The following is a 57,671-nucleotide window of genomic DNA, read 5'->3' as shown; positions in this document are numbered from 1 at the left end:
GGGGTCTTCGAACAGTCCGAGACGGAACTTGAGGCTGAGTACACGTCTGAGACTAGCGTCGAGGACCTGTTCGGATAACTCCCCGTCTTCGACGAGCGATACGATGTTGTCTGCGTGTGCAGTTGCGTCGACTGACGCCACGTCGAGCCCCGCAGTACGGGTCATCTGCACCGATCCTCGGTGGTCATCCGTCACGTGGTGGTCTTCGTGAAGCATGTTGACGCCGCCCCAGTCCGAGACGATTGTCCCGTCGAATCCGAGGTCTCCCCGGAGCAGGTCAGTGAGATACTCGCGTGACCCGTGTGCTGGACGACCGTCGATTGCGTTGTAACACGGCATGACGGACGCGACTCCTTCGTCGAGTGCATCGAGGAACGACGGTAAGAACACGTTACGGAGGAGATACGAGGAAACCTCGACTGGTGCAGTGTCCTCCCCACGGACTGGTTCGCTGTAAGCAGGGAAGTGTTTGGCCGTGGCGACTACCGACTCTGGGTCATCGAGGCCATCGCCCTGGTACCCCCGTACCATCGCGGCAGCGAACCGACCACAGAGAAACGGACTCTCGCCGAACGTCTCGAAGGTTCGGCCCCATCGCGGTTCCCGAGCGACGTCACAGGTGGGTGAATAGTTCTGGTGCGCCCCAGTCTTCCTGACTTCAGTTGCAGTGATGTCCGCGATCGTCTCTGCCCCCGACTCGTCCCAGGTTGCCGCCATCCCGAGTCCGTTCGGAAACGCGGTCCCTTCGGCGACGTATGCGTGCCCGTGTACGGCATCTACGTTGAACAGTAGTGGAATCCCGAGTCGTGTCTCCGTGAGTGCAACCTCCTGAAGTCGATTGACCGTCTCGACCACGTCGTCGAGACGAGCGTCGACAGCACCGGCCCACCCGAACGATGCAACCGCACCGATGGTGTACTCCGTGACTTCAGCTTCGACGTCTTCGACCGATTTTAACTCGCCGAGCTGTCCCGCCCACGTCCCGACGAGTTGGCCCGCCTTCTCCGTGAGCGTCATCCGGTCGATGAGGTCCTCGACGCGCCGCTCGGTCGAGAGACTGTCATCTCTGTATGGGGGGTGCGTGCTTTCTGACTGCATACTGCGAAGAGAAATTCCGCTGCTATTTATAAATTTGCCAACCGGTGGCAAACCAACCGCTCAGGTAGTCTCGTTCAACGGTGCAGCGACGACGGGGCCATCCTTCGTCACCCGTAGCCGTTGGTTCACCGCGACATCCTCGAAGGTCCGCGTCGTTCCATCGGGCCACTCCACTTTGAGCGTCACACTGTCGTGGGTGCCCACCCCGACGTGTTCGACGCGCGTATCCTGCGAGAGGTAGTCGACGTTTGCAGACTGTTGAATCACGTGCGTGTCTGCGCCAGCGTGGACGGTGACGACTGCACCGAGCGCAGTCGCGTCGTTCTCGTCGACGACACGCAACTGGAGCGAGTTCTGCCCTGCCGTGTCTGCCTCGTTGTCGTACACGACGAATGCGTCGTCGTAGGTCGCAACGACTAGCTCTTGCTCACCATCGTGGTCGTAGTCGAGTGTTGCGAGACCGCGACCGTCGGTCTCGCGCATACTGTGGGTGCTCGCGTTCACACTGGCGAACTCGCCACCGTCTCCTTGGAAGACCATCGGATAGGTGTACACCGGGTCGTCACGGTCGATTCGGACGACAATCTGGGTCGTATGGACGATATCACGGTCTCCGTCGTTGTCGAAGTCCGTCGCACTCGCGGCCCATCCCCACCCGCCGTGGCGGACGTTCAGCTCGTCTGCTCGGTCGGCGAACTCACCGTCGCCCTGGTTGACTAACAGCGTGTTGCCCTTGGTTCGCCCCGAGTGGACGACGAAGTCGAGCAGTCGTTTGAGCCGCTCGTACCGCTCTTTAGACATGTTTCCTTTCAGTTTCGGGAACCAGATGTTCGAGACGAACACGTCTGGACGCCCGTCGTTGGTGACGTCCGCAACCTCTGAGGCCATCCCATTCCGTGCAGTCGAACCACCGAGGGTCCGCCGGTCGAACGTTCCGTCTCCGGTGTTGATGTAGAGCGTATCGTTGTTGTAGTCGTTCGCAACGTGGATGTCCGGGTACCCATCTCCAGTCAGGTCGACGAAACTCGCCGCTAGACTCCAGTGGTTCCCCGAGATGCTCTCTGAGTCGACACGACGGAACTCTCCACCGACGTTCTCGTAGAGGTAGTTCGTGTTACCGTTGTCCTCCGTGATTCGCTCGTCGAGACTGAAATACCCCTCCGGCTTGCTCTCGTGCCACGACCCCGATTGGTAGACGAACAGGTCGGTGTCACCATCCCGGTCGTAGTCCGCCGCAGTTGCACCGAGCGGATAGGTGAGGTTCCCGACTCCGTAGTCGGCCCGGACGAACTGCCCACCGTCGTTCCGGAACGCCACCACCGAACCATCGTGGGCGAATAAGAACAGGTCCGTCCATCCGTCTCGTTCGACGTCGACGAAGACTGCGCTCTTGATGCTGCGGTCCACTGTCTGCAGGGCGTCGCTCTTGACGAACTGCCCACCGTCGTTCACGAACAGTGCTGGACTCTCACCACCGATGGTTAGCAGGTCTGGCCAGGAATCTTTGTTCACGTCCGCGACGTAGACTCCGGAGTTCCCGCTTCCCACTCCGCTTCCGACTGCTTCGTAGTCGAGTCCCGACTGGTCAGTAACGTCTGAGAACGCCAGCCGTGCGGGTTCAGGAGCATCGGTGTCCTGTTCGAGATACGATGGACCGAGTGAGATTCCCGCGAGGACGACTGCGAAGGCCAGCGCGATTGTGAGCACGTGTTTGGTGTCCACTTAGACCACCGGCAGAGACCGCTTTTCACGAGGTGGTGCCAGATAGCTCCCTCTGCGAACGGTTTCGAGGTAATCGACGATGCCGTGGTCTTTCGCAGGAATGTCGAAGTCGTACTCGTCGGGGTTCATCGCTTTCCGCGTCTCGACGAAGTCCTCGATGGTTCGCTGAACGGAGTTGAATTCGAAGCCTGCACCGTCGTGCTGACTCGTCGCGACACCCTCTGTCCTGCGGAGGATTCGTGCTTCGAACTCGTCGTCTCGCGCCCGAGCGACCTTCTGCGTGTGCCCGACACGACCGTACGACTCGGCGTCTTTCTCGATCCGGTCGACATCTTCCTGGGTAATGCCGCTGTCACTCCCGAGTTTCTCGCCCGTCGGTCCCACATCGTCTGTCCCGTGAGCGGGGCAGAACATCTCCGCGACGCGCTCTTCATCACGCTGGTCGTACCATCGGTCGAGGTCGATGACGAGCGTGGAGGAAGCGATTGTCGACCCCCCGGCGAAGGGCCCCGACGTCAGCGTGACCGCGTCCTCCGCTGGGAGATTGTCGCTAAATCCGGATTTGAACCCCATCGAGAGCGGTGCATCCTCTGGAATCCGCTCTTCTTCCAGTTTGTCCGCAGGGAGCCCTTTTCCAACGTAGCCGGTGTGACGCCCCGCCTTCGAGAACACACCTTCGAACGTCGCATCCACGGACACTCCGTTCACCTCGTCGACTTCGCCAAACAGTGCTGCCTCTGCGCCGAGGACGACAGAACCGATGTCGCTCGTCAGCAGCAGTATCGCATCGTATGGGTCTGCTTTTGTGGGGTCTTCCCCGACGGTATCGAGGACGTCCTCTGGTGTCGTGAGTGAGGACGGAATCTCCCCCATCGATTCGAAATATCGTGGTGCGTACCCAAGCATGAAAAGGAGCCCACGGTTGAATGCAGCACCAGCGTTACCACCGGTCCCCCACTGGTAGGCCAGTTCGATGGTTTCGAGAGCGCGTTCCACCTGTTCGCGCTCTGCTGCTGTCGGTGGAACCGACCCTTCGTACGTGAGTCCGACTGCGACGAGCTGCTGGGGTGGGACTGTGTTTCCGTGTGCATCTCGAACGAGATACTTACCCCACCGATGCTGCCCGGTCGGCACTGTTTCTGGATCGCCACGAGGGAACTCAGGTGACGACGGCGGTTCGTCTTCTACGGACTGTGTCGTCACGTCGCCCGTGGATGACTGTTCTCGTTCCATACACGCCGTGAGGGCACTCGTCCCGCCGATTGCCACCGCTGCGGTGACGAAGTCGCGTCGGGAGAGCCCCCGTTCTCTGTTTGGGCTCACTGACCGTGGTAACGAGTGTCTCCTTATAGTTCTTGCGTGCAGTACAGTTTCTGTCGCCAGAATATCGACGTAATTTGGTGTTTCAGCGTGTCTGCTGGCGCTTATGCCGCACCCAAATGTGGGTACCATGCAAATGTTTATTAACAATGGGTTAGGTTTCTTATCAGTAAGCCATGTCAGACAGTACTGACCGCTATAGCGATCTCGTTAGCCGACGCCGTTTTGTCGAACTGACCGGTGCATCCGGAATAGCCGCTCTCGCAGGCTGTACCGGTGGCTCGGACGACAACTCCGAGAACGACACCACCGACGATAGTTCGGGAGGTGGCGGTTCGAACGATGGTTCGGGAGACGAGTCGACCGACTCGGGAGGACCAAGCGTCGTGGACAAGACCTTGGTCGGTGCCACGAACAATGGCGTCCCGACGAACCTGCACCTGAATCCGGAAGCGACTCAGAACTACGACCCTCGCGCAGGGAACTTCGTCTTCGAGCGCTTTGCGGCCTACAACTTCAACACGAAGGAGTTCGAGATGGGCGCACTCGAGGAGTGGGCCATCGATGAAGAGACGGTGACGCTCACGCTCCGCGACGACCTGAAGTGGGACACCGGTGAGGACGTGACCGCCCGTGACGTCTTAACTCAGTTCCGTCTCATGAAGAAGATGGGCGCATCGCTCTGGGACTTCACCGAGAGCGTCGAACAGGGCGGAGACGACAAAACGGTCGTTCTCAACCTGAAGCGACCATCTAACCCGGAGGTCATCAAACATACTCTCGCAAACGGGTCGCTTCGACTGTACGCCTACCACCCGACGTTCGAACAGTTCCTCGACAAGGACGCTGAGGAACTCCAGCAGTTCAAGTGGGAAAACGACGTGGTTGCGAGTGGCCCCTTCTCGGTCGAGTCGAAGTCCAAACAGTCGTGGGAACTCACGCGGAATCCCGAGTATTACGGCGCCGACAACGTCAACTTCGCGGGTATCTCGCTGCTCTCGCGAGGAGACAACACCGCGCTCCAGCAGGGACTGATGGGTCGCGAACTCGACTTCGTCACGAGTCTCTTCGCACCGCCGAAGATCGTCGCCAACTTCCCCGACTCCGTCGAGGAGATTTCCATCTCCGCGAAGTGGGGGTACGGTGTGTTGTTCAACCACGATGACCCCGACTTCGGGAAGCGAAAAGTCCGACAAGCCGTCGCGCACGTCATCAACCGACAGCAAGTCGCCGAGAACGCAGGACCGCGAACGAAGGCACCCGCACCGAAGGTCACTGGTGTCGCACCGAACGACCAAGAGGCGTGGCTCGGTGACGCCTACGATTCGTTCGAGAGCTACGGAATGGCCGAATCCCAGACGGAGAAGGCTGCGTCACTCCTCCGTGAGGCTGGCTACTCGAAAGAGGGCGGCACGTGGAAACACAGCAGTGGCCGGACCCTTGGCGGGACGTACTACACGCCCGCTGGGTGGACGGACTGGACCACGGCGACGAACACCGTCGTCGACCAGTTGAACTCCTTCGGCTTCGACTTCGAAATCAGTCAGAAGCCCACTGGCGACTACTTCGGTGGCTACATCGAGGGCAACTTCAAAATTGGTGCATTCTACTGGATGCCTGGTGGGGCACGGTCGGCGTTCCCGTACTTCCCGCTGCGCTGGCAGCTTAACATCCCGGACATCGACGGCGGTCACAACTTCTCGGAGGGCGAACAGACTGTCCCCGGAATGGACGGCGGCGAGATGACCATCGACCCACTGTCGGAGATACAGGAGGTGTCGACCACGCAGGACCGAGCAAAGACCGAGGAGATCATCAAGCGTGTCGCGTGGCACCACAACCAGAACCTCCCAGTCCTCGGACTGGTGTCGAAGTTGGACCAGTCGTGGCTCACCGACGACGAGTGGAACGTCCCGGAGGCGGGCAGTGACGAACGAGCAGTCAAGTGGCCAAGCGAGTGGCTCCCACGTCAGGGTGAGCTCACGGCCAAGAAATGAGCGGACCGGACACACGTAACGATGAGTAACTACTACGTTCGCCGGACGGCTCGGGTGTTCGTCACCATCTTCGCGGTGGCAACGCTCACGTTCGGACTGATACGCCTCCTGCCCGGGGGACCGTTCACGCAGCTGCGCGCACAGTTGCTCCGCCAGGGCGTCCCGGCCTCAGAGGTCGACGCCCGAATCGCGAACCTCCAGAACATCAATCCTGACGCCCCGCTCTGGCAGCAGTATCTGGAGTACATGGGTTCAGTAGCCCAGGGGAACTTCGGCGAGTCGATATCGCTCGGAGAGCCAGTTGTACGTATCATCGCCGAAGCGGTGCCGTGGACGGTGTTCGTCGTCCTCGTGTCGACGATTCTCATGTTCGCCATCGGTATCTTCCTCGGGTCGTTGCAGGCCTACTGGGAAGGGTCGCGGTTCGACAAAGCGTTCAGTGGACTCTCGATTGCCCTGATGTCGATTCCGTTCTACGTCGTCGCAGTCATCTCCCTCTACGTCTTCGCGTACCAGTGGGGTTGGTTGCCGACGGCGGGCACCGTCGGCGCCAGCGTCGAGAAGGAACTGAGCATTCCGTTCTTGCTCAGCGCACTCGAACACAGTATCCTCCCCATCTTCTCGTACACGCTGGGCGGAATCGGTGGTCAGGCACTGGCTATGCGCGGGAACAGTATCCAGGTGCTCGGTAACGACTACGTTCGTGTCGCCAGACTTCGGGGGCTTGCGGACCACCGAATCGCCACGCGATACGTCGCGAGAAACGCCATCTTACCGATGTACACTGGATTCTTGCTCCTCCTCGGCTTCCGTCTCTCCGGGACCGTCATTCTGGAGCAGATCTTCTCGTACACTGGCCTCGGGTACTACATGTTCGCTGCACTCAAGGCGAACGACTACCCGCTCATGATGGCGACGTTCCTCGTCATCACCGTCGCACTCATCGTCGGCGTCTACATCGCCGACCTGACGTACAGCAAGATCGACCCACGAATCAGCGCCGGAGGTTCCGATGAAGCGTACTGAGGGAAGCGAGCCCAGCACGCTCGTTACAGACGGTGGCAGTGTCGACTGGCGAGGTTCGAGTTCGTCGTCGGTAACGGTGACTCGTGAGGAGCGACTGCGCGAGATGTACGAGGAGAACTTCGTGAAACCGATGATCGTCGCGTGGTCGGACAGCAGAACCCGACTCGGACTGCTTATCATCGGCTTCTACTTCCTGATTGCGCTCGTGGCCATCCTCGGCCTCTGGCGAGAACCGTCGACGAGTCAGGCACCACGATACCTGATGTTGTTCGAGAACATGACGTATCCGCTCGGGACGACTGCATCCGGGACGGACCTCGCTGCACTCATCATTCACTCGACGCCAGACATCCTGTTGATGGTCGCTTCGGGTGGACTCTGGGCAACCGGCATCGCCGTTCTCGTCGGAACCGTCGCTGGCTACAAAGGCGGGACCGTCGGACGCGTGTTGATGTCGATCTCGGACTTCGTAATGGCCATCCCCGGCCTCCCGCTGGTGATGATCCTCGCGATTACGTTCAACCCCAAGAATCCCATCCTGCTCGGCATCATCATCAACATCAACTACTGGGCGGGCCTCGGCCGGTCCATCCACTCGCAGGTGCTGACTATCCGTGAGAACAACTACGTCGAAGCGTCGCGGACGATGGGCGTGAGTACGCCGCGAATCATCCTGAAGGACGTCATTCCGAACCTCATGCCGTACGTGACGGTCAACTTCGTGTTCGCCGCACGGTACGTCGTGTTCGCCTCCATCGGCCTGTTCTTCCTCGGTGTGTTGCCGTACTCCGACCAGAACTGGGGTGTCACCCTGAACTTCGCGTACAGTGGCGGTGCCCTGTTCTCTTGGAGTGCTGCGCACTGGCTTCTCGTCCCGATGGTCGCCATCATTGGGCTCTCGATTGGACTCATTCTCCTCGGGCAGGGGATGGACCGTGTGTTCAACCCGCGTGTCCGCACCCGCCTCGCGGGTGAGTCCGAATCGACGGCCGTCACCGACGAGAAAGATACTGGCATGACGGAGGTACTGTAGATGACTGCCGAACAACACGGCACAGCCGAAACCACGACATCCATGACGACAGACGACCCAATCATCGAAGTCCGCAACGCGGCCGTCACGTACGACGGCGGCGAAACGTTCGTGTTGGACCACGTGAGTGCGTCCATCGAACGTGGGGAAATCCTTGGCGTCGTCGGCGAGAGCGGCAGCGGAAAGTCCATGTTCGCCGACTCGTTGCTCAACGCCGTTCCCGACCCCGGACGACTCACAGGTGAGATTCTCTACCACCGCGACGATGGAACTACCGTCGACGTGTTGAGGCTCTCAGACGACGAACTACGGGAACTCCGGTGGGAAGAGATTGCCATGGTTTTCCAGGGAGCGATGAGTTCGTTCAACCCGACGATGAAGATCGGTGGGCACTTCAAAGAGACGCTGAAGGCTCACGATGCGCACGTCCCCTCGGGGATGGAGCTCGCTCGGGAACTCCTCTCTGACCTGTACCTCGACCCGGAGCGCGTGCTCGGGTCGTACCCCCACGAGCTTTCGGGCGGGATGCAACAACGTGCGCTCATCGCACTCTCTCTCATCCTCGAACCGGAGGTGCTGGTGATGGACGAACCGACCGCAGCGCTCGACCTCTTGATGCAGCGTTCCATCTTGACGCTGCTCGAAGACTTACAGGAGAAGTACGACCTGACGATGGTGTTCATCACTCACGACCTCCCACTGGTCGCCGAACTCGCCGACCGGATGGCTGTGATGTACGCCTTCCAACTCATCGAAGTCGCCGACCGTGAGCAACTCATCGGAAACAGTGGGCACCCGTACACGCGAGCGTTGCTCAACGCGACGCCCGACATCGAAGCACCACTCGAAGAGATGCGACCAATCGAAGGGCAGAGCCCAGCACCAATCAACGTTCCAGCGGGGTGCTCTTTCGCCCCACGGTGTCCACTCGCGACCGAAGAATGCCGAACTGTCGACCCGGCGTTCAGCCAACTCGAAGACGGCCACACCGTCGCGTGTCACCATGCAGAAGATGCCAGAGACGCGATTGCACTCCATTTCGAGCGTGCCACTGACTCCATCCCAGCATCAGGAGGTGATGGTTCGTGAGCCAAGCCAATGAGGCCGCGACGAGTCTCGACCAGCGCGACGAACCACTCATCTCGCTCGACAACGTCGAAGTCCACTTCGAAAAAGAACAGGGACTGTTCGACTTCTTCGAAGACCCGGACGTTGTTCGAGCCGTCGATGGCGTCTCGCTCGATATCGAGGAGAACGACGTCCTCGCCCTCGTGGGCGAAAGTGGCTGTGGAAAGACCACGCTCGGAAAGACTGTCATCGGTCTCCAGCGACCGACGGGTGGGTCTGTGAAGTACAGAGGACAGGACATCTGGGCTGCAAAAGATGGGAAAGGAGAGATTTCGTTCGACGAAATTCGCACGTCACTCCAGATTATCCATCAGGACCCCGGAAGTTCGCTCAATCCGAATCGGCGAATCCTGAACATCCTCGCTGAACCGATCAAACTCACCCATCCCGACGTTGGTGCAGAGGAACGCCGTAAGCGAGTTCACTCACTACTTGAGCGCGTCGGAATGAACCCCGCTGCTGACTTTGCCGACCGATATCCTCACCAACTCAGCGGTGGCGAGCAACAGCGGGTTGCGCTCGCTCGGGCGCTGTTGATGAACCCTGACGTCATCCTCGCTGACGAGGCGATAAGTGCACTCGACGTCTCCCTCCGGGTCGAGATGATGGACCTCATGCTCGACCTCCAGAAGGACTTCGACACCTCGTTCGTCTTCGTCTCTCACGACCTCTCGAACGCACGGTACTTCGCAGAGCACGGAAACGGCCGTATTGGCGTGATGTACCTCGGAAATCTGGTCGAAGTCGGGCCGGCAGAGAAGCTCATCGACGACCCGAGCCATCCCTACACGAACGTGCTTCGCTGGGCGACGCCCAACCTGTCTGGACACTCAGAGTCCAGTGAGCCACCGATGCGAAAAATCGACATTCCGGACCCGGTCAATCCACCGAGTGGCTGCCGCTTCCACACCCGGTGTCCGGAGGCACGCGAGGCGTGTCAGAAAACGGTTCCACAGTTATCTGACGGGAACGATGGGCACCGAGTTGCGTGCTTCAGGAACGACCCAGACCACGACTACTGGAACAGCGAGCCGTTAACAGACTAAGAACGGGTGAGTCACGGAGCGTGGCTCTCACGAAGCTTCTTTTTTTTAAATCTACACGGGAAGACGTTTCTCGACTCCGAACGAGATGCGACGAACAATCAGTCGAACCGGGAGGTTGATAGTTCGTGCTAGATAGCACAGTGTATGGCACGTCTAGAGACCGTCATCGATGTAATCTGCGACCAGCGTGACCGTTTCCCGCTGTTCATCGCCATCGCCATCGTGATGGGCCTTCTTCTCGGCTTCTCGTTCCTGTTCCTCGAACCGGGTACTGCTGCGTACGCGATTGCACTCGTCGATGCTGTCCTCGTGGTCCTCACGTTGGTTGGCTTCGGCGCTGGGTATTGGCTCTGTACGAAACGTGCGATGGAGGAGTGACGCAGGTTCTGACAGAGGACTCCCGTCTCGTGTGAAGAACTCTACAGAGCTGAATCAGGCTTCGAGGAACTCGGCAGTCGCCGCAGCGAGTGCGGCGACGTCTTCGTCTGGGTCCGCTTCGGCCATTCGTTGGAGTGTGGGGACGATGGAGTCAGCGCCGAGGAAGCCGACTGTTTCGATGGCGTGTGCTCTAACACGTCGGTCGTCGTGGTCGAGACAATCGAGTAGCGTGTCGTCGACAGCAATCACGGTCGGGTCGTCTTGGGCGACAGCAGAGAGTGCGGTGAGACCCGCCCCGATGACGACTGGATCTTCGTCAGAGAGTAACTTCGTAAGCAGTGGTATCTCTTCGTGGAGTTCTGTTGGTGCTGTCTGCGCGCAAGCAGCGACGACGTGACTAAGCAGTCTTCGTGCGGTTTCCAAATCCCGTTGTTCACTCTGCTGGTGCTCTCGTATCGTCTGTCGGGTCGTGGGGTCAGTGACTGTGTCGGTGAACGTGTCGACGTCTTCGAGCACCTCCACGTTCAGGATACTCTCTACCAGTGTTCCAACGTGAGGGACACATGCACGTGGGTGCTCTGCTGTCAGTGCAGCCAGACAGCGGGCCCCTCCGAGCGTTATTCCGCTCAACTCAGACTGGGTGACGCTAACGAGGTCCGACAGACACGACTCGAGCATCGTTGGCTCTGTGGCGGCCACATCAGTCAGTACTGACAGTGCAGCTTGCACGACCGCGGTAGAGTCGTCGTGTAGTCGCGCTCCGATATCGTGGATGAGGGGCAGAAGTGAGTCGACGTCTCGTCCAGCGAGTCCTTCGCAAACGCTGCAGGCACGTTGGCGAACGATCGGGTCCGCCGAACTGAGCGCTGCTTTAACCTCTGCCGTGTCGACCTTCGAAGGTTGGACACTGCCTGGTTGTACGTCCTCCAGAGGTGTCTCTCCAGCATCGAGCATACTGTGTGACTGATTCTCGCTGGTCAGCAAATACGTATCGGTGATATTGCCGTCCTGTGCTTCTATCTGGCTTGTCGTTCTTCACCTCTCGTTCTTCATTTTTCGCTCTCTGACTTTGCGCGTTGAGTATCGTAATTGAAATGGGGAGTTTAGAAAACATACGTTAAAATATCATGTTTTGTGGCGCTATTGTTCGTGTCGCTCGTACTGAAACGCGAGGTCGTGTTCCAGGGCCTCTCATCGACTCGTAGCAATCTATGGCCAGGTCATCCGACGGTGGAAACGGCGCGTTTCCTCGCAGTTTCATCCACATTAATCATAACTTTGGCCAATCTTCGCTTGATGGGTTGAATGTTCACTCTACTCGCTCTGGTGTGATGTCGTGCGTATCAGTGTGGTTCAAAATCCAGTCGATCACCTGTGACCTCGACTACTACATCGCGCTTCTCAATCGAATGAACTGTGTGAAATATATGAAAACTGAGTAGTATCGAAATCAGAGACAAACTGAGTTTCGATACCGATCGTCAGCTGTGTCTCGGAACCGTGTGTCGGTGCCAGTCTGGGTTTGGTTTCAAACAGTGTGACTGAGGGCGAACTCACTGAGCGTTTTCAGAGGAACGTACGACTTCGAGTTCGTCCCATCTTGGTGGGTTTACCACGGAGTGTGCTGTCGACCCCACTCGTGTTCGGTCCAGACGAAGCGCTGTCGAAGCGACAGTCGTCAGTTTACTCGATGGATGTATACAATTCTCCAACCGTTAGCCACTGCGTTGAACTGCCGCCGGGCAATCGATTACCGTGATGAGTGAACTGACAATCTCACTCTGGGAATGTTAGTATTTACGCGGATTTAAATTAATATTCTTAAGTCAAATTACGCATACAATAACCTTATCAAAGCAACTCGTGGATACTCCCATAGAATGGAAAATACAATCCACCTCCCAACCAGTGCTGATTTTCCTGACCCGGCCACGGCGAACCACGTCACGTACAACCCGTCTTTAACAGACCTTCGGGACTACTCAGCACACCTCGAAACGACGACAGACTTCGAGGCCCCCTCGTACGTCAGTGAGTACCGCTCCCGGAGTGCAGCGCAAACCGCGACTTCTGTCGACAGGTCGTTCGACGAAGACGACCTTGCGGTATTCGAGCACGCAATCGAGTGGGTAAACGACCCGACGAACGACGTGCTTTGCGTCGACCGGGTTGTCGGTCGGGACGAAGATGTATCCGCCGTCTGCCGCCTGTTTCTGCCAAAGGAGTACGGTCGTATCGCACTCGCGTGGGCGAAGCTCCTCGAACCAGCCGACGGCGTTGAACCTGATTTCGTCACCGTACAACTTCCGGACGCTACTGCCGAACCGTGTATCCGTGTCCTCCCCGAGGAGGGACTTACGGCCGTGTTCGGGAGCGACTACACTGGTGAAGCGAAGAAGTCGTTCCTTCGACTGTTTATGTTCCGTGCGAAACAGTCAGGTGGCCTTGGCCTTCACGCCGGCAGCAAACGAGTAACTCTCGACGACAGCGATGGTCGCCGTGAAGTCGGGCAACTCTTCTTAGGACTCTCTGGAACCGGCAAGTCGACGCTGACCAGCCACGGTCTTTGGTTGGACGAACCCGAAGGCGCGGAGATGCTTCAAGACGACGTCTGTGCGTTGCTCCCTTCGGGGTCGGTGGCTGGAAGTGAGGGAGGTGGCCTCTACATCAAAACGCTCGGCTTGGACGCGGACGAACAGCCTGAGCTTTACGAAGCAGCGACGAACGAGAGCGCTGTCCTCGAGAACGTATCGGTCGACGCAGATGGGTGTGTGGACTTTGACGAACCGGAGTATGGTCGCAATGCACGGGCCGTGATTCAGCGCGATTGCCTCAAAAGCTCTGCCGAAGATATCGACCTCGACCAGGTCGACCAAGTGTTTTTCATCACACGTAATCCGCTGATGCCACCGATTGCCAAACTCGACGAGACACAGGCCGCCGTCGCGTTCATGCTCGGTGAGTCTGTCGAGACCAGTGCTGGGGACCCATCGCGTATCGGTGAGCCGATCCGTGTCGTCGGAACGAATCCGTTCATCATCGGGTCTGAGGGGGACGAAGGGAACCGTTTCCGGGACCTCATCGACGACCTCGATGTGGACTGTTTCGTGCTCAACACTGGCGCTGTTGGGACCGATGACCCCGTAGACGTCGGTGTCGAAGAAACCGTTGCTATCCTCGAAGGCGTTGCACGAGATAGCATCGAGTGGGGATACGACGATACTCTGGGCCTGATGGTCCCAACGGACGTTCCGGGCATCGATATCACTCAGTTCGTCGTTGCTGACCACGTCGAAGACTTCGACGAGGCTCACAGCACTCTGCGTGCTGAACGTCGGTCCTATCTCGCACAGTTCGACGAACTCGACGACGATATCGTGGACGCGACCTACTGATCGCACTCGGGGGCCGATTCACACCCCATTCAAGCAAACATATAATATCATATTTGATATTCTCTGGGTAGGGTTATCTACTAGTACATTGAAATCGGCATATGGCTTCGATTGATCAACGATTTCTCGATACAAAAATCGATATCGGGAAGTCGTTGATTTACGCGTTCGTGTTGCTCCTCATTCTTTTCCACGTCTTCTTCGCCCTCAGTGGTCGGTTGACTCACCAAGATTTACTCTTCGGTTGGATCTCGCCGCTCTTACTGTTCTTTGTCTTGGCATATGTGAAACACTGGTCAGTCCAAAACGAGATTGGCACGGGCGTCCTGCGACTCGCCGCATGGATGGGTATGGGTATCTTCGTCTTTGGCGCGTCCGGTATTCTGGTTATCGTGTACCAGCAGGCACTCGGTGGTGAGTTCCTCAAACCGATGTACTCCGTGCTTGGATGGGGGACAGGTGGAACCATCATTGGGCTCGTATTCGGGATGTACGACGTCGACCGGAAGATAGCGATGGCACAAACAGTCGAGACACTCGACCATTCCGAACGCTTGAGTGAACAGCTGAAAGTGTACAACCGTGTCTTCCGACACGACGTTCGCACTGCCGCAAACATCACCATGGGCTACGCAGACCACATCGCAGACGCCCCTGATTCAGCCGAACAGTCTATCCGGATAATCAATCAGCAGATGGAGCGTCTGACCCGGCTTACAGAGCAGTCTCGGAAGATCGCAGGGTTACACGATGAAGAGCTCACGACCGACCAAGCACTCGACCTCGTCGAACAGATCGACGAGAGTGCGCAGCAAATCCAACGCGAGTATCCCGAGACTGAGATTAACGTCGAGACGTCACCGGAACAGATTGCCGTCTCGAATCGCTCCCTGATAATTGCGGTTACCCAACTGCTTCGAAACGCAGTGGAGCATAATACGGTCCCGTCACCCCGGACTGATGTGTACCTCGACCACACTGGTGAGCGACTCACGCTCTGTGTCGAAGATAATGGCCCTGGAATCCCAGACTCGGAGATCGACATCCTCGACAAGGGCTTCGAAACACAACTCGAACACAGCGATGGGACGGGATTGTGGCTGGTAAAGTGGGTCGTCGATGACCTCGGAGGTTCCCTCTCGTTCGATACGGACGACTCTCTCGGGAGTTCCGTTACCATCTCGTTGCGCTCTCGCAGGTGGATGCGAAAAAATTGAGGTCTGAAACAGTCTACTCGAAGAGTTCGACGGCCTGCTCGTAGCGGGCCGACGGCTCTTCCCAGTCGACGACCCCGAAGAATGCGGAGATGAAGTCACCGCGAGCCGGTCCGTAGTCGTGGTAGTAGGAGTGTTCCCAGACGTCGAGCGCGAGGATGGGGTGGGAGCCCCAGAGTGCGCCCTGGTCGTGCTTGTCGACGACGACGTTGCGAAGCTGGTTCGAGAACGAGTCGTAGACGAGAAGTGCCCAGCCGCCGGCAGCACCTGCTGCGGCTTCGAACTCGCCCTTCCAGGCTTCGTAGGAACCGAAGTCCTCGGCGATGCGGTCTGCGAGCGCACCCTCGGGTCCGTCACCGCCTTCCGGTGACATGTTCTGCCAGAAGAGGTCGTGCAGGATGTGTCCGGAGCCGTTGTGGGTGACGTTGCGGAGCGCACCGCCGGACGAGCCAAACTCGCCTGCTTCGCGGTTCTCGGCGAGCGTCTCTTCGGCTGCGTTCCAGCCATTGACGTAGCCCTGATGGTGGGTGTCGTGATGCCACGTCAGGACTTGTTCGGAGAGGTGTGGTTCGAGCGCGTCGTAGTCGTACGGAAGCGGGTCAAGTTCGTATTCAGACATTTGTATTCCCACCTACGACGAGGTACGGGAGGGTCATGTAGCTTCCCTGAATTCGATTTATGTAGAATTACTGGGGTGTGCTGTACGACAACGAGTCAAACCCGCGTCTACTATCCACCAATCACACGGTGCTATGCTTCCGCTTACGTGATGGTTTTCCGCCTTCGTGGCGTTGCTCGTCGTATGAACGCTGAGGACACGTCGAAAGGGGCGGACGTCGGTCCTATTTCGGGTGAGATGGTTCGACACGGCACTGGTGTCAACTCGAATCGTGCATTTCCGACGACCACCTATCCGAAGAATATCGACCCATTCGTCCTGTTTGAGCGGTTCTACATCGACCCCGACAAGGGATTTCCGACGCATCCCCACCGTGGGTTCGAGATCGTCTCGTACATGCTCGACGGTGGGATGGACCACGAGGACTCACTCGGTGTGTTTCACACAGCGTCCGAAGGGGATGTGATGCGAATCACGACAGGTCGTGGAATTCGCCATTCAGAGTTCCCTGCGGGCGGACACGCCTGTAACGGTCTCCAACTATGGGTGAACCTCCCCGCTGACGACAAGGATGTCGACCCCAACTACACGGACGCGAGTGCCGAAGAACTCCCAACGGAACTGTGCGACGGCGCGGCAGTCACAACAGTCGTCGGCGAGGGTTCCCCAATCGAACTATACACTCCGATGGAGTATTTGGATGTCCACGTCGACGACTCGTGGACGTGGTCTGTTGAGACTGACTGGGCGGGATTTCTCTACGGAATCTCCGGAACAGGAACTGTCGATGGAGACGATTTCGGTGAGGGCGACGTCCTCCCGGTCACTGGTCGCTGTCAGGTGAATATTCAGTCCGAAGGCACGCTTCGAGTGGTCGCCGTCTCTGGACGGCCACACGGAGAACCGATACGCCAGCGTGGACCGTTCGTTCTCTGATTCGAACGCTGGCAACTGTCGAAGATTGCGTTGGTTACAGTTCCGTTCGACGGGTTGTTGGGTGGTTCTGGTTGTTGGGTAGTTCTACTCGTACCTTGGCCGTTGTCGCGCTGCCTCATCCTTCATCGACTGAAGAAAAGGCGAGATAATGTGTTTGATATACATGTTACATTAATTATGGTATGCCAGAACTACCAACATTTTATTCTATCCACTGCCGAACTCATTCTCCACTGTCCCATTGCTAAATTGGGTTGAAAGCCCTCATTTCGAGGTATTTGAATGGGTATCGGGACTCACGAGAGGTCACAGAATAATTCAATACAAACCAATGTGAACCTGTACGAGGAGTTTAATAATACAATTTAAACAGTGATAAGCGTTGTAAAAGCAGAGATATTGGGCTGATGAATGTTAATGTAGATATTCTGTGCTACACGCCCGCCACGTACCTGTTTGAATTATATTTATACTAGAATACTGTCATTGTTTGAGCAAAGCATCAACTCCAAAGATGAGTGAGTGTAGATGAGACAGTGACGGCAGTACGAACTGGCAGCTGCCTGCATTCTTCGAGCAGTGTTGGAGTAATTGGCGTAGTGCGCGAACTGGCACACGAGTCGGAGAATTCACAGGACACATTACATCTGTAATGCTGTAAAAGAACGACGACGATCTGACTCCACAGTCGCCGCCGTTCACTGAAAGTATGGTAGAATCTAGACGACAAAACCATTGTGTATTACAGACGTACAACAGTAATGGAAATCTGTTGTGTGAGTTGCACGACCCCACACATCGAGGGCGTTGTCGTCGTGACGCGTAGAACAACCATTTCGATGATGAATGAAACTCATTGTTGCATATTCTTTGTTAAATTATTCTGTAATTGAGCAATAATAAGTAAACGCCCGAATAGCCGAATTTTGCGGTTGAAATTTGAAACGGAGGGTTTGAATCGTGGCTGCTGTTACCACGGGACTCAATCCACGTAGATATTGCGTATTCAATCATTGAATTTATCGACAATGAGGAATTTCAATCATATCGGGCAGAACGTCGTTGGACGTCACAGACAGCGCACTGCACCTCGCCCCAATGTTTTTATCTGTCGTTGCTGAATTCAGAGCGATGCCTGACTACAGTGCTGACTTCAACGGCAGTACCGTCGTGGTTACCGGTGCGACGTCCGGAATCGGACGCGAAATCGCTCTTCGATTCGCAGATGCAGGAGCAACAGTCCTGAACGCGGACATCGACGCCCAGCCCAAAGACGCAGAGACTCCAACACACGAGCTGATTCGTGAGAGAGGCGGAACAGCCGAGTACGTTCAGACGGACGTCTCGAATGCTGCGGAGATTAGAGAGGCTGTCGACCGTGCCCGCGAGTATGGTGGTGTCGACGTGATGGTGAACAACGCTGGCCTCTTCATCGGTGGTGGGTTGCTCGAAGTCAGCGAAGACGAGTTCGAGAAGATTCACGACGTCAACGCTAAGGGAGTATTCTTCGGCTGTCAAGCTGCGGCCCAAGATATGATCGACCGAGGTGTTGAAGGGGCGATTATCAACACTGCGTCGATCAGTTCCTTCGTTGCCCAGCGCGAACAGATTCAGTACGATTCGACGAAGGCCGCAGTGAAGATGATTACGCGAGGCGCTGCCCTCGAGTTGGCAGAACACGACATTCGCGTAAACGCCGTCGGTCCCGGACAGATCGCTACGGAGTTCATCGACGGCTGGTCTGAGGAAGCACCAGCAGCAGCCGAGAGCGATGAACTGATCAAACCGGTTCCCCTCGGGCGGGCGGGTACTCCTGACGACATCGCCGGTGCTGTACTCTATCTCGCCAGCGACGATGCAGCGTACGTCACTGGTGAGGTACTCATGGTTGACGGCGGATGGCGGACAATCTGAGCGAACGGTCACAGCAGGAGAAATGTTATATGGATGGACACATTCAGCCCAATCGAAGCCAATGAACAGTCCCAAGCTTCTCGATACCCCATCAGGGAATGCAGTCGTTGTAGCGCTTGACCACGGACTCAGTCTCGGGGCCCCAGCGGGCTTCGAGAACCCGGAAGAGACGCTCGAGACGGTACTGCGTGGTGAACCGGACGCGGTGCTTGTCGGACCGCATTTCGCCAGGCACTACGCAGAGCAACTGCAAGCTGCAGACGTCGACATCATCCTCACTGCAGACGTCGTCACATGGTCAACCAGTCCCGGTCGTGACCACGGTCAAGATCTCTGGACGCCAGCGTTCGACACAGAGTTCCTCAAGGAACTCGACCCAGTGGGTGTCAAAATTGTCCTCGTCTTCGGCCGTGATGACGCCGAGACGTTCCGTCGCAACGTAGAGTACGTCAGTGAACTCGCCGAAGAGTTGAGAGGTACTGACATTCCGCTGGTCGTCGAACCCGTCATGTGGGGTGAACGTATCCCTGACCAGTTAGAAACGGACCCTGAGTTCGTCGCCGACGCACTTCGTATGGGATGGGAATTCGGAGCTGACATCCTGAAAGCGCCGTACACCGGTAGCGTCGAGTCGTTCGAACCCATCGTCGAGAACGCGCCCGTCCCCGTGATGATTCTGGGTGGGCCAGCGACGGGAACCACTCGTGGCATGCTCGAATCTGTCGAGGGTGCAATGGATGCCGGTGCGCGTGGTCTCATGATTGGTCGAACGATCTGGAAGTCCGAGGACCCCGAACAGACCGTACGTGCGCTCATGTCGATCGTCCACGACGGTGCGTCAGTCGATGAGGTGTGGGAGTCGACGGAGTCCACACCCATGCCGGATGGGGGAGAAAATTAAATACCCGCCACTGATACACGCACCTATGACAGGTGCATGGACGCGGCAATCGCACAATCTTCGTGGTGTGAATGCATGACCACACCCGAGCAACGCCGTCGGTCGGTAACGGAACTGGTCACGAAACACGGTGGTCTCTCGGTCGACGAACTCGCTTCGCGTCTCGAGGTGTCGCCATCGACGATTCGACGTGACCTGTCTAACCTCGCCGAGCGAAATCTCGTCGAGCGAACCCATGGCGGGGCCGTCCCCGTGACGAACGTGGGCGTCGAGCGGTCCTTCAACCGGAGACTCGTCCAGCATCTCGACCGTAAACAAGCGATTGCGGAACGGGCTGTCAAGGAGATCCAAGAAGGACAGGTAATCTACTTTGACGCAGGGACGACGACGATGCAGGTCGCGAAGGAAGTCCCGGATGTCGATTCGACCATCTCCGTCACTAACTCACCGCTACTGCTGCCCGAACTCGCGAAAGAGGACCGGACAGTCAAATCGACTGGTGGTGAGTACCGTCCCGAGACCAAAGCACTGGTCGGCCCGACTGCGGAAGAGTACATCCGGAACTCCCACTTCGATCTCGCGTTCATCGGCATCAATGGAATCGGACCCGACGGGACGCTCTCCGCGCCCAACGAGGCCGAAGCCGAACTCAAACGACTCGTAGTGGAACACGCTGCCCGAACCGTCGTCGTCACCGTCACGGAGAAGCTTGGTGAACAGAGCTTCCGGCGATTCGGTTCGATCGACGACGTCGACCTCTTCGTCACCGACGGTCGCGTTCCCGAGGACTACCACGACTTGTTCGAAGAGACGGCACTCGTCGACGACCTCTACAAGTGATCTGAGCGCAATATTTATTTTTCAGGCGTCTGTCGGTTCTATCATGTTTGATTCAAAAGAGGTTATCGACCTCTCTAACCCAATCTGCGCAGGAATCCCAGTATGGCCGAGCTTCCCGCAAGTCGAGCTCGATCAGACATCTATCGCCGCACGGGATGGGTTCACCATGGAGCGCATAGAGATGCGGAGTCACACAGCGACGCACATCGATGCGCCAGCACACTTCATCCCGGATGGGAAGACACTGGACGATTTCTCGATCGAGCGCTTCATGGGTGAGGGCGTCGTTATCGATTTGACACCGAAAGACCCCGAGGAAGCGATAACCCGCGCTGACATCGAGGCCTACGAGGACGACATCGAGCAGGGTGACGTTGTGATGCTCCATACGGGGTGGGACGAGTACTACGGACAGACCCCAGAGTACCTTTTCGAGTTCCCATATCTGACCGGCGACGCCGCGGAGTACATCGCCTCACTCGAACCAACCGCAGTCGGAACCGAAGGTGCGAGCGTCGGTGGCTGGTACGACGAGGTACCCGCTCATGGCCCCTCGACCGATGTACACCCAGCTGACTCACACCTCCCACTGCTCGAAAACGAGATTATCCCCATCGAGGAAGTTCGCAACCTCGATCAAGTACTTGATGGTGCGGACAGTCGACGTGCTGATTTCTTCTTCCCGCCACTCAACGTGCAGGGAACAGGCGGATGTTCAGTCCGCGCCTTTGCACTCGTTTAGTCGGCTATCCCCGAAAGAAGCTCTTTTACGACTGGTTCAGGCCATCTCTGCAGCAATAGACACTGCATCGAGCATACTCTGTTCGGACGCGACCCCCTCGCCAGCGATGTCGAAGGCTGTCCCGTGGTCGACACTCGTTCGGATGATCGGGAGTCCGATGGTGACGTTGACCCCGCTCACTGCATCGTCCTCGCCGGTGAAGCCGAGCATCTTAATCGGGATGTGGCCCTGGTCGTGATACATGGAGACGACGCAGTCGAACTCTCCGGCGGCCGCACGGACGTAGACGGTGTCGGGCGAGTAGGGGCCAGTCACGTTGACGCCCGTCTCGGCGACGCGTTCTATGGCCGGTTCGATAATCTCTGCTTCCTCGTCACCGAGGAGTCCCCCGTCACTCGCATGCGGGTTCAATCCCGCGACTGCGATGGCCGGGTTGTCGAGACCGAGGTCACGCAGCGCCTCGTTCGTGACGCTGATCGTCGATTCGACATCACCAACGGTGAGATTCGAACAGGCTTCCCGCAACGGAATGTGCGTACTCACGTGTGTCACCGTCAGGTCGTCTTCCACGAGCATCATCGAGTACTCGTCGGTATCGGTGTAGTCTGCGAGCATGCCGGTGTGCCCTGCGTACTCGCTGCCCGCCATCCGTGTTGCCTGTTTATTGATCGGTGCAGTAGTAATCGCGTCGATCTCCCCGGCCTGTGCCAGCTCGATTGCACGTTCGACGTAGGCGAGGCTCGCTGCACCGTTCGCCTGAGATAGTTCGCCATACCGATGGTCGGTCACGTTGTCTAAGTCGAGGACGGGCAGCACGCTCGGGTCGGCGCCTGCCTCGGCTGGCGATGTAACACGTCGCACGGAGAGGTCAGTGGCGAACCGATTCGCTGCGTCGGCGAGTACCGATTCGTCACCGATGACGACGACGGTTGCACTCTCGACCAACTGAGGGTAGGATTTGACGATGACTTCGCTTCCGATGCCCGCAGGGTCACCCATGGTAACCCCTATGGTCGGACGATTTTCACTCATCAGCAAAACCGATACGAGCGAGCGACTTAATTATTGCCTGCTCGTCACCAAACCCGCCAGCTTTTGTGATGACCGCCGCACCGTCTGCCACACCACCGACGACGGATGCAAGTGGGATTCCCGGTTCAATCGCGTCACCAGCCATCCGGAGTGCGTGGGCGTCTAACTGGTTGAGGATGGTAATCGCGGTGGCACCGCCGGTGAGAAAGAGGTTCGCTGGCTGGTCGTCGTGGACCAGCTCCCCGGCAGCCGTAGCGAGGGCATCCGTGACTCGACGCCGGACCATCGAACCGTCGACGCCAGCTCGCTCACCGGCTGCCAGTGTTCGGTCCACGTCGCCTCGGTTTTCAGCACTGTGGAGGACGACGCCACCGTAATCGTCGACAGCTTCCACCCCTCTAGAGGCAAGGTCAGCACCGGCAGCGGACGGTTCGGTGACCGCCATCTCGAGGTCGAGTTGTCGACGACGTTTCTGTGTAATCTCATCGATCTGCACGAGCGTCTCTGGAGCGACGCTCCCTGCTACCCCCACGACGGGCCGTGTCTCGTCGACATCGACTCCAGCGCCCGATGCAAGCCCAGGTACGTGGACGTGACGGGCGAGTCCACCACTCCCAACGTACAGACATCGGTCGGGGAGGTCAGCACCCGCGGCAGCCACTGCAGCGAGGTGGTCGTCCGTCAAGGCGTCACAGGTGACGATGACGGGCGCATCGTCCGACTGTATCGATTCGAGAGCCCTCCGAACGGCAGCGCTCCCACGGGCAACCGTCTCGACGCCGAGATGCTCAGTCACGTAGTCACTCTCCGCGAAGAACGCAGGGAGCGCGTCGGATGCCGGTGGGCGCTCAGCATCCTTGCCGGCCGAGGTGTCGGTCACCAGTTTGCCGTTCACAAGGTGGAACCCGCACGCCGTCAGTCGCCCGTTGATGGGGAACGCGGGCGCGACGAGAACGAGGTCGGCACCCACAGCGTCGAGTGCGGCTTCCACCTCGACACGGACGTTACCGCGGAGCGTCGAGTCGACCTTCTTGAACGCGATATCTGCACCAGGAACTTCGAAGGCTGTCTTAACGCGTTCTGCAGCCTCTTCGGGTGCTGCATAGCGTGACTCCGTGTTGACAACCATGACGTCACCCTGTGCCATCGACGTCTCTTTTTGTGGTGAGACTACGACACGCGTGTCGTATCCACGCATCGCGAATTCATGACCTGTGTCACAGCTTCCTGTCAAGTCGTCCGCGACGACAACACATCGGGTCACAGTCGTCCCTCCAGTTGTCGCTCGTCTCGGGTGTACAGTTGAGGAACGCAACGGTCCATGGTCTGTATGTTCAACCCGCCGTAAAGAAAGGTTCGCACACGACCATGTTTGGGGGCCTTCAATCCCACCGGACGTTCGCTGTGCTACGTGTGGTGGCTTCCGCCCCGGAGTGACTCACGTTGGCTAGACGGGGTAACACCTAAGGTGTTCATGTGTATTCGTGTAGATACCAATGGAGTTCGATTTTCCAGGACGGGACCGACTGGAGTCGGCCAACGACGTCGACGTATCTGACCTCCCACGTGCGTACCGCGTGAGTCGTACCCGAACACAGCCCACCGTGCAGAACGTTCCGGAAGCCTCGCGTACTGCGCTTGACGACATCCCGAAGCTCAAAAACCTCGAGCCAGGGAGTACGGTCGGAATCACAGCTGGCAGTCGTGGAATCCACGACCTTCCAACGGTCCTCGAGTCGATCGTCGCCGAACTACAGGAACGTGACCTCGAGCCGTTCGTATTCCCCGCGATGGGAAGTCACGGTGGGGCGACACCCGAAGGGCAGCGTGAGATGCTCAGAGAGCTAGGAATTACACCTGAGCGCCTTGGCTGCGAGATTCGTTCGTCGCTGGCCGTTGAGGAGGTGGGAACCGATTCACAGGGATGGTCGATTTATGCCGCCGAAGATGCACTCGAGGCCGATGCCGTCTTGCTGGTCAACCGAGTCAAACTCCACACCGACTTTCAGGGAGACATCGAAAGCGGCCTCTGTAAGATGGCCGTCGTCGGACTTGGCAAGCAGCGAGGGGCCAACGCCATGCACAACGCGGCCCTAGACCGTGGGTTCGCCGATGTAATTCCGGAGTGGGCGAGCGTTCTCGTCGATGAAACACCCATCGTCGGTGGAGTCGGTATCATCGAGAACGCCGACGAGCGGGCGGCCGCTATCGAGGGAATCCCTGCAGCCGACCTTCTCGAGGAGGAACCAGCGTTACTCTCGCGGTCTGCGGAGTTCTTCCCGGAACTCCCAGTCGACGACCTCGATTTGCTCGTCGTCGACGAGATGGGCAAGGAAGTGAGCGGAACTGGACTCGACACCAACGTCATCGGTCGGGTCTGGTTCCACGGCCAAGCAGAGCGTCAGAAGCCATCGCTGACGCGCGTCTACGTTCGGTCACTCACACCACCATCCCACGGCAATGCGCTCGGAGTCGGCCTCGCCGACCTCATCCACCGTGACCTCGCGTCGGAAATCGACTTTGGGGACACATACGTCAACATCGTAACGAGCGGTGAGCCGGTTCGGGCAAAACTTCCGTTCGTCGTCCCAAGCGACGCGACAGCGTTCGTCCTCTCCGCGTCGATGACCGGCGTCGCAAGCGCCGACGAGCTTCGGATCGCACGGATTCGGAACACTATGACTCCTGACGAACTGTGGGTGTCGGAGCCCGTCGCCGAGGAACTTGCTGACCGAGACGACATCGAAGTCCACGAAGACCAGCCATGGACGTTCGATGCGGAAGGGAACCTCACGATGGCACTGGATTCTGCGGCCCACGACTGACGCTGAAGACCCTCTACCTCCAACCAGTCTCGTCACACGCTCTCTCGACGACTTGGACTGCCAACCCACCGACACTTATTTGTACTAATAGTTAACATGTGCTATCATACCCCTTCACACAGTCTTATCACCATGACCACTGACACACCCAAACCACGAATTGAGGTCGAACACGTCCAGAAACGCTTCGGTACCGTGGAAGCACTCTCGGACGTTACCCTGACACTCGAAGAGAACGAGGTTCTCGGACTCGTCGGCGACAACGGCGCCGGGAAGTCGACGTTCATCAAGACGCTCGTTGGTATTCACCAGCCCGATGGTGGTGAGATTCGGTTCGAAGGTGAACCAGTCACCATCGAAGGGCCCAAACATGCCCGTAAGCTCGGCATCGGTACGGTATATCAGGACCTCGCACTCGTCGATGAACTCTCGGTTGCAGAGAACTTGTTCCTCGGCCGGATGCCCGTCAAAAAACTCGGTGGCGTCCTCCCAATCGTTGACCGTGAGTACATGGCCGCGGAGGCAGAACGGATTCTGAGCGAGCACCTGAATATCCACGTCGACCCCGACACACCAGTCGAGTACCTCTCCGGAGGGGAACGTCAGGCTGTCGCAATCGGTCGAGCCCTCGTCACTGACCCCGATATCGTCCTCCTAGACGAACCAACGTCTGCACTCTCGAAAGCCGCAGTCGACCACGTTGAGGAACTCGTCGAGCAGTTGCGCGAGAGTGGACACTCTGTCATCCTCATTGACCACAACCTCGAGGAGGTGCTGTCGATGACCGACCGGATTGCTGTCCTCTTCCAGGGGCGTATCGTTGACGTTGTAGACTCCGAGAATATCACGCGTGACGACGTGGTCAGTATGATGGTCTCTGGCCATTCCCTTCAGGACGATGACTCCGAACCAGACTCCGGCGATACCGTCAGCCGCAAATCAGAATCATCCTCGTCTAGCTCGTCTACTGCGTGAAACACTCCCCCAGAAACCAACCAAACGGCGACACACCCTTCGTTGTCGCAACTCCTGTCTGAGTTACTCCCGCTGGACTGTGTACGTCCTCTCTCCCACTCGGCCGACTTCGCTCATCAGGTGAGATGGAGTACTGTCGTTTTCTCCCCAGTACAGCGAACTCGAACAGATTGCGATTTTACCCTCGAGAACACCTCGCGACGACTATTATCGTATATTAGCGTTGACAAAATCACTCTGATAGAAACTATTAAGGTGAAACAGTGTGCTTGTCTGTCATAGACGTCATTAACAACCATGACAAGTAGACGTAAACTCCTCAAAGGCATCGGTGCTGCAGGTATCGCCGGTCTCGCCGGTTGCGCAGGTTCACAGAACAACAACCAAGCCGAAGACAGTGGCAGTAGCGGTGACAGTGGAACGACGACAGGAGACAGTAGCAGTTCGGACTCCGACAAGATGCGGATTGCTGTCTCGATGAAGTCGATGGGGCAGGCGGGCCTGTACGTTCAGGGTCAAGCGGCCAAGTGGTACACCCAAGACCGTGACGACGTCGAAATCGTCATCCTCGACGCTGGGTTCGACGCATCGAAACAGACGCAGGACGCCATCAACGCGATCAATCAGGGTCTCGATGGTATTCTCCTGAATCCCTTCGATGCCAAGGCATCGCGTAAAATCGTCGAAGAGGCGTCGAAGAACGACATCCCTGTGATGAACTTCGACACCGCCACACTATCGAAGGACATTCTCGCTGGAGCGCTGTTCGGCCAGTACGCAGGCGGAAAAGTCGCTGGTGAGCGCTTCACCAATATGATCGAGGAGAAGGGAATCGAGAACCCGAAAGTCATCACGAGCGTGTTCAACTTCGAATCCACGACGAGCCAGGCTCGCCTGTACGGATTCACCGAGAACATCCCGGACAGCGTCGAGGTTGTCAACCGCATCGAGAGCGACGGGACGCCTGAAGACTCTGCCCCACAGACGCAAAGTGCACTTCAGGCCAACCCGGATGTCGACGCCATCTATTCGAACAACGTTGGCAGCGGCATGGGTGCGCTGACCGCACTCAAACAGATGGACATGTACCACAAGCGGGACCACGAAGACCACGTCATGGCCTTCGGGATCGACGGAGGGCCCGAACTCAACCAGCGAATCGGTAGCGGCTACTACGACTTCGCCGTCGACCAGCCGCTGCATATGTACGCACCGTTGACCCTCGAACTGATGTGGGACTACCTCGAGAACGGCGACAGTGCGATTCCAGACGTCGGAACTACGCTCAAGCCAGGTGAAGACATCTCGATCAAGAACAAGACGGTCGAAGGTATCAAGCCGTGGTCCGAGCAGTTCTGGGGCCCCGCGACAGTGACCGAATACGAGGCTGAAGATGAGACGTGGTGGCGCTGGATTAAGTGCCAGCACGCGACGATTACCCAAGAGAACGCCGATGCACCATATCTCTACGGTAACGTGTACCGTGAGATCGAGGGAACGGACTGAATCACCGCACTTGAACGAACGATGAGTACGATATCCAAAGTGAGTTCGACGGTCTCCGAACTCCAAAGTGATCGCACGCGGATGATGTTGTTCGTGCTGGACAACCTCATCTGGCCCATCTTGTTAGTGGCATTTATCCTCTTCTCGGTCCTGCTCCCCGAGATATTCACCCAATATCGAAACATCCAGTTCCTGTTGTACATGAGTGCTGGCTTAGGAGCCATCACGCTCGCAGAGGCCATCTGTCTCATCAGTGGGAACTTCGACCTCTCGGTCGGTTCTGTCGCGGGTTTTTCCTCGATGTTCACCGCACTGTTCCTCACGAAATGGTTCAGTGGGGCCCCAAGCATCGTTGGAATCCTCGTCATCCTCGCAATCGGGGGTCTCATTGGGTTCATGAACGGCTTCTTCATCGCCAAATTCGACGTGAATCCATTCCTGCAGACCCTTTCGGCGCTCATCGTCTTCGAGGGTGGAATCTTGGTGCTGTCGACGCGCTCGGTGTACGACTTGCCCCAGAACTACCTGTGGCTCGGCGGCGGTGAAGTGTCGCTCGGCGGGCTATTGCCTCAGCCAGTCCCTGTCGCTGTCATCTTCATACTCGGCCTCTTCGTCGCCGTATGGTTCGTCCTCATGAAGACGCGCTTCGGCCGTGCAGTGTACGCTGTCGGTGGTGACGAAGAGTCATCAGCCGAGGCAGGTATCGATACCGACCGTATCGTCATCTCTGTCTTCGTTCTCTCGGGGATGCTGGCCGCAACCGGAGGACTGCTTCTGACGGGGTTCAACGGCGGTGCGACTCCGACACTCGGAACTGCTCAGCTGTTTCCTGCATTCACCGCTGCAGTCATCGGCGGTGTGAGTTTGTTCGGTGGCCGCGGGAACGTCTTCAACGCTCTCGGTGGAGTGCTGCTGCTCAGCACCATCGCTGCCGGACTCGTCATGCTGAACATCGACCCACAGATCGTCCAGACAATCAACGGACTCGTATTGTTCGCGGCGATTCTGCTCTACACCTTCGTCCAGAAAACTCGGGGACGGCTCCTCTCTGACCTCTAAGTTTGTCGGGACCAACCCACTTCTCTCTCTCTTTCGCGGTTTCTTTCTCACTTACTCTACTAGTTATGGGGCTTCCACGACTCTGACCCATATCCCGATTTCGTCGACGCTGTTCTCCGAGCTTAGCAGGGGAACGAACACTGCAAGTCCGATATGGGGGCGCTTCCGGAATTCACATCAAACTAGTCAGGCCTGACACTGAGTGTGAGCAGTGAACACCTCGACAGTGACGCTGGTAGCACAAAAATAGCGGACAGTGTGCGGGGCTCGTGTGAGTGTCCGGTGACAGCAGAAGACCAGTCACAACGAGTCGTTGGTCACGTTCTACAGCAAGAGACACCCCACTCGTGTTCTCGCTCACCACTAAAAATATAACAGATGGTTGTGTGGTTACAGCTAATGGCCGACAGAGAGAGTTCCACGAGTGAAACGAGAGAGGGGGTCCGTTCCTGTCGAGAAAACTTCTCGACCCACTCCCGTAATCACACAGTTCTATTCGGGTTCGATGGCATCATCGATACGGTCCGCGAGATGGTCGCTGAGCGGGAAAGTATGGATTCGGTGTCGCTCATTCGAGAACTGGACACGCTCGGAACCAATATCAACGACTCAGTGGCTTCGGAAACATCGCTCACTATCGAGTGGCTGGACCGTGGTACTCGAACAGGAGGGCACGTCTGCCATCTCTCACGTGTATTCGACGGATGGGGTTGTGACCCAATCATGATTGGTACGTTCGGCAGGCCGATGCGGTCGGAGTTCGAAGATGAGTTCGCCGGGAACACGATGTACTCCATCGGTGAGCCAGGCATGACCGATGCGGTCGAGTTCGACGACGGAAAGCTCATGTTGACCCAGGCTGGTAGCTATCGGGAGCTAGACTGGGATGCGCTTGACGAACACCTCGGTCACGACGAACTCGCCGACCAGCTCGAGGAGGCGGACCTGTTTGGGATTGGTTACTGGTCGATGATTCCAAACCTGCCAGAAATCATCCGTGGACTGGCTGACGACATCTGGCCAACGCTCTCGAACCCACCGTCGAACGTCTTCTTCGACCCGGCCGATATCCGCCACCTCTCCCAGTCACAATTTACGCAGGGATTCGACGCACTACAGACGTTGAATCGTCAGGTTCCAGTGACGCTCAGTGCCAATCGAGGCGAGACTCAAGAACTCATCACGAGTGGTGGTGGTTCGGTGGATGGAGAGTCGATGCTCGACCTTGCTACCACCGCTCGCGACATCGTCGATGTCGACCGAGTGGTCTCACACGGTGCGAGGGCGTCGGCGATGGTCACTGAAGACGAGCAGGCGCTGATCGAGACACTCCACATTCCCGACCCTGAAATCGTGACCAGTTCCGGGGACCACTTCAATGCAGGCGTCTGTTTAGGCTTGTTAGAGGGGCTTGACGCTGAATCGACGGTCGCACTTGGGAACGCCGTGGCTGGGTCCTTCATACGAAACGGTGAGTCACCCACGTTGGCCACGGTCGAATCGTTCCTCGAGGAGTATGAAACGCACGTCTAGTACGAGATGCGCCAGACCCGTTGTCTGACACGATAGCACACTCGTATCACTGTCGCGAAGACCCCCTCGAAAGATTACCGCGCTCGACTGTTCTCCTTTATCTCACTGTCCGGTCTGATTCTCCGACTACGCAGCGTTACTCGTGGTCATCGTCGGACATTCCGAAGTACAAACTGAGACTTCGAATCACCCAGACGATAGTTTGTCACGTAAACTCTTCTTCGACGTCGACGGATAAAGTCACAAAATAGTTCTCATCATATATGAATAAAATATAATGGTTCGATTGTATTATAAAGATACTGATATAATGTGCTGTTCGACTAGCATCGCTCGTAGCTCAACGAGTAATTGCTAGAATGCCTTCTGAGTGGGTTACACAGATTGAAAATGGTGTTTTCTGAACCCTGTTCACCCCTCAATATGGAACAGAATGAACTATACGTTTCGTCTGTGATTGGTGGCAGAACGTATTGAATCTGTTTAGATACTACATATACTTGAATATACATCTGAAAAAATATTCCTTACTATGATAAATACACACAATACCCTTGCTCAAATTGAATATGAACTATCACTTCAAAAGATATAATAAATGAAGGAAATAAGCAACTATTCGTCATTTGACGCGCAACTCACACAAATATTATCGTTTCAAACAACCGCGCCACCTGCTCGATGGACCATGCCAGCTGAGGAGCTGCAAGACTAGAATGTACAGTCCATTCACACACTGTGTGTTTTATTCGTCGAGAAACCTCATTCTGAAATGCCCAGCATTTTTCGTTTGTATAGCACAAACACTTATCATAGGGGGATGGAATACTACGCGTACATGCGGACACTCAAGACTGTCGAAACGACGTTAGATATCATCGAGGCACTCCAAGAGTTGGATGGTGCCGGTGTCTCGGAGCTAGCGTCTCATCTCGACCTTTCGAAAGGAGGTGTGTACAATCATCTTGCGACGTTGCACGAGCGGGAATATCTGGTCAAAGATGGCGCTGAATACCGGCTCAGCCATCGATTCTTCAACCTCGGTCACACTGTCAAGCATCGCACTGACCTGTACAACATTGCGAAACCCGAACTGGAGCACCTCGCAGAGTTCACGGGTGGTCACGCGGGCCTCATCATCGAGGAGTTTGGGAAGGCCATCTATCTCCATCGAGAGATCGGGAATCAGGGGGTCTCTGAAGAGTTCAGTGCCCGTCGACTCGAGGGGTCCGACCATCTCCACGTGAGCTCGTGCGGCAAAGCAATTCTGGCTCACCTCCCATTAGAGTACGTCGAGTGGATCGTCGAAACCCACGGTCTCCCAGCCAAGACACCCGATACGATTACGGACGTCGACTCACTCCTCGTTGAACTCGTCGAGATTCGTGAGCAGGGCTACGCAATCAGTGACGAAGAGGCTGTGCAGGGTATTCGTGCAATTGGTGTCCCTATCTTAGACACTGACGACAATGTGCTTGGAGCGATTGCAGTCTCTCGGCCAAAGAGCCAGCTCCCGGACGAACTCGCGTACGGTCTGTTACCGCAACTCGTCATCGAGGCCGCCAACATCATCGAAGTAAACCTGGTTACACAGAACCCTTCACAGGTGATTCGGTACTAACTCGTATCGCCGTTTGCACGCTAAGACCTGTTTGGGGACGAAGATTACACCTCTATGGTTGTAATGTAATGGTGGGGAACGTGGGTGTCGATGTCAAGCACGCCTGTATTCTCTGATATTCTCCACTCTGGGAAGGGCACTGGCCAACAACTCTCGAATTTCGTTTGCACCTCACGAACGGGTGCAGGTCGCCCACTCTCCGTGACAACAGAGGCTCGAAAAACATCGCACAGAGCCAGCTCTCCGTACCAGCAGAGGCCAAAAAATATTGCTCGAAGTTCGCTCTCTCAGAGGTCGCTCGCGTCCGAGAAGATATCTGAGAGACCGAGGTCTTCGCGCATCGCGTTAACCACGTTTCCACTCAGGCTCAGTATCCGACCGAGCTTAATTCCGGTTTCGTGGTACGATGAGACGTAATCTGTGTACTCACTGACGGCGTCACGGACGGGTGCGTCGATGAGGTAATAGCTCCGGTGGAACGTCTCAGTGATGTCGTCGAGGTGGGTCCCGAGTTCGGACTCCTGATTGAGAACGAGGCGGTCGTGTGCGTCCCCGAGCATCCCTTCGTCATCCAAGTCGACCGCTTCACGATTCAATTTGATGATACTCTTCATCAGGTCGTGGTACACGCGGAGTCGCTCGCGCTGGAGTGCTTGCTGCGATACTTCTGCAGTCTGTCTCCGCATTTGGAGCGCGATCGATGCACTACTCACCGCGAGAACGAGAAGACTCACCGCTCCAATGACCCAAAGCAGCGTCGTGGTTACAGTTGCCATTATGTATCGAATAGAGTGAGGGGCTATGTGGATTACCCTTCGTAGACCGGGATTGGTTTTTCTACTTCTTCGTCGTGGAGGTGACACGAGACCTCGTGGTCGTCCGTCTTCCCGACCTCCAGGAGTTCGCTCTCGTCGTCACACCGGTCGAACCGATACTGACACCGGTCTTTGAAGGCACATCCCTGAATCCCGCCAATGCGTTCGTTCACTTCCCCAGAAATGCGAACGCGGTTCCGCTCGTTCCGCGAATCAACGCGTGGAACGGCTTTCAACAACGTTTGCGTGTAGGGGTGTTTCGGATTCTGAAGGACTGCGTTCGCTTCACCCACTTCCATCATCTCGCCTTGATACATGATTCCGATACGGTCACAGATGTACCGGAGGAGCGAAAGGTCGTGGGAGATGTACAGGATGGAGACGTCGTGCTCTTCGGCGAGCTCTTTGAATACCCGAAGGACGCCCGCTCGCACCGAGACGTCGAGCATCGACGTTGGCTCGTCGGCAACGATGAACTTTGGCCGAAGAACCATCGCACGAGCTAACGAGACACGCTGACGCTGTCCTCCGCTGAGTTCGTGCGGGTATTTGTCGATGAAGTTCTCGACTGGCTTCAGGCCGCACTGGTCGAGCGCCTCCCACACGCGGTTTTCTTTCTCTTCTCGTGTCCCAATGTCGTGGATGGTGAGCGGCTCTCGTACCCACTTGCGGACCGTGAACCGGTCGTTAATCGACTCGTAGGGGTCTTGGAACACCATCTGTACATCACGACGGTATTTCTTGAGGTCTGTTCCTTCGAGCTGTGCAATGTTGCGTTGCTGGTCTCCGAAATAAATCTCCCCAGCAGTGGGGTCAGAGAGACGCATGAGGCAGTGCCCGGTGGTGGTCTTTCCACACCCACTTTCTCCTGCCAGACCGAATATCTCGCCCTTCTTTATTTCGATGTCAATTCCGTCGACAGCGTGTACGTACTGCTGATTTCCGCGGAAGCGTTCGAGAAGACCTGTCTCCACAGGGAAATGCTTCGACAGTCCTTCAGCTTTGACTAGAGTTTTTGCCATTTTTCTGACTCCGTAACGACTTGTTCGTAGTGTTCTTCGAGGTCGTAGCCGTCTGCGGTTACGAAACAGGCTGCTTCTCGACCTGGTGTTCTCGGTGTGAGTGCAGGGTCTGACTCTCCACATCGCGCTTCAGCGTACGGACAGCGGTCCATGAATTTACAGCCAGGTTCGACGTCGATGAGCTTCGGAGGCTCACCCGTAATCGTGATTAGCTCTGAATCTGACTCACCCTCTAGTGTCGGGAATGCGTTGAGCAGTCCCTTCGTGTAGGGATGTTCTGGGTTTGTGAATACTTCCTCTGTGGGTCCGACCTCGACGAGTTCCCCAGCGTACATTACGCCCACTCGATCACACGTCTCGGAGACGACGCTGATGTCGTGCGTAATCATCAAGAGTGAGTTCCCGACCGCGTTACTCAACTGGTCGATCTGATCGAGGATGTGGTCTTGGGTGATGACGTCGAGTGCAGTCGTCGGCTCGTCTGCGATAATGAGCGATGGCTCGAGTGCCATCGACATTGCAATCATCGCGCGCTGGCGCATCCCACCAGAGAGCTGGTGCGGGTACGAGTCTACACGCTCTTTGTCGATTCCGACACGTTCGAGCAACTCACCCGCTCGTTCCCGTGCCTCGGCCTTCGAGACGTCCTCGTGGAGTTGTATCGCTTCGATAATCTGTGCACCGATGGTATACACCGGGTCGAGTGCATTCATCGCACTCTGTGAGACGGTTGCGAGGTGTTTCCACCGGATATCCTGCAGTTCACGGCTGCTCGCGGTGACTAAGTCGAGTGAGACGCTATCGTTCGTGAGTTCGACAGATCCGCTCGTGACTTCACCGTTCTTTGGGAGTAACTGCATAATCGCCTTGGCGATTGTCGTCTTCCCGGAGCCACTTTCACCAACGAGACCGAATCGTTCGCCTTCCGCAATCTCGAAGGAGACGCCGTTGACTGCTTTTATCGTCTTTTCGTCGGCCGTGTACTCGATGGAGAGGTCGTCTACAGTTAGGAGTGTCATTTATGGTTCCCTCAGCTGTGGGTTCACAACTTCTTCGATACCCTGACTGACGAAGTACGCAGAGATTACGAACAGTGTAATGAACAGTCCCGGTGGGATGATCCAGTTCCACATGTCTAACTGGATTGCGTTTCCGACGTAGGCCGTGTTCAACATCTTCCCCCAACTCAACATGTCGGGGTCTCCGAGCCCGATGAACGAAAGCCCGGCTTCTGCGATGATTGCCCACCCGATGGCAAACACCGAGTAGAGGACACTGGTCGGTAACACCTTCGGCAGGATGTGATAGAGCATGATGCGTTTGTTACTCGCACCGCTCGCCTTCGCCGCGGTTATCATCGGTTGTTCTTTTATCGAGATGACCTCCGACCGAATGACTCGCGCCGTCCCCCGCCAGAGGAGGAGAGAGATTGCGAAGACGATGTTGAAGATGCTCCCCCCACCGACGACGATGATGAGGACGATTGCGAAGGGGAGGAACGGAATCCCGTAGGTGATGTCGACGAGACGCATGATTGCGCTTTCCGTGACCCCACCGTAGTACCCCGAGACGATGCCGGCAAGCGTTCCAATTCCCCCGACCATCAACGCCGTCAGAAGTCCAGCAATAAACGCGATGCGAGTCCCGTAGACGAGTTGGCTAAAGATTGGGTACGCTTGCGTTGTCGTCCCCAGTGGGTACTCCGCCGACGGTCCTGCTTCTTTCACCCACGAGCCGTCATCCGTGGTGACGCGCTCGTCGGGAACGTTTGGTGTGATGACCGGTGCGAACACCGCCATCAGGACGAAGAGAGTCAGCATGACTGCACCGACTTTCGCCATATCGTTGTCGAAGACGATACTGAGCGTCTCGCGGAACTTCGTGAGACGCCGTTGTAGCTCGCTAGTTTGCGGGACGGTACGGTCCGGTGGTGAGTCTGTTTGTGATGACATTGTTGAGTTATTCGTAGGACACCCGTGGGTCCAGGTAACCGTAGGCGATGTCTGCGACCAGATTCATCACAAGGACGACGGCGGCCATGATGAGGAAGGAAAACTGGGCGACTGGGTAGTCTCCACGGAACACGGAGTTCACCATCAGTCGGCCAATTCCGGGGTACGAGAACACTGTCTCGACGAGCACGTTCCCCCCAAACGAGAACCCGATTGCGACCGCGAATGCAGTCGATACTGGGAGCATGGCGTTCCGTGCAACGTGACGGTACATGACCCGTTGCTCACTCGCACCTTTCGCACGAATCAGATCAACGAAGTCCATGTTGATGACTTCGAGCATGCTCGTCCGCATGAGTAACAACGGGAGGCCCATTAGATACAGCGTCATCGACGCGATCGGGAGGGCTGCATGCCAGTAGAAATCTGGTCGGACGAGCAGTTCGAGGTGGCCACCGAACTCAGACCCTGGAGAGAGCATCCCGCTCATCGGGAAGAGGCCGAGTTTGGCCCCGAAGACGAAGATGAGGAGAATGCCAACCCAGAATCTGGGGGTCGAGCGAAAGAGCAGGGCGATAATCATCCCCAATCGCTCTGACGGCTGGCCACGCTTCCATCCGAGGTAGATGCCGCCGAGAATCCCACCGATGTACCCGATGAGGATTGCCGGGAGTGTGAGCAAGAGGCTATTGAACAGTCGCTGGGTGACGATACCGTACGTCGACTCCATGTAGTAGAAACTGATCCCCCAGTTGAACGTGACGAGGCCCTTGAGGAACGTGAAGTATTGGACGTACCACGGGTCGTTCAGACCGAACACCTCTTTCAACTCGGTGACTTGCTGCGGGGACATGTTCGGAGAGATGTGAAGCCCAAGTGGGTCACCAATCTGTCTAAACATGAAGAATATCATCGTCGCTATGACCAGATACGAGAACGCCGTCCCGACGAGACGTTTCGCTAAGTAGTTTCTAAATGCCATGTGCCTTGCTTAGTGGACGTTGCTGACGCGGACACCCACTGTTCTCCGTTAGTGTATCATTCATTTCGTATCCTCGATAAATTGGGTTGCGGGACGCGGGTCTAGTTCTCGTGGACTTCACACCCGAGCGGCTCGGAGTGGTCTGGGACCTCTCCTTCGGGGTAGTAGACGCCGTCGTCTGTGAGGGTAAACCCTCTGTCTTCGAGCACCTTCGTGAACGTCTCTTTTCCGGTGTACTCCATACCCCACTTCTTCTGGTCTTCGTTGAACCAGAAGGGGACTGCGGGACTGATGTTGCCGAATGCAGGTTCTGCGAACCCGTCCCAGACCTCGTCGGCGATGAGTTGTTTCGGCGCCACAGACTCGAGTGCTGCGCGAACTTCCGGGAACCCGAACGGCGGTGCGTTCGTGTTGAAGATCAGTGGATGGTTGCCCATGCTGAGAATCTCCTCGGTCGCGAGGTGGTCGTTCTCTTCTCCGACATCTTTGATGACCGACCGACTGGCGTCGACCGTGTAGAGGAGGTGTGAGTCGCCAGAGGCCATCGAATCGAGCGCCACCTGCGAGCTCTTGACCAGTCGGAAGACGATTTCGTCGACGCCCGGTGGACTGAAGTGGTCTTCGTTCGCTTCGAGCACGAGTTCTTCGCCCTTCCGCCAGTTCTTGAACTTGAAGTGCCCACTGCCGAAGAACTTCCCTTCGGAAGACGGTGACCACTCGACTGCTTTGGTCGCGTCGACGCTCTCTGGGATGTCTTCCCAGACGTGTTTCGGGAGGATTGGAACGCGAGAGAAAGTAAAGAGGAACACCGGAGCGAACGGCTCAGTCAGTGTGAACTTGATCGTGGTGTCGTCGATAACCTCCGTCGACTCGACTGGCTTCACGGCAGATGCCAGGAGTGGGCTGTTCTCCATGTACTCGTAGGTGAACGCCACGTGTTCGGCAGTGACCGGTTCGCCGTCGTGGAATGTGTGGCCTTCGCGGAGGTTGAACGTGATGTCCTTGTCGTTGTCTGCGACCTCCCAGTCGGTTGCGAGCCACGGCTTCGGAGCGCCGTCCGGGCCGATTTGCGTCAACTTATCGAAGGTATTCCGGACTGCTTCGAGGTTCAGCGCACCGGAGAACAACGGCGTGAGGTTGTTCGCACCAATCGTCACCGGGATGACCATCCGGGTTTGGTCTGTCTTGGGCTGGGTCTCGTTGTAGGTCCAGATGTTACGGATTCCCTGTCCGTTCACAACTGTAACCCCCTCGAAGAGGTCCTTGTTGTAGAGCTGAACCACCATCGGGTGGATGAGTGCTCGCACAGAACCGAAGTCGACGTCACCGTCGAGTGTCGCAAGTTTCTCCTGAATCTCGTGGACGGTCTTTTGCCGCTCGTCCCGGTCCATCTCTGTCGCCTGCGTGTCCAGAAGCTCATCCAGGTTTTCGTTGGAGTACGACGACCACTGGTACGTTCCACAACCGAGGTTGTTCGTGTTGTAGATGTCGTTGAGGAGCATGTGGGGGTCGAGACGGTTGGGTCGTGGCCCAAAGGTGAGCGAACCCATGTGAACAGATTGCTCGAACATCGTCTTTTCCACCACTTGCGTGTGCTTCATCGGTTGGAAGTTGACCTCGAACGGGGTCTCGTCGTTCACGGTCTCTGCCCACGTCTTCAGGACGTAGTGGACGATGCCGCGCTCTTGAGTCTCACCGACGACTTGAATCTCTGGAACTTTCGTGAGGCCATCACCACTGCCTCCGTCGCTGCTGCCCGAGTTCCCGTTATCATCCTGTGAACTACACCCTGCTAGTGCCGTGATTCCACCGAGCCCGAGGGCTCCGGCTGCCTGCATAAACCGGCGGCGTGTATTGCTTCCACTACCATCTCCATGGGTACCCTCATCTGGAGATGGGGGCTTGATATAATCTGCCATACCATCTTGGAAAGATTTTCCACAGGTTAAATAACTATGCATGTACACAATGTATGGCAATCTATTGAACAATAGTCTACCTTGTTTGCGAATTTTTAAAATACCAAACACTACCGTGTTATCACAGGGCGTGATTCCCTAAAGTTTGATTCCGGGCATAAGCCGCGAGCGAGTGACCCTTGTTCAGGAGTGTCTGGAGAATCATGTAATGGACGATTCGTGGAATCACTTCCCATTGGCCTCGACCGAACGATTCCACCGGTAAGTTTATCGACGCTACCTGATTGGGTTTCGTGTGAGACGACCCAACGACCTTCGTGACTCAGTAGAACGTGATGGTGTGGTGTTCGGAGCACGGACACGGTCAAATTCACCGATGTTTGTCGACGTGTACGGCGAGATGGGACTCGATTTCGTCTTCGTAGACACAGAACATACGGGGTACAGCCCTCTCGACAGTCCGATGCTGCAGCAATTTGCCCGAGCCGCAGATGTCGCGGAGACAGAGATTTTGGTACGAATGGCGTCTGGTGACCCATCGACTGTCCGAAAGGTGCTCGACTCCGGAATCCGAAATATCCTCGTTCCCCGTGTAGAGACGGCAGACGACGTACGGACGGCAGTGAAAGCAGCTCGATTTACGTACGACGATGCAGCGGGGGAACGGGGGGTAGGCGGTTCGTACCCGAACGTCTGGGGTGCAGACTTCGAAAACTATCCGACGAGACAGGACAACACCGTGTTCGTCGGTGCACTGATCGAGAACAAGCATGCAGTTGCAAACATCGAGGAGATTCTCTCCGTCCCAGAGCTCGGGTGTGTGTTTCTTGGGCCAGCAGACCTCTCAGTTTCGTACGGCCACCCGCTCGAAACCGACCATCCAGACGTGAGAGAGGCGCTCGACCACGTGTGGGAAGCAGCACTTGCTGCAGACGTTCCGATTGGGACATTCGTCTCGACTGCTGACGACGCAACAGATGCGGTCGAGCGGGGTGCACAGCTCGTGCAGTTAGGTGACGAGTTTGCTGCAACGAGGAGTGTTCTTGGGTCTCGTCTCGAGGAGATACACGCGGACCGGTAAGGGTCTCTCGTGGGGTGACCCTGCCGGTACCTTTAGCATGGAGTAGAGTTTCCGTCGAATGGTATGACAACAGTTGCGGAACTGACGAGGGAACTCGTTTCAATTTCGAGTCACGAAGACGAGACTGCTGCTGGTGACTTCATCGAGAAGTGGCTTCGCGAAGAGACTGCGGGCGAGGTCGTACGTGACGACGTTGGAAACGTCATCGCACGTCGCGGAACTGGTGAAACCTCGCTCGCGCTTGTCGGCCATCACGACGTGGTCGCGCCTGCGGCAAGCCAGACGAACGACGAAGGAGAATACATCGTCGAAGAGCGAGACGGTCGACTCTACGGTCGCGGGACTGCAGATATGAAGGGATCTGTCGCGGCAGCAATGCTCGCCTTCAGAGATGCTGACCCGTCGTGTGAACTCGTCTTCGCGAGCTTCGTTGGGGAGGAAACCGGCGGGACTGGTGCCACACACGCGATAAACGAAGGGTTCGCACCGGACTTCGCAATCGTTGGAGAGGGTTCGACGAACTACTCGAAACCCGGCGTCACGGATGTCGTCGTTGCGCACAAGGGGGGTCGTGGCAGTACAATCACTGTCGAGGGTGAACCCTCTCACGCGAGTGAACCGAGCGCTGGAGTGAACGCGATTTACCGCGCGACCGAAGCGATAGACCTCATCCGTGACCTCCCACGTCCGCACGTCGAGGTGTTCGGTGAGGAACTTTCAGGGACGGCAGTCGTCACTCAAATTCACGACGGTGGGAACGCCTCGAACGTGATTCCAGGACAGTGCACGCTGACAGTAGACGAACGCACGGTCCCCGGTGAACGAGTCGACCTCAGTCAGGTCGAGAATATCGACGGGGTCGAATGGACCGTCAACTACGATGGACCGCCGATGCGCTGTGACGACGAGGCGTTCGCTGAGACTGTGCTCGCTGCCGCAGTCGATGCACAGGATGGCGAGCCAGAATTGACCACGAAACCGCACGTGACTGATGCCGGGCGACTCGTCGGGGCAGGAGTAACCTGTGTTGTCTGTGGAGCATCTGAGCCGGGTGAAGCCCACACAGACACTGAGAGTGCGAACCTCGAAGTTCTCGAACGGTGTTATCGTATTTACCGCGGCACAGCGGAGCGCCTCTGAGAGACACCATACAACCCTGACTCGATGAACTTGGGACAGAAAGTGAGCAATTCTCACCGTACGTTCTGGGGTAGGTGGTCGGAACAGTCACGCTGTTTCCATTGGAACTTCGGTGGGCCTCTAACAGGTATCCTGTAGACTCCCCCGAGATGACTGTTTCAGACCGTAAACGAAAGGGGTGAACTATTGGTTTCGCAAATAGAGCACGAGTTCCAAACGAGAGGTGTTTGAGGAGATGGAACGAGACGGTCGAGAGACCGCTGTCGAGTCTGCGTCAGTTCACGTCGAGGTAGGCTCATTCGCGACGCAGTTTCTATATGCCCCGCCGACGAAGGCAGATTGGTCGACAGTATTCGTGACGAATCAGTCGGTTACGACGGAGAAAGCCGAATCGTTCTGTCGGCGCTACGGTTGTCGGTGGCAAGTCGAAAACGAGTACAAGAGTATCAACACGAATTCCTTGCAAAGGCATCGACGAGGGATTCCAGAGGTCGACTGTTCTACATCGACATTACAGTATTATTATATAATAACTAATTGATATATGACTTTTTGTTGAAAGCCAATTTCGGTAGTGAAATAAATGCAATCTTGTTGATAGTTTCGTCAAATTGGTTTCTTCTACGATGCTTCTCCTGATTTATTTAAGGAGCACACAGTCTTGCATTTGTAAACAGAATTGCTATTGCTGAACGAGTAATGTATCTATTCTGAGAGCTACACAGAACGAATTGTTATCGTTGATGTTTCAGACTGTTTATATAGAAAATCAGTCATTATAATACTAATTTTTTGGTAATGTAGACATTGTGGCATTATGGTCTTGATATAATCTTGGAGCAGGATTTGTTGCGTTCCTTTTTGTCAATGGTTTCTAGTGTAGAATGAGCTGAATTTAACCATCACAGGGGATAGTTTCTCCAGAAACGATGGGGTGAGATTCGAATAGCAGAGGTTATTTGAAAAATGCAATCTGTCTCGATTTAGATTAATTGGTCGACTCGACTACGTTGAGCGAAACCTGATTAAGAAAATGGTTTCGTACTCTCAAAATTCGAGCCCCCGTTTACATCACTCCCAGGTTGGGAGTCGGGTGGCCGGCGCACACATTGGTTTGTTCTATTTACGCACTACATAAATACGCAATCTAAACTGTGAGTCTCTTTACCGTATTCAATATGGTATACGGACACACTACCACGGAACGAAGTCGTTTATCGACTTCGTGACCACGTATCCCCAAGACCGCCCCATCTGGGTTAAGAACGGACGCTCGCCCGGCACGAAAAATCTTGTTGTGGAAGTCCCCAGCGATTACGAACTCTGTTCCATGTTCCTCTGGATTTGATCCATCACTTCCCCGTGTTCGTGCTGGGGGCTGAACAGAACGAAATCCGTGTCTTCGTCGGCCCGGACAGTATGTCCTGGTGGCCAGTAGAACATGTCACCGGTCTCGTCGGCTTCAGTGCTCCCATCGGTATACGTGACGGTCAGCGCCCCGCTCACCACGTATCCCCAGTGGGGAGCCTGACAGAGGTCGTCTTTCAGCCCCTTGAGAAGTGGTGTGATGTCGGTTCCCTGTGCGAGTGTGAAGTACTCTGCTCCGAGTGTCCCGTAGCCAGTCGAGTCCCCGAAATCCGGTTGTTGGCGGGCGATGGCGACTGGGCTATCGATTCTGGTTGGTACGGCGTCTTTTGCGACTTTCATGATGTTTGTTTGAAGAATCCTTGAGAACGGCGTATTGGGTCGCTCAGAATGGTACCAAGATGGACGTCTCCTTGGAGACTCAATAGTACAGACGCCTGGACAGGGGTTAAGCATATGTATTTAGTTTTATACATTTAATTTTGTATTAATGCTATTATTTTTATCTTCAAAATCTCGTGCTTTGGGCTTCGGTACTCCCATCCCTTCGAAAAGCCATTCATCAACCAATTCCTGTGGCCGACTCAGAGGGTGAATACATCACGCCCAAACCGACTAAGTGTTCTCTATCAAATTGTGACAAATATTTGTCAAATTAGTAACCAAGAACAACTCCTACCTACAACAGGCTCCTGGCGGTTTTACTACTCGCTATTCTTCTAGTCATTGCTCTGGGACTCGGCTATATTCTAACGTTTGACTGTATCGTCGGCTGTCCCGGGTAATTGGCCTGCACAGTCCTGCACGACTCGCGCCCTGTATTCAGCACGGCTTCAACAAACTATCAGCAACAGAGGGTTTCAACAGAACCGGGATTCTAGATTAGCGTTGTGTTTGGCGGATGAATTCGTCGAGTTTTGCGTCGATGTGGGTGGCAACCCGTCCGTTAGATTGCCAGAGCGCGGCATCGAGTCGCTCTTCGGTCTCGTCGTCACGGTCATCCCGCTCGCGGAGGGGTGAGCGGTTGTTGTGCAACCGCTGAAACAGTCTTTCGAGATGGGGCATACGACGATTATGAACGTGAGAATCTTGGAGGACGCTGGCGGATTGCCGACTGTGTGGCTCTCTCGGTGACGGAGTTCCCGCGAGATTAGTTCTCGAATTCGTCGTCGTATTGTTCGTAGATGATTTCCAGCTTCCCCGCCGTTGGACGTTTCGCTGCATCTTGGAGCGTTTTGAACGATTCGAGGAGTTCGCTTGTGTCGTCTGAACCCTTCCGGACGTTCGATGACTCTTCTCGAACCGTATCGAATACTCGCTCTAGAATGCGCCGAGCGGCGTACGAATCGGTTTTTGAGTTAATCTCGAAGGAAGCCACGTATCGCGACATACTCACGTATAGTTCTCCACGGGGTTAACAGTCGTCATGTTTCAGCGGGAGTCGTGTCATCGTCCCCGTCTGAGATGATTCTCGTCCCCTCGATTTCACCGGTTCGGACAGCGGTGAGAATACACTCCGGGTCGGTTCCGTCGATAACCACTGTTTCAAAGTTTGCACGTTGGATTCTCTTCGCAGCGAGAAGGTCGATCGGTACACTGCTCCCGGCAGTGCTCCCGATATCGTGGATGAGGGTAATGAGTTGGCTCGCACGTAACTCGTCGAATGCTTCTGCGTCTGGGTGAGTGTGAGGGTCCGCGCTAAAGACGCCAGGCACGTTGGTCGCATAGATGAGAAGTTCTGCGTTTATGTATTCAGCAAGTAGTGCGCTCACTGCATCAGTAGTTTGACCGGGTGCTGTTCCACCCATGACGACGATGTCGCCACAGCGGAGCGCTTTCCCCGCTGCTTCGTAGTCTTTTGATGGCGTCGAGACGGCATCTTCGCCGATTGCTGCGATGAGAAGTCGTGCATTTAGCCGAGTGACCTCGATACCGATTTGATCAAGCTCGACTTCGTTCGCACCGATAGCCCGCCCCACATCGATGAATTCACGCGCAGGAGACCCACCGCCGGTGACGACACAGATGTCGTGCTCCTTGGCGAGCGCTGTGATGACGGTTGCGTACTCTCGAAACTGCGCTTGGTCAAGCGTTGGCACGAGGATGCTCCCACCGACTGAGAGAACGATGCGCATGATGCTCTCTAGACTGTTGGATGGCGTCGGACTACAATCTAGCTCCTCTCGGATGTAGGGGTCGTAATTTTTCGGAGTCTCACTTTGATGAGCGCCTCTTGTGGCGAGCCCGGGGGAATCAATCTGGAGCAGTCTCTTTGATCTCCTGTCCAGCTAGGAGAGTCACCGAGTCACAACCAGTAACACAATACTCATCCTCCCACCACCGTACCATCACGAAGAACTCGGTCTGTTTCGGCGGTGATACGCGAGTCGACAGAGCAGGTTTCTGGGATAGACCACCAGCGTTTCGAGGATACCAACGAAAAGCCCTGCGAATGATGCTTGTACGGTTTCAGGTACAGTATCGAGCGGATTCGTGACCGTACAGAGTGGTTCACCCTCATCGACAAATTCCCCACTCTTGACGAGGCAGAATATCAACGATGTATCAGGCCCAGTATCCGGCTTCGGACGTCATCGGCGGAGTCGTACGTTTGGTTATCCGTTGGAGCAAGCACTTCTTCGAGGGACTCCGTCCCCCCCTGCGTTTCGATCTCGTAGTGGCCATAGGCCTCGACCAATTCATCGGTCGTGACTGGATAGTCCTCGGATTCGAGTACCTCATCAAGGCCACCAAGTCGCCCACCAAGGGCGCCGCTCATCGCTCGGTCTTCACGAACGCGGTCGCGTACTTCTTCTCGCTTCCGCTCTGGCTGTTGTCGCTGTTCGTCGTCTAGGTTCTCGTCTCGCCCACGTTTGTTATTTGGCATCTTTCGTAATAGGCGCTCGGTTCCGATAACTGTGTGGACGCTTGTTGGTGTGAACGTCTCGGGAACATAGAGATCCCACTACGCGCAACCGGACGGGCCTCTAACTGCTTGCCCGACTCCCCGGCACGGATCCAACCCTAATTCGGAAGGCTCTCGGTCTCGGTGCCAGGAACGTTTTTCTGCCGCGTTGTCGACGGTGAGATTCCTTCGCCAGATACATTGACGCGTACGATCATCCGAAAGTGGATTTGACCGAGGCTTACCGCTGTGTTTGGCGGATGAACTCGTCGAGTTTTGCTTCGATGAGGGTCGCAACCCGTTCGCTATATCGCCAGAGTGCTGCATTGAGTCGCTCTTCGGTCTCGTCGTCAAGTTCGTCCCGCCCGCGAAGGACAGAGTCCTTGGTGATCTGTGGGTGATACACACAGACCACACCAAGGGAGGTATCCGAACTCGATGTCCCAGCCGTATGGATTCCGTATTGGTCGGTTCCCCAGACACCATCGCCGCCCTCTCGCTCCAGCTCGGAATCGAGCGCGTCGAGTAGACGGAGTTCCGCGTCGGTGAGGATTGGTCGGTCGCCTTCGAACAGTTCAGCGTATGCCTCCCTCCGGGCATTTCTCGTCCATTGGTCTAACTGAGACCGCGCACGTAGTACGAGCTGGCGCTCGTCTGGGAATTCTGCCATACTCTAAGAAGGACGGCCAAGTCAATCAACGTTCGTACGGTGGCTCAGGCCGACGGGTATGCTGACGATGGTACTGCGATAGGTACGCCTTCAACCGTTTGGTTGCTATCGGCATGACCAGTGCATTTCACCCGTGACACGGGCCTTGGTAGGGATGACGGGAGCAATGGCTCCTCAGCAGGCGTGCAGAACGCTTTGGGGTCTTATTTTACAGCTGAGTCAGAACATCCGTCTCAAGCGCGGACACCCCAGAAGAACGCAATCCCGAGGACAGTGACCACTGACAACAACAACTGCAACGGCGCACCGACCCGTATGAAGTCCGAGAACTTGTAGCCACCGGGCCCGTACACGAAGAGGTTCGTCTGGTATCCCACTGGGGTCATGAACGCCGTCGAGGCGGCGAACGTCACTGCGAGGACGAACGCGAATGCATTCGCACCAATCGACTGGGCGGCGCTGGCGGCCACCGGAATCATCAACACGACGCTCGCGTTGTTGCTGATGACGCTCGTCAGCAGACCGGTTGCGACGTAGAACACCCAGAGAACTCCGATTGCTGGCAAGAACACCGCGGTCGAAGCGACGAGCTCTCCGAGAAGTGCCGCCGCACCAGTCTGCTGGAGGGCGATGCCGAGCGGGATGACGCCAGCGAGGAGGAAGATTACGTTCCACTCGACGGACGAGTAGAGTTCAGTCGGTTTCAGGACGCCGGTGAAGACCATCGCCACGACCCCTGCTAACGCGGAGACGACAATCGGCAGGATGTTCAGTGCCGGGAGTGCGACGACGCCGGCGATGATTCCGACCGCGAAGGGAATCTTGTCGCTCCGATAGGTCACCTCGTCGAACTCGTGGGCGACGATGAAGTCCTGGTTCTCAACGAGGCGGGTGAGACTGTCGGGTGGCGCCTGCACAAGGAGGGTGTCACCGACCCTAATACGAATGTCCTCAAACCGGTCTCGGATGACGTCACCACGGGTTCGAAAGGCTAGAACGTTCGCATCGTAGCGCTGTCGGAAGGTCGAACTCGCCAGGGTTTCGCCGACGAGGAACGACCCCGACGGAATGACGACCTCGACGAGGACTGGTTCTTCCTCATCCGGATGCAGGTCGTCTTCAGTCCGAGGGCCACCTGTCAAGTTGAGTCCTTCCGTGTCCATGATATGTTCGAGCGTCTCCCGGTTCGTCCTGAGCCGGAGTGTGTCGTTCTCGCGGATCTCTTTGCGAGCGAGTGGTTCTGAAAATCGTTCGCCGTATCGGATCAGCTGTAACACGTCGATGTCGAGTTCGTCGTCTCCCAGTGCCTCCTCGACTGTCTTTCCAATCAATGACGAGTTGGCTGGAACAGCGACGTCTGCGAGGTACTCTTGGAGGGCGTACTCTTCGACGAGGTCCTCGTCAGCGGGAATCCGTTCGGGGAGCAGTCGAACACCGACTGTCATCAGATAGAGGGAACCGACTGCGAACACGATGAGACCGAGTTTGGTGAACTCGAACATTCCGAACGCCTGAAGACCAAGCTCAGGCGATTCTGCACCAATCTGAGCAGCAATATCGCTCGCTAGGATATTCGTCGACGTTCCGATGAGCGTCAACGTGCCACCGAGCATCGAGGCGAACGACAGCGGCATCAGCAATTTCGACGGTGAGGTTTTGCCGTTGTGTGCGAGGTCGTTAATGATCGGGACTAAAATCGCGACGACCGGCGTGTTGTTGATGACTCCCGAGACGGGGCCGGTGATGCCGACCGTCGCCGCGAGTTGCTTACGGCGGTTGGTCCCTGCGAACGCCGCCATCTTCCGTCCGAGCAACTGAACGATACCGGTTCGGTTGATTCCAGTGCTTAGGATGAGCATCGCCAGTACGGTGATAGTGGCTGGATTGGCGAACCCCGAGATTCCCTCCCGAGGGGAGATCTGCGTCCACGGTTCGAGTACGATCAATAGCACCATCACCAGAATCGCGGTGACGTCGATGGGAAACCACTCAGTGGCGAACAACACGAGTGCGAGGAGGATAACTGCAAAAACGACGAGCATCTCAGCCGTTACGGACGAGAAGCCGAGGGCCTGGATTGTCAACGAAACGATAGAGAAGACCACACCGAATAGAGACACTGACACGGGAAAAGGACTGGTATGTGCGCCAGCGGGTTATTACGCGTGACAGGCCGTCGAGACAGTTTGAGTGGCAGTTGGAGAAATACAATAGAAGCGTTGTGCACTCCGAAACTGTGGGACCTTCGGACAAACACATTTAGTATAGCGATATACAATATACAAGCGCGTGGACCAATCTCTGCACCAAATCGCTAAACCTCGTTGTCTGTGTGCGACAATGACGTTTGTAAAATAAATACTAATCCAACATAATCTTGAGAACGGCAAAATTCGGCGTACTCACAGCGACTGAGAGGACAGTCTTCTCGCTTTCGAGGTGGCGAATTCGCCACCGCAGCAGATCAAAATAGTCGAATCGATGGCTCCGGGCCGCAGAAGACAGTCACAGTACTCAACGGTCGTCTATCGATACTAATTCGACTTCCTGCTCGGGAGTCACTGTGACGATGTAACCCATGTAGCGAAAGGTAACCTCGACTGGAGAGTTTCGGAAGAGTTTGTCGAGTGCTTCGGGACTGATACTCTCGTAGAGTGGCGTGTCCAATGCCTTCACGTCGACGCCTTCTGCTTCCGCAATAGCAGCAAGAACTGCCTCACTTACTGAGTGGTCAGACATCCAAATCTATGTCCTACCAGTTTGAACGCCACTATTAACCCTACGCATTCGGTGAAGCGTCTCAAATACTGGTAGAAAATCACGGTTCTGTTGAAATCCTCTGAGTTTGATAGGTGTTGCGTGACACATACAGAGGGTGTATGCAGCACCGATTGCTGGTCGGTTTCACGCTCTCAGGGCTGATTCAGGCGTTTCTCCTCCTCTCGGACCTCGTCGATTACGCAGGAGAACACCTTTCTGTCGCCGTCTTCCTTTCCGTCTATCACGTCAGAAAACGTCCTTCATTAGTTCCTGACGGACGGTCTGCTCGCCTTCATCGTCGTCAACACCCGCTTGTTTACAGCCGTCATAATCAGTGACCGTACTGCACTAGACTACCCTGATAACGCGACCCTCGTCCGAAGATTGCTGGACCGCGTCGAGGAGTCTGTGGACCTCCACCGCATCCTCAAAGCTGGGAGCAAACGGTTTCCCTTCTTGAATCGCCTCTGCCATGCGTACATACGCCTGCCCCACGTTCTGTGGTGGGCCAAATGGTACCGATGCTGGCACTACTCGCAGTCGTTCAGGAACTGGCAATTCAACGAGCGGCTCGTCGCCTTGAGCACCAACAAGTTTGATTGGCGTGATCTGGGGTAGTCCCTGGGCCGTTGCTATGATTGTTCCCTTACTACCATACACAGCCATCCGCCACCCGTCTCCATGGAATGGAACAGCTGATAACTGGTAAGAGAGCAGTGCGCCATTGGTGAGTGCGCCGTTGATAAGAACGTTATCGGCTGCTTCTGCATCAACCATCTCACCAGTATCAGCCATACGCAACTTCTTCACTCGTGTTGCTACCCTGGCCGAAACCTCAGCCAGTGACCCGAAACAATACGCAATGTAAGCAAGCGTGTGTCCACCAATGATCGTCAGTAAATGGGCACCTCGATGGATCTCACGCTCGTATTCCATCCGAGAGGAGCGGTCAGGGATACTCGTTCCTAGGAATGTCATCTGAACGGAATGAATGTCGCCTAACCAACCGTCATCACATAACTCCTTGATGTGGGTAAGGGAAGGATCGTGACGCCCTTGAAGCCCAATTGCTGTGACAACACCTTTCGCGTGTGCGAGTGCCGCCATCTCCTCTGTTTCTGTGAGATTTGCACCGAGCGGCCACTCACAATAAACGTGCTTTCCAGCGTTTAGTGCTGGCATCACAATTTCGTAGTGGCTTGGTATGTTTACAACAGCCGCGATGATGTCGATGTCTGGTTGAGCAACCAGTTCATTGATATCATGATATGCACGGTCGATACCGAATGCTTCTGCGGCAGCGGCAGCCGATTCGGGACGACTTGTACAGAGTGCCGCCAACTCGATCTGTTCTATTTCGCGCAATGCTGGGATATGAGCAGCTGGTCCCCAGCTCCTTCCAGCGGCATCTGCCCCCACCAACCCTAACTTTAGTTTGTTTGCCATACGGTACCTATCCTGAGCTAATGTACACTCTTCTACAAGAAGAAGCTATGTTGCCAACAATATTCTGCGTAAAGTGTAGTATTCTGATTCCTATCTGCTCAGGTGGGGCTGCTGGTGGTTCCGAAACGGTCGGGCGGGCGTTCCGCAATACAGAGAGCCGGAAACTCACCGACTAAGCGGGATTGGAACGCAAAGAGGTCCTCGTCGTATTCTCGCTCTTTATCGGTCGACTCAACCCGTCGATTTCGACCACTCGATCGTGATCGACTTGCGCCTTGTATTCAGCACGCTCGCAGAAACCTCACCGGAGGCTGTCAGATACGACGTGACACATCCAGAGCATGAAGTCAGTAAGCTGCCATCCATCTGTCTTTAGCAAAGAGACGAAAGCGTGACAGCGTCCGCTTACTCTCTCGTCAGACCGAAATAAAAGACTATGCCGGAATGGAGTCTATAACGATGTACGGTTGGGTATCGGCCGGAGGGTGCCGACGTGGACGATGTGCGTCCGGCACGTCTGGTTCGTAATCCCAACGGTGATTCTACATGAAACTGAAAGACAAACGAATCGCCATGTTGGTCGGACCCGGGTTCGAGGACTTGGAGTTCTGGGCCGTCTACATGCGCATGAAAGAGGAAGGGGCACAGATCGATGTCGTCGGCATCGACGCTGGCGTGGAGTACACGGGAAAGAGCGGTGGACTCACCGCCGAGACCGAATTTGCGGCCGGGGAGGTCGACCCGGCGGCGGTCGACGCGGTCCTGGTCCCTGGCGGCTGGACGCCCGACAAGATTCGCCGCGACCAGTCGGTACTCGACCTCGTCCGGGACGTCTACGAGGACGACAAAATCATCGGGATGATCTGTCACGCCGGGCTGGTCGGAATTTCCGCCGGCATCGTCGAGGGCTCGGACGCGACGGGCTCGCTGGGCATCAAGGACGACCTGATAAACGCCGGTGCGACCTGGGTCGACGAACCGGCGTTCCGCGACGGCAACATCGTCTGGGGACGCGTCGTCAAGGACATCCCCGATTATTGCCGCGTCCTGGTGGACGCACTGGCCGAGCACTCCGCCTAGGAAACTGTTTCTACCGACTATGTACGCTGTATTCAGCACGACCACAGAAACTCACCCAGATACTGTCAGAAGTGGTGTGCGAGATACAGAGGGTATTTCTGCTACGTGCGTAGATTCATTTACAATGCAATTCTGCGACGAGTGTGGTTCGATGATGCACACGGAGGGCGACACGTGGGTGTGTCGCTCTTGTGAGAACAAGGAGCCGCGGGACTCGCAAGCGGAAGCGGCGATGGCGACCCAAGAGGGGCAGCAGGACGACGGGGCACCCGCCGTGGCCGACGCGACCCAAGGCTCCACCGAAACGGTGCAGGAGCCCTGTCCGGCGGACGACTGCGACAGCGACCGGGCCTACTACGAGATGATGCCGAAGCCAGGCGGTTCCTACGAGGTCCGGCTGTTCACCTGCGTCGAGTGTGGCCACAAGTGGCGCGAGTCCTGACGGCGTATCTCGCGAACCATACCCGATAGATACGCTCAGACTCCCCTCCTCATTCCTTCCAGAAATGAACGCCGATGAGCAACTGCTGTCTGCTGGCTCTGCTCAAAACTGAAATAGTGAGAATGTGCTACCGAATACCTCCGTTAAGTTGGCTCTGCTTGGAATTGCTATCTTGATGGCAGGCGTCGGTGCTATGGTTTGGACAAGATATATTCTATCTTGGATACGCAATTCGAGGAACTGAAACCCTCTACACTTGGTGAGGAGATGCTGGCTATGATGACCGACTTGCGCACTGTATTCGGTATGGCCTCGAAAAACTGTCGTCAGGTGAGGATTTCGATAGAGCCAAAATGCCACATTGTCGTGGTCCCGCGTCTCTCATCGAGGTGGGTAGCATTCGAATACGGTCGTGCTGTTCGTTGAACCGCTCTGCGAGTACCTACTCGCCAGCGGCCGGATCGAACTCAGAGAAGGGCCGCTGGAGGTCCCGTTGAATCAGGTCTTCGTCAGAAACACGAAGACCAAGGTCACTCAACTCACGCGCTATCCGTGCGAGGTCATTCGAGTCTGTGCCGACTGCACCCACCAAGACGTTGCTCTCGCCGGTTGCGAGTTCGCGAACACTGACGACACCTGAGACGTCCAGTGCCTTCTCAGTGAGGTCTCTCCGCAGTGGAATCTCGGCGGTACACTCTATCTGCATGAAGAGTTGGTATCCTGCATTCTTGTAGTCCACTGCGGCGTGATATCCGGTGATGATCTCTTCAGACTCTAGTCGTTGGATGCGCTTTCGAACCGTACTCGGAGAGGCATCGACGGAGTCGGCGATGTTACGCGACGAAACGTGTCTCGCATCACGTTGAAGTTCGTGGAGAATCCGTCGGTCGAGTTCGTCGAGTCCTTTGAGAGTCATAGCGTCCTCTTCGAGTGGTCACGTGAAGTAGTCTCGTCCTGGACGGCGACAGCTGTAGCGTCTCGTCTCGATTGGCGGCGTGACCGACACGCTGTTTGAGCGCTGTTCACTACTGGCCGTCCTCCGGGTACAATGCTGCGATGCACTCGTCTGTGAACTCGGGAATCGAGACGCTGTTTCCGGCTTTGATTTTGATGATGAGCCCGGTCGTATCCGAGAGGTACAGATGAACGGCAGTCGCCCGGTCGTGCTGGAGGACGAGTGAGTTCACGTTCCCGAGGTGAGTGTAGACTTCCTCGATGTACGGGCGTCGGAACAGCGCGATCGACCGGTGGACGACGACGTCGAACTGGTGGTTCGAGAGTTCTGTCTTCAGGTCTGGACGGATGTATTGGACGGTGTAGTTGTACGTCTTCGAATCGAACGACGCGACCCAACGGAGGTTCTGACCGAAACGGCCGTGAAGCATCTCGATGAGGTTCTCGTAGTTCGGTACAGCGGTCATGTCGATGTTGCTGGTCATGATTGTGTTAGTATGGTGTGAGGAGAACGACACCGAGTGCGAACCCGACGGTTGCGAACAGCAAGACGAGGGCTGACTGGATGGTGTCGTTCAGTCGCGGTTCGGCCCCGACGGCCGAGGCGGTCCGTTCGATGAGCGATGCAGCAGCGCGATTCGCTGCGTTACTGACGGCAATCGCCCCGACAGAGAGTGCTGTCGTCCCGCGGACAGCGAGTGGGTAGAGGACTCGGTCGATATCGACGAGGTGTATCTGTGCGATTCGCGTTCGGAGCACGACGAACCCAAGGATACCAGCGACGAGGACAGTGCTGGCTTTGACGAGTTCACTCGTCGCGTACGCGTCGAACCCACCAGAATCGCCGGGCATCGAACCGAGGAGTGCCTCTGGGAAGATGCCGAACGCGACCGATGGAATGGCGGTGACAATCAACACAGCCCGGAGGCTAAGGCTGGGAGGCCGTACGTCGAGGTCGTCCGGAGCGGCACGGACGAATGCGTAGTAGCCGAACTTGGCGAACGACAGCACTGTGCCGACACTGCCGAGGACGAGAATCCACCACAGCACCGTGTCTCCCGTGCTCTCGACGGCCTTCGTGATGAGGCCTTTGCTGACGAATCCAGAGAAGCCGGGCGCTCCGGTGATGGCGAGTGCGGCGACGAGGAACGCCGAGAACGTCACGGGCATCACGCGGGCGAGTCCACCGAGGTGTTTGAGTGAGTGTTTTCCAGTCCGGTAGATGAGTACGCCGGCGACCATGAACAGCAGGCCCTTGTAGAGGACGTGCGCCACGAGATGGGCGAACGACCCGGAGAGCCCAGCAGCAGTGCCGATTCCGAGTGCAACGACCATGTACCCCACCTGCGAGATGATGTGGTACGACAGGAGACGTCGCATATCGGTCTGGAAGATGGCCTGAGTGACACCGTAGAGAATCATCAGACCGCCTAACCACGCGACGAGCACCGCACCGTCAGGTGCGACTCGGAAGAGGACCACGACGGCGACTTTGGTCGTGAAGGCCGCGAGGACGACGCTCGCTGCGACGTGCGGCCGGGGGTAGGTCTCTGGTAGCCAGAAGTGGAGGCCGATGAAGCCGAGGTTGACGCCGACACCGACGAGTGCCAGCGCTCTCGGCAGTCCTCCCACGAGGCCACCGTCATAGACGAACGTCCCGGTCGCCGCGAAGTGGAACGCGATGCCTGCGACGAGGAATGCCCCTCCGACGAGGTGGTAGACTGCGTATCTGAACGCGGGGCGGACGGCGTCACCGCCGTGATGCCAGACGAGAACAGTCGCGGTCACCGCGAGTAGTTCCCATCCGATGAGGAGGGTCAGCCAGTCACCTGCGAGCACCGCGACCACACCGGCGCCCATGTACGACAGTGCGTAGAGCTGTTGTCTCGTATCGGCGCTAGTCGCATAGCCGTAAGCGAGGTTGACAGCGGCAATGAAGCCAAAGAGCATCACGACTGGGCGGGTGACCCCGTCGACGGTGAAGAGAACTTGTTCGAAGCCGAAGGGAGAGACCACGAGGTACGACCCAGCCTCGACAGCCCACATCCACGGGATGGTGAGTCCGACGAGAAGGACTCCGACGGCCGTTCCACTCACCCGTGGTGCGACGCCCACGACGAACAGTGCGAGGATGAACGCAACCCACGGGGGGGCGAGCGTCAAGAACTCGGTCATCCGAACACCTCCCAGACCACAGCCTCCGCGAGGTCCCAGAACGGAAGGTAACTCGGGGCGACACCGAGGACGACTGCAACGCCTACGGTGGTAAGAATCGGGACCAGCATGAGCGGCGTCGTCTCGGTCGAGAGCGTGCGGCGCTCCCATCCAACGTGGTTGCGTCGGTGGGCGACGCCACCGCCATCGGTCGCGTGCACATCCTTCACTTGTGGGTTCCCGACTGCGTGCACTCCGTGGGTGTGTGCTGGCGCGAACGCGTGTCGACTCGCCGGCGTCGAGCCGTCACGCTGGCCGAAAAATACCGTGTAGACGATGGGCCAGAAGTAGAGCAGTTTCAACAATCCTGCCACGAGGTACGCAGCGACGAACACCGGAGCAGGACCCTCCGCGACACCCACGACGAGCGTGAATTTGCTGACGAACCCCGCAACGAGTGGGAAGCCGATGAGTCCCGCGGCTGCGATTGCGAACACAGTCATCGTGACGGGGAGTCTGCGCCCAACACCTGCGAGGTCAGAGACGTACTTCTCGCCCGTCTCGACTGCGACGATGCCCGCGACGAAGAACAGTGTAATCTTCATGAACGCGTGGGCCACGACGTGGAGGAGCGCACCAAACACTGCGAGCGGCGTTGCGATTGCGAGTCCTAGCACGATGTACGACAGTTGCGAGATGGTCGAGTATGCGAGGCCACGCTTGAGGTTGTCCTGTCGAAGGCCAACGAGTCCTGCGACGACCATTGTCACTGCCGCAAAGACGGCGAGCGGGAGGCCGAGACCGAGGTCCCACATCGTCTCCGGGCCAAAGACGTAGAGGACGGTCCGTGAGATTGCGAACGCACCACTCTTGACGACTGCAACCGCGTGTAGGAGGCCCGACACGGGGGTTGGTGCAACCATCGCGGTCGGAAGCCACTTGTAGAGCGGGACGATTGCCGCTTTGACCCCGAACCCGACGGCGAGGAAGATGAACGCTGCCTGTGCGAGCGTCGAGTCCGTCGCGGCGAGGTCAGCGATTCCCCCAGGGACGAACGTGAGTGTCCCGACGAGAACCGCGACGAGGAGGATTCCAGCGAACGCGATGACACCTCCACCGAGTGTGTACACGATGTACGTGCGGCCGGCCGCACGTGCTGCCTTCGTCCCGGCGTGGACGACAAGTGGGTACGTTGCCAGCGTCAGGAGTTCGTAGAAGACGAACAACGTCAGCAAATTCGCAGCGAGTGCGACGCCCATGGTCGCGGCGATGCTCCCGGCGAAGGCCGCGAAGTACCGCGTCTGGTCGTGTTCGTCGAGGCTCCGGACGTAACCGACGCTGTAAACGCTGGTTACGATCCACAGCGTCGACGCGAGCAGTGCGAATAGCAGTCCTGCTGCATCGCCACGGAGGCTGAGTTCGATACCAGCGATAGACCCGAGTGACGAGACGTGCGTGACCGGAGATCTGACCATCAGGGCGACGACTGCAAACGTTACCAGTGCCGCGATGAAGGTCCACGCTTCACGAACTCTTGGATTCGACCGCGACAGGTAGATGAGCGGGATTGCGACTGCGGGGATGGCTACTGCAGCCACCGGAAGGAAGGACGCGACGTCGGTCATAGCCATCCCTCCACGACTGGCTGGAACCACGCTGCGAGGTCGGACGACCAGAGGCCGAGGGCAACGACAGCAACTCCGACAGCGACGAGGACGAGTGACGCACGAGTGAGGCTCTGTGTCGGTAGTTGCCCGCCGTCAGCGCTTACGGGTGGCCGGCCTGTCGGCTCGCCCCCTGTCCGACCGAACACGTCGGTGCTTGGCGTGCCGAAGACCATCGTTTCGACGACACGACCGACGTAGAGAATCGAAAGCAGGGTACTCCCGACGACGAGGAAAGCAATGGTCCACGATTGAGCCTCGATTGCACCGAGTGCGACGTACCACTTCCCAGCGAATCCAGCGGTCGGCGGAAGACCGACGAGCGACGCGAACACGACGCTCGCAGCGACTGTGAACACGGGAGCGTCGCGGACGAGCCCGGTGTAGTCGGCGACCGTTTTCACGTCGAAATCTCTCGCGAGGATGCCGACGGACGCGAACAGCCCGCCTTTGGCGATGGCGTGGCTGAGGAGGAGGACGAGCGCACCGGTCACCGCCGTTGGCGTCGCGAGACCGATGGCGACGACGATGAGACCGAACTGCAGAACCGACGAGTAGGCGAGTAACCGGCGGATGTCGGTCTGTCGGAGCGTCAGGACGCCCCCTGCGACGACGCTCACCGCACCCGCGACGAGGAGCCCGACCCGGGCGGCGGGGACGTCCGTCAGGAACCCGAGCGTGTACACGTCGAACGTCAACCGCACGAGCGCGTATCCCGCGATAGTCGAGACGAGTGTCGCGAGGAGTGCACTGACATCAGCTGGGGAGGTTGCGTACGCTGCAGGCTTCCAGGTGTGGAGTGGGAACAACGCGATTTTCACACCGAGTCCCACCGCGATGAGGGCGAACGACGCGATGACCAGCGTCGAGTCGTAGCCGATTTCGGAGAGAGCCGCGTTGAGTCCGGCCATCGAGAGGGTTCCAGTCGCGATGTAGAGGTAGCCCACCCCGAGCAGATACAGCGTCGCCCCCACGGTCCCGACGAGGAGGTACCGGAACGCGGCCAGTGCGGCCGAGGCCCCCCGACCGGTCGCCACGAGAGCGTACGCGGCGAGCCCCGATATTTCGAGGAAGACGTACAGGTTGAACACGTCGGCGGTGACGGTCACACCTGAGAGTCCTGCGACGAGGAGGAGCCAGAGACTGTCTCCGAATCTGGTGCCGGTCGCTCGAACTACCACGAAGAACGCGACTGCACTACCCGCGACGAGGACGAGGAATGCACTCGTCACAGCGTCGGCGAAGAGTCCGATACCGACTTCACTCGGAAGTCCGCCGACGACGTAGGAAAGTGGTCCCCGTCGGGCGACGGCTGCAACAACTGCGACAGCGAGAGCAGCTTGCACGATGAGTACACCGCCGGTTACGAGGCGAGACAGACGATTACGCCGACCGACGACGAGCGGGAGGACGGCACCGATGAGCGGCACCGCGACGACGAGCGCGAGCAACACACTCAT

Annotated in this window: 50 protein-coding genes and 2 pseudogenes (1 of these 52 running past the window's edge); 25 read left to right on the top strand and 27 right to left on the bottom strand. The window is 56.8% G+C overall.

Going from position 1 to position 57,671, the window contains the following annotated elements:
* The 3 genes in view from GJR98_RS14895 to GJR98_RS14885 are tightly spaced (at most 60 nt apart) and all read right to left on the bottom strand, a layout consistent with a single transcriptional unit that may run on beyond the window.
* Positions 1-1,098, bottom strand: partial view of a glycoside hydrolase family 3 N-terminal domain-containing protein gene (locus GJR98_RS14895; protein WP_394349874.1) — the 5' end (the start) only. 1,134 nt of this gene lie to the left of the window's left edge; only the first 1,098 of its 2,232 coding nucleotides appear in the window; the start codon lies at positions 1,096-1,098; its stop codon lies off the left edge, out of view.
* 60 nt (positions 1,099-1,158) lie between these two features.
* Positions 1,159-2,820, bottom strand: a complete 1,662-nt coding sequence (locus GJR98_RS14890) for a CRTAC1 family protein (RefSeq protein ID WP_151139523.1) — start codon at positions 2,818-2,820, stop codon at positions 1,159-1,161.
* Positions 2,821-4,143, bottom strand: coding sequence for a DUF7405 family protein (locus GJR98_RS14885; RefSeq protein WP_151139522.1), 1,323 nt, complete (start codon positions 4,141-4,143; stop codon positions 2,821-2,823).
* A gap of 173 nt (positions 4,144-4,316) precedes the next feature.
* Between GJR98_RS14885 and GJR98_RS14880 the strand changes: the two genes are divergently transcribed.
* The 6 genes from GJR98_RS14880 (at position 4,317) to GJR98_RS14855 (ending at position 10,748) form a co-directional block, all read left to right on the top strand.
* Positions 4,317-6,137, top strand: coding sequence for an ABC transporter substrate-binding protein (locus GJR98_RS14880; RefSeq protein WP_449271769.1), 1,821 nt, complete (start codon positions 4,317-4,319; stop codon positions 6,135-6,137).
* A 21-nt stretch (positions 6,138-6,158) separates the two neighbouring features.
* Positions 6,159-7,163, top strand: a complete 1,005-nt coding sequence (locus GJR98_RS14875; RefSeq protein WP_151139521.1) for an ABC transporter permease — start codon at positions 6,159-6,161, stop codon at positions 7,161-7,163.
* Positions 7,150-8,196: an ABC transporter permease gene (locus tag GJR98_RS14870; RefSeq protein ID WP_151139520.1), complete on the top strand. Its 1,047-nt coding sequence runs from the start codon at positions 7,150-7,152 to the stop codon at positions 8,194-8,196. Before GJR98_RS14875 ends, GJR98_RS14870 begins: the two co-directional genes overlap by 14 nt.
* A 42-nt stretch (positions 8,197-8,238) precedes the next feature.
* Complete coding sequence (locus GJR98_RS14865; RefSeq protein ID WP_151139698.1) at positions 8,239-9,285, top strand: ABC transporter ATP-binding protein; 1,047 nt, start codon at positions 8,239-8,241, stop codon at positions 9,283-9,285.
* Entirely contained in the window at positions 9,282-10,370 is a 1,089-nt protein-coding gene (locus GJR98_RS14860) for an ABC transporter ATP-binding protein (RefSeq protein WP_151139519.1), read from the top strand. The genes GJR98_RS14865 and GJR98_RS14860 overlap by 4 nt, the downstream gene beginning before the upstream one ends.
* Positions 10,371-10,514: 144 nt before the next feature.
* Entirely contained in the window at positions 10,515-10,748 is a 234-nt protein-coding gene (locus GJR98_RS14855; protein ID WP_151139518.1) for a hypothetical protein, read from the top strand.
* A 54-nt stretch (positions 10,749-10,802) separates the two neighbouring features.
* On the opposite strand, the gene GJR98_RS14850 is transcribed toward GJR98_RS14855, so the two are convergent.
* Complete coding sequence (locus tag GJR98_RS14850) at positions 10,803-11,702, bottom strand: HEAT repeat domain-containing protein (protein WP_151139517.1); 900 nt, start codon at positions 11,700-11,702, stop codon at positions 10,803-10,805.
* Between the two features lie 926 nt (positions 11,703-12,628).
* On the opposite strand from GJR98_RS14850, the gene GJR98_RS14845 reads away from it, so the two are divergent.
* Together GJR98_RS14845 and GJR98_RS14840 are read left to right on the top strand one after the other, a co-directional pair.
* Complete coding sequence (locus GJR98_RS14845) at positions 12,629-14,143, top strand: phosphoenolpyruvate carboxykinase (ATP) (protein WP_151139516.1); 1,515 nt, start codon at positions 12,629-12,631, stop codon at positions 14,141-14,143.
* Between the two features lie 101 nt (positions 14,144-14,244).
* On the top strand, positions 14,245-15,360 hold the full coding sequence (locus tag GJR98_RS14840) for a sensor histidine kinase (protein WP_151139515.1): 1,116 nt from the start codon (positions 14,245-14,247) through the stop codon (positions 15,358-15,360).
* A 13-nt stretch (positions 15,361-15,373) separates the two neighbouring features.
* Here the strand turns inward: GJR98_RS14840 and sod are convergent, their stop codons facing one another.
* Positions 15,374-15,976, bottom strand: a complete 603-nt coding sequence (gene sod, locus GJR98_RS14835; protein WP_151139514.1) for a superoxide dismutase — start codon at positions 15,974-15,976, stop codon at positions 15,374-15,376.
* A 183-nt stretch (positions 15,977-16,159) separates the two neighbouring features.
* Between sod and GJR98_RS14830 the strand changes: the two genes are divergently transcribed.
* The 5 genes from GJR98_RS14830 to GJR98_RS14810 all read left to right on the top strand — a co-directional run bounded on the left by GJR98_RS14830 (position 16,160) and on the right by GJR98_RS14810 (position 21,309).
* On the top strand, positions 16,160-16,912 hold the full coding sequence (locus GJR98_RS14830) for a pirin family protein (RefSeq protein WP_151139513.1): 753 nt from the start codon (positions 16,160-16,162) through the stop codon (positions 16,910-16,912).
* Positions 16,913-18,043: 1,131 nt separating this feature from the next.
* On the top strand, positions 18,044-18,826 hold the full coding sequence (locus GJR98_RS14825) for an SDR family NAD(P)-dependent oxidoreductase (RefSeq protein WP_151139512.1): 783 nt from the start codon (positions 18,044-18,046) through the stop codon (positions 18,824-18,826).
* A gap of 61 nt (positions 18,827-18,887) precedes the next feature.
* Positions 18,888-19,727, top strand: a complete 840-nt coding sequence (locus GJR98_RS14820; RefSeq protein WP_151139511.1) for a class I fructose-bisphosphate aldolase — start codon at positions 18,888-18,890, stop codon at positions 19,725-19,727.
* 75 nt (positions 19,728-19,802) lie between these two features.
* Positions 19,803-20,567, top strand: a complete 765-nt coding sequence (gene glpR / locus GJR98_RS14815; protein WP_151139510.1) for an HTH-type transcriptional regulator GlpR — start codon at positions 19,803-19,805, stop codon at positions 20,565-20,567.
* Positions 20,568-20,610: 43 nt separating this feature from the next.
* Positions 20,611-21,309, top strand: coding sequence for a cyclase family protein (locus GJR98_RS14810; RefSeq protein WP_151139509.1), 699 nt, complete (start codon positions 20,611-20,613; stop codon positions 21,307-21,309).
* A 36-nt stretch (positions 21,310-21,345) separates the two neighbouring features.
* Here the strand turns inward: GJR98_RS14810 and pdxA are convergent, their stop codons facing one another.
* A complete protein-coding gene (pdxA, locus tag GJR98_RS14805; RefSeq protein ID WP_151139508.1) occupies positions 21,346-22,341 on the bottom strand; it encodes a 4-hydroxythreonine-4-phosphate dehydrogenase PdxA in 996 nt (331 codons plus the stop codon).
* Positions 22,334-23,605 (bottom strand): four-carbon acid sugar kinase family protein, encoded by a 1,272-nt coding sequence (locus tag GJR98_RS14800; protein ID WP_191965501.1) that lies wholly within the window; start codon positions 23,603-23,605, stop codon positions 22,334-22,336. The genes pdxA and GJR98_RS14800 overlap by 8 nt, the downstream gene beginning before the upstream one ends.
* Before the next feature lie 232 nt (positions 23,606-23,837).
* On the opposite strand from GJR98_RS14800, the gene GJR98_RS14795 reads away from it, so the two are divergent.
* The 6 genes from GJR98_RS14795 (at position 23,838) to GJR98_RS14770 (ending at position 31,860) form a co-directional block, all read left to right on the top strand.
* Positions 23,838-25,166 carry a DUF362 domain-containing protein gene (locus GJR98_RS14795; RefSeq protein ID WP_151139506.1) on the top strand — a complete coding sequence of 443 codons (1,329 nt, stop codon included), beginning with the start codon at positions 23,838-23,840 and terminating at the stop codon, positions 25,164-25,166.
* A gap of 132 nt (positions 25,167-25,298) precedes the next feature.
* Complete coding sequence (locus GJR98_RS14790; RefSeq protein WP_151139505.1) at positions 25,299-26,141, top strand: ATP-binding cassette domain-containing protein; 843 nt, start codon at positions 25,299-25,301, stop codon at positions 26,139-26,141.
* 297 nt (positions 26,142-26,438) lie between these two features.
* Positions 26,439-27,647, top strand: coding sequence for a sugar ABC transporter substrate-binding protein (locus GJR98_RS14785; RefSeq protein WP_151139504.1), 1,209 nt, complete (start codon positions 26,439-26,441; stop codon positions 27,645-27,647).
* A 21-nt stretch (positions 27,648-27,668) separates the two neighbouring features.
* Positions 27,669-28,706 carry an ABC transporter permease gene (locus GJR98_RS14780; RefSeq protein WP_225316431.1) on the top strand — a complete coding sequence of 346 codons (1,038 nt, stop codon included), beginning with the start codon at positions 27,669-27,671 and terminating at the stop codon, positions 28,704-28,706.
* A 378-nt stretch (positions 28,707-29,084) separates the two neighbouring features.
* On the top strand, positions 29,085-30,239 hold the full coding sequence (locus GJR98_RS14775) for a PfkB family carbohydrate kinase (protein WP_151139503.1): 1,155 nt from the start codon (positions 29,085-29,087) through the stop codon (positions 30,237-30,239).
* A gap of 820 nt (positions 30,240-31,059) precedes the next feature.
* Positions 31,060-31,860, top strand: a complete 801-nt coding sequence (locus GJR98_RS14770; RefSeq protein ID WP_228717199.1) for an IclR family transcriptional regulator — start codon at positions 31,060-31,062, stop codon at positions 31,858-31,860.
* A 287-nt stretch (positions 31,861-32,147) separates the two neighbouring features.
* On the opposite strand, the gene GJR98_RS14765 is transcribed toward GJR98_RS14770, so the two are convergent.
* The 6 genes from GJR98_RS14765 to GJR98_RS14740 all read right to left on the bottom strand — a co-directional run bounded on the left by GJR98_RS14765 (position 32,148) and on the right by GJR98_RS14740 (position 38,469).
* Positions 32,148-32,636: a hypothetical protein gene (locus GJR98_RS14765; RefSeq protein ID WP_151139501.1), complete on the bottom strand. Its 489-nt coding sequence runs from the start codon at positions 32,634-32,636 to the stop codon at positions 32,148-32,150.
* A 32-nt stretch (positions 32,637-32,668) separates the two neighbouring features.
* Positions 32,669-33,697 (bottom strand): ABC transporter ATP-binding protein, encoded by a 1,029-nt coding sequence (locus tag GJR98_RS14760; protein ID WP_191965499.1) that lies wholly within the window; start codon positions 33,695-33,697, stop codon positions 32,669-32,671.
* Positions 33,682-34,716, bottom strand: coding sequence for an ABC transporter ATP-binding protein (locus GJR98_RS14755; RefSeq protein WP_151139499.1), 1,035 nt, complete (start codon positions 34,714-34,716; stop codon positions 33,682-33,684). The genes GJR98_RS14760 and GJR98_RS14755 overlap by 16 nt, the downstream gene beginning before the upstream one ends.
* Entirely contained in the window at positions 34,717-35,649 is a 933-nt protein-coding gene (locus tag GJR98_RS14750; RefSeq protein ID WP_151139498.1) for an ABC transporter permease, read from the bottom strand.
* Between the two features lie 7 nt (positions 35,650-35,656).
* On the bottom strand, positions 35,657-36,631 hold the full coding sequence (locus GJR98_RS14745; RefSeq protein WP_151139497.1) for an ABC transporter permease: 975 nt from the start codon (positions 36,629-36,631) through the stop codon (positions 35,657-35,659).
* Between the two features lie 101 nt (positions 36,632-36,732).
* Entirely contained in the window at positions 36,733-38,469 is a 1,737-nt protein-coding gene (locus tag GJR98_RS14740; protein ID WP_191965498.1) for an ABC transporter substrate-binding protein, read from the bottom strand.
* A gap of 457 nt (positions 38,470-38,926) precedes the next feature.
* Between GJR98_RS14740 and GJR98_RS14735 the strand changes: the two genes are divergently transcribed.
* The 3 genes and pseudogenes from GJR98_RS14735 to GJR98_RS18065 form a co-directional block, all read left to right on the top strand.
* A complete protein-coding gene (locus GJR98_RS14735) occupies positions 38,927-39,631 on the top strand; it encodes an HpcH/HpaI aldolase family protein (RefSeq protein WP_151139495.1) in 705 nt (234 codons plus the stop codon).
* Between the two features lie 63 nt (positions 39,632-39,694).
* Positions 39,695-40,771 carry a M20 family metallopeptidase gene (locus tag GJR98_RS14730; protein WP_151139494.1) on the top strand — a complete coding sequence of 359 codons (1,077 nt, stop codon included), beginning with the start codon at positions 39,695-39,697 and terminating at the stop codon, positions 40,769-40,771.
* A gap of 973 nt (positions 40,772-41,744) precedes the next feature.
* A pseudogene (locus tag GJR98_RS18065) lies at positions 41,745-41,929 on the top strand (IS6 family transposase); the annotation flags it as partial.
* A 156-nt stretch (positions 41,930-42,085) separates the two neighbouring features.
* Here GJR98_RS18065 and GJR98_RS14725 read toward each other — a convergent pair.
* The 5 genes from GJR98_RS14725 to GJR98_RS14705 all read right to left on the bottom strand — a co-directional run bounded on the left by GJR98_RS14725 (position 42,086) and on the right by GJR98_RS14705 (position 45,023).
* A complete protein-coding gene (locus GJR98_RS14725) occupies positions 42,086-42,478 on the bottom strand; it encodes a cupin domain-containing protein (protein WP_151139493.1) in 393 nt (130 codons plus the stop codon).
* A 540-nt stretch (positions 42,479-43,018) separates the two neighbouring features.
* Complete coding sequence (locus tag GJR98_RS14720) at positions 43,019-43,201, bottom strand: DUF7539 family protein (RefSeq protein WP_151139492.1); 183 nt, start codon at positions 43,199-43,201, stop codon at positions 43,019-43,021.
* Between the two features lie 85 nt (positions 43,202-43,286).
* Positions 43,287-43,526 (bottom strand): hypothetical protein, encoded by a 240-nt coding sequence (locus tag GJR98_RS14715; RefSeq protein WP_151139696.1) that lies wholly within the window; start codon positions 43,524-43,526, stop codon positions 43,287-43,289.
* A gap of 34 nt (positions 43,527-43,560) precedes the next feature.
* A complete protein-coding gene (pyrH, locus tag GJR98_RS14710; protein ID WP_151139491.1) occupies positions 43,561-44,271 on the bottom strand; it encodes a UMP kinase in 711 nt (236 codons plus the stop codon).
* 419 nt (positions 44,272-44,690) lie between these two features.
* A complete protein-coding gene (locus GJR98_RS14705; RefSeq protein WP_151139490.1) occupies positions 44,691-45,023 on the bottom strand; it encodes a DUF5789 family protein in 333 nt (110 codons plus the stop codon).
* Positions 45,024-45,127: 104 nt separating this feature from the next.
* Here GJR98_RS14705 and GJR98_RS17710 point away from each other — a divergent pair.
* Positions 45,128-45,211, top strand: a pseudogene (locus tag GJR98_RS17710) (HpcH/HpaI aldolase family protein); the annotation flags it as partial.
* Positions 45,212-45,282: 71 nt separating this feature from the next.
* Here the strand turns inward: GJR98_RS17710 and GJR98_RS14700 are convergent.
* From GJR98_RS14700 to GJR98_RS14685, 4 genes are all read right to left on the bottom strand, one after another.
* Positions 45,283-45,711, bottom strand: coding sequence for a DUF7539 family protein (locus tag GJR98_RS14700; RefSeq protein WP_151139489.1), 429 nt, complete (start codon positions 45,709-45,711; stop codon positions 45,283-45,285).
* Between the two features lie 233 nt (positions 45,712-45,944).
* A complete protein-coding gene (locus GJR98_RS14695; protein ID WP_151139695.1) occupies positions 45,945-47,753 on the bottom strand; it encodes an SLC13 family permease in 1,809 nt (602 codons plus the stop codon).
* Positions 47,754-48,225: 472 nt separating this feature from the next.
* Positions 48,226-48,450 carry a HalOD1 output domain-containing protein gene (locus GJR98_RS14690; RefSeq protein ID WP_151139488.1) on the bottom strand — a complete coding sequence of 75 codons (225 nt, stop codon included), beginning with the start codon at positions 48,448-48,450 and terminating at the stop codon, positions 48,226-48,228.
* 369 nt (positions 48,451-48,819) lie between these two features.
* On the bottom strand, positions 48,820-49,917 hold the full coding sequence (locus GJR98_RS14685; RefSeq protein ID WP_151139487.1) for a Gfo/Idh/MocA family protein: 1,098 nt from the start codon (positions 49,915-49,917) through the stop codon (positions 48,820-48,822).
* Positions 49,918-50,463: 546 nt separating this feature from the next.
* Between GJR98_RS14685 and GJR98_RS14680 the strand changes: the two genes are divergently transcribed.
* Positions 50,464-50,997, top strand: a complete 534-nt coding sequence (locus tag GJR98_RS14680; protein WP_151139486.1) for a type 1 glutamine amidotransferase domain-containing protein — start codon at positions 50,464-50,466, stop codon at positions 50,995-50,997.
* Between the two features lie 124 nt (positions 50,998-51,121).
* Positions 51,122-51,439: an RPA12/RPB9/RPC11 RNA polymerase family protein gene (locus GJR98_RS14675; RefSeq protein ID WP_151139485.1), complete on the top strand. Its 318-nt coding sequence runs from the start codon at positions 51,122-51,124 to the stop codon at positions 51,437-51,439.
* A 442-nt stretch (positions 51,440-51,881) separates the two neighbouring features.
* On the opposite strand, the gene GJR98_RS14670 is transcribed toward GJR98_RS14675, so the two are convergent.
* From GJR98_RS14670 to GJR98_RS14650, 5 genes are all read right to left on the bottom strand, one after another.
* The gene (locus GJR98_RS14670; RefSeq protein WP_151139484.1) at positions 51,882-52,355 is read right to left on the bottom strand and encodes an Lrp/AsnC family transcriptional regulator; all 474 of its coding nucleotides are present in this window, start codon (positions 52,353-52,355) and stop codon (positions 51,882-51,884) included.
* Between the two features lie 109 nt (positions 52,356-52,464).
* Complete coding sequence (locus tag GJR98_RS14665) at positions 52,465-52,878, bottom strand: hypothetical protein (protein WP_151139483.1); 414 nt, start codon at positions 52,876-52,878, stop codon at positions 52,465-52,467.
* A 7-nt stretch (positions 52,879-52,885) separates the two neighbouring features.
* Positions 52,886-54,568 carry a proton-conducting transporter transmembrane domain-containing protein gene (locus GJR98_RS14660; RefSeq protein ID WP_151139482.1) on the bottom strand — a complete coding sequence of 561 codons (1,683 nt, stop codon included), beginning with the start codon at positions 54,566-54,568 and terminating at the stop codon, positions 52,886-52,888.
* Positions 54,565-56,172: a proton-conducting transporter transmembrane domain-containing protein gene (locus GJR98_RS14655; RefSeq protein ID WP_225316430.1), complete on the bottom strand. Its 1,608-nt coding sequence runs from the start codon at positions 56,170-56,172 to the stop codon at positions 54,565-54,567. The genes GJR98_RS14660 and GJR98_RS14655 overlap by 4 nt, the downstream gene beginning before the upstream one ends.
* Positions 56,169-57,671 (bottom strand): complex I subunit 5 family protein (locus tag GJR98_RS14650; RefSeq protein ID WP_154269859.1); only part of this gene is annotated, 1,503 nt, incomplete at its 5' end. The genes GJR98_RS14655 and GJR98_RS14650, both read right to left, overlap by 4 nt.

It is taken from the genome of Haloferax marinisediminis (assembly GCF_009674585.1).
Lineage (GTDB): Archaea > Halobacteriota > Halobacteria > Halobacteriales > Haloferacaceae > Haloferax > Haloferax marinisediminis.
This window is presented reverse-complemented; position numbering and strand designations above follow the sequence as displayed.

Bases quoted from the DNA above. Each gene is read 5' to 3' on its own strand.
- GJR98_RS14880 (WP_449271769.1), top strand. From the start codon at position 4,317: ATGTCAGACAGTACTGACCGCTATAGCGATCTCGTTAGCCGACGCCGT.
- GJR98_RS14875 (WP_151139521.1), top strand. From the start codon at position 6,159: ATGAGTAACTACTACGTTCGCCGGACGGCTCGGGTGTTCGTCACCATC.
- GJR98_RS14870 (WP_151139520.1), top strand. From the start codon at position 7,150: ATGAAGCGTACTGAGGGAAGCGAGCCCAGCACGCTCGTTACAGACGGT.
- GJR98_RS14865 (WP_151139698.1), top strand. From the start codon at position 8,239: ATGACGACAGACGACCCAATCATCGAAGTCCGCAACGCGGCCGTCACG.
- GJR98_RS14855 (WP_151139518.1), top strand. From the start codon at position 10,515: ATGGCACGTCTAGAGACCGTCATCGATGTAATCTGCGACCAGCGTGAC.
- GJR98_RS14850 (WP_151139517.1), bottom strand. From the start codon at position 11,702: ATGCTCGATGCTGGAGAGACACCTCTGGAGGACGTACAACCAGGCAGT.
- GJR98_RS14845 (WP_151139516.1), top strand. From the start codon at position 12,629: ATGGAAAATACAATCCACCTCCCAACCAGTGCTGATTTTCCTGACCCG.
- GJR98_RS14840 (WP_151139515.1), top strand. From the start codon at position 14,245: ATGGCTTCGATTGATCAACGATTTCTCGATACAAAAATCGATATCGGG.
- sod (WP_151139514.1), bottom strand. From the start codon at position 15,976: ATGTCTGAATACGAACTTGACCCGCTTCCGTACGACTACGACGCGCTC.
- GJR98_RS14830 (WP_151139513.1), top strand. From the start codon at position 16,160: ATGAACGCTGAGGACACGTCGAAAGGGGCGGACGTCGGTCCTATTTCG.
- GJR98_RS14825 (WP_151139512.1), top strand. From the start codon at position 18,044: ATGCCTGACTACAGTGCTGACTTCAACGGCAGTACCGTCGTGGTTACC.
- GJR98_RS14820 (WP_151139511.1), top strand. From the start codon at position 18,888: ATGAACAGTCCCAAGCTTCTCGATACCCCATCAGGGAATGCAGTCGTT.
- glpR (WP_151139510.1), top strand. From the start codon at position 19,803: ATGACCACACCCGAGCAACGCCGTCGGTCGGTAACGGAACTGGTCACG.
- GJR98_RS14810 (WP_151139509.1), top strand. From the start codon at position 20,611: ATGTTTGATTCAAAAGAGGTTATCGACCTCTCTAACCCAATCTGCGCA.
- pdxA (WP_151139508.1), bottom strand. From the start codon at position 22,341: ATGAGTGAAAATCGTCCGACCATAGGGGTTACCATGGGTGACCCTGCG.
- GJR98_RS14795 (WP_151139506.1), top strand. From the start codon at position 23,838: ATGGAGTTCGATTTTCCAGGACGGGACCGACTGGAGTCGGCCAACGAC.
- GJR98_RS14790 (WP_151139505.1), top strand. From the start codon at position 25,299: ATGACCACTGACACACCCAAACCACGAATTGAGGTCGAACACGTCCAG.
- GJR98_RS14785 (WP_151139504.1), top strand. From the start codon at position 26,439: ATGACAAGTAGACGTAAACTCCTCAAAGGCATCGGTGCTGCAGGTATC.
- GJR98_RS14780 (WP_225316431.1), top strand. From the start codon at position 27,669: ATGAGTACGATATCCAAAGTGAGTTCGACGGTCTCCGAACTCCAAAGT.
- GJR98_RS14775 (WP_151139503.1), top strand. From the start codon at position 29,085: ATGGTTGTGTGGTTACAGCTAATGGCCGACAGAGAGAGTTCCACGAGT.
- GJR98_RS14770 (WP_228717199.1), top strand. From the start codon at position 31,060: ATGGAATACTACGCGTACATGCGGACACTCAAGACTGTCGAAACGACG.
- GJR98_RS14765 (WP_151139501.1), bottom strand. From the start codon at position 32,636: ATGGCAACTGTAACCACGACGCTGCTTTGGGTCATTGGAGCGGTGAGT.
- GJR98_RS14760 (WP_191965499.1), bottom strand. From the start codon at position 33,697: ATGGCAAAAACTCTAGTCAAAGCTGAAGGACTGTCGAAGCATTTCCCT.
- GJR98_RS14755 (WP_151139499.1), bottom strand. From the start codon at position 34,716: ATGACACTCCTAACTGTAGACGACCTCTCCATCGAGTACACGGCCGAC.
- GJR98_RS14750 (WP_151139498.1), bottom strand. From the start codon at position 35,649: ATGTCATCACAAACAGACTCACCACCGGACCGTACCGTCCCGCAAACT.
- GJR98_RS14745 (WP_151139497.1), bottom strand. From the start codon at position 36,631: ATGGCATTTAGAAACTACTTAGCGAAACGTCTCGTCGGGACGGCGTTC.
- GJR98_RS14740 (WP_191965498.1), bottom strand. From the start codon at position 38,469: ATGCAGGCAGCCGGAGCCCTCGGGCTCGGTGGAATCACGGCACTAGCA.
- GJR98_RS14735 (WP_151139495.1), top strand. From the start codon at position 38,927: ATGTTTGTCGACGTGTACGGCGAGATGGGACTCGATTTCGTCTTCGTA.
- GJR98_RS14730 (WP_151139494.1), top strand. From the start codon at position 39,695: ATGACAACAGTTGCGGAACTGACGAGGGAACTCGTTTCAATTTCGAGT.
- GJR98_RS14725 (WP_151139493.1), bottom strand. From the start codon at position 42,478: ATGAAAGTCGCAAAAGACGCCGTACCAACCAGAATCGATAGCCCAGTC.
- GJR98_RS14720 (WP_151139492.1), bottom strand. From the start codon at position 43,201: ATGCCCCATCTCGAAAGACTGTTTCAGCGGTTGCACAACAACCGCTCA.
- GJR98_RS14715 (WP_151139696.1), bottom strand. From the start codon at position 43,526: ATGTCGCGATACGTGGCTTCCTTCGAGATTAACTCAAAAACCGATTCG.
- pyrH (WP_151139491.1), bottom strand. From the start codon at position 44,271: ATGCGCATCGTTCTCTCAGTCGGTGGGAGCATCCTCGTGCCAACGCTT.
- GJR98_RS14705 (WP_151139490.1), bottom strand. From the start codon at position 45,023: ATGCCAAATAACAAACGTGGGCGAGACGAGAACCTAGACGACGAACAG.
- GJR98_RS14700 (WP_151139489.1), bottom strand. From the start codon at position 45,711: ATGGCAGAATTCCCAGACGAGCGCCAGCTCGTACTACGTGCGCGGTCT.
- GJR98_RS14695 (WP_151139695.1), bottom strand. From the start codon at position 47,753: ATGCTCGTCGTTTTTGCAGTTATCCTCCTCGCACTCGTGTTGTTCGCC.
- GJR98_RS14690 (WP_151139488.1), bottom strand. From the start codon at position 48,450: ATGTCTGACCACTCAGTAAGTGAGGCAGTTCTTGCTGCTATTGCGGAA.
- GJR98_RS14685 (WP_151139487.1), bottom strand. From the start codon at position 49,917: ATGGCAAACAAACTAAAGTTAGGGTTGGTGGGGGCAGATGCCGCTGGA.
- GJR98_RS14680 (WP_151139486.1), top strand. From the start codon at position 50,464: ATGAAACTGAAAGACAAACGAATCGCCATGTTGGTCGGACCCGGGTTC.
- GJR98_RS14675 (WP_151139485.1), top strand. From the start codon at position 51,122: ATGCAATTCTGCGACGAGTGTGGTTCGATGATGCACACGGAGGGCGAC.
- GJR98_RS14670 (WP_151139484.1), bottom strand. From the start codon at position 52,355: ATGACTCTCAAAGGACTCGACGAACTCGACCGACGGATTCTCCACGAA.
- GJR98_RS14665 (WP_151139483.1), bottom strand. From the start codon at position 52,878: ATGACCAGCAACATCGACATGACCGCTGTACCGAACTACGAGAACCTC.
- GJR98_RS14660 (WP_151139482.1), bottom strand. From the start codon at position 54,568: ATGACCGAGTTCTTGACGCTCGCCCCCCCGTGGGTTGCGTTCATCCTC.
- GJR98_RS14655 (WP_225316430.1), bottom strand. From the start codon at position 56,172: ATGACCGACGTCGCGTCCTTCCTTCCGGTGGCTGCAGTAGCCATCCCC.